Here is a 57,671-nt window from a genome sequence, read left to right as displayed (position 1 = left end):
AGGGTGGCTGCTTCTGAGCCAACCTCCTGGCTGTCTATGCGACTCCACATCCTTTCCCACTTAGCACACGCTTAGGGACCTTAGACGACGATCAGGGCTGTTTCCCTTTTGACGACGGAGCTTATCCCCCGCCGACTCACTGCCATGATAAACCTAACAGGTATTCGGAGTTTGGCTGCTATTAGTACCCGGTATGGGCCCGCAAGCATCCAGTAGCTCTACCCCCTGCAAGCAATAACATGACGCTGCACCTAAATGCATTTCGGAGAGAACCAGCTATCACGGAATTTGATTGGCCTTTCACCCCTAACCCCAAGTCATCCCCCCAGTTTTCAACCTAGGTGGGTTCGGTCCTCCACACGGTCTTACCCGCGCTTCAACCTGCTCAGGGCTAGATCATCCCGCTTCGGGTCCAGGACATGCGACTCAAACGCCTTTTAAAACTCGCTTTCGCTACGGCTCCCCCACCCGGGTTAGCCTCGCCACATACCACTGACTCGCAGACTCATTTTTCGATAGGCACGCCGTCACCCCATTAAAAAGGCTCCGACGGATTGTAAGCGCACGGTTTCAGGAACTATTTCACTCCCCTCCCGGGGTGCTTTTCACCTTTCCCTCACGGTACTAGTACACTATCGGTCAGACAGGAATACTTAGGCTTACCCAACGGTCTGGGCAGATTCACGCGGGATTCCACGAGGCCCGCGCTACTTGGGAATAAACATAAAGAGACATCGCACGACAAGCTACGGGGCCATCACCCTCTACGGCTGGGAATTCAATCCCATTCACCTAGCACGACATTTTATCACTCTTCTCAACCCCGTCAGAGGCTGAACAATCAATCCCACGACCCCGAGCACGCAACACCTGACGGTTATCACACGCACCCGGTTTAGCCTGATCCGCTTTCGCTCGCCACTACTCACGGAGTATCCTTTCCTGCAGGTACTGAGATGTTTCACTTCCCTGCGTACCCCCCATGCAAAACATGGTGACCACTCATAACAATGGCCGGGTCTCCCCATTCGGAAATCCTCGGATCAAAGCCCACTCGGCAGCTCCCCGAGGCATATCGCAGCCCGTCACGTCCTTCATCGGTCCTGTCTACCAAGGCATCCACCATACGCCCTTACCAGTAATACAAACTAATAAGACCTACCAGCAAAATACTCTAGACAACTAATCATCACACTAAAAGATCATAAAACGATCAAGACGACTCCACCAAAATGGAGCCGGTTGAAATTGATAAAAGTAAAAACAAGCAAAACCAAAAATAGTCTCACTATTCTTACTCGCGTCCACTATCCAGTTCTCAAACCACCACAACACCACGAAACACAACACTAACAAAAACGTTAACGCGCATCCCATGAGTCACAGACTACAACCCCAAAACAAGGGGGGTGGCAATCCGGGAACCCAAAAACATGCCCAAACCACTCACAATAAAAAGCTAACTATTGTTTTCCACACCAGTAACCACACTCATCTGAGCGTGCACAAAAACTCCGTAGAAAGGAGGTGATCCAGCCGCACCTTCCGGTACGGCTACCTTGTTACGACTTAGTCCCAATCACGAGCCTCACCTTAGACGGCTCCATCCCAAAAGGGTTAGGCCACCGGCTTCGGGTGCTGCCCACTTTCATGACTTGACGGGCGGTGTGTACAAGGCCCGGGAACGCATTCACCGCGACGTTGCTGATTCGCGATTACTAGCGACTCCGCCTTCACGTAGTCGAGTTGCAGACTACGATCCGAACTGAGACCAGTTTTAAGGGATTAGCTCCATGTCACCATGTCGCAACCCGTTGTACTGGCCATTGTAGCATGCGTGAAGCCCTGGACGTAAGGGGCATGATGATCTGACGTCATCCCCACCTTCCTCCGAGTTAACCCCGGCGGTCCCCCGTGAGTTCCCGGCATAACCCGCTGGCAACACAGGGCGAGGGTTGCGCTCGTTGCGGGACTTAACCCAACATCTCACGACACGAGCTGACGACGACCATGCACCACCTGTGAACCTGCCCCGAAAGGAAACCACATCTCTGCAGTCGTCAGGCACATGTCAAGCCCAGGTAAGGTTCTTCGCGTTGCATCGAATTAATCCGCATGCTCCGCCGCTTGTGCGGGCCCCCGTCAATTTCTTTGAGTTTTAGCCTTGCGGCCGTACTCCCCAGGCGGGACGCTTAACGCGTTAGCTCCGACACGGAACCCGTGGAATGGGCCCCACATCCAGCGTCCACCGTTTACGGCGTGGACTACCAGGGTATCTAATCCTGTTCGCTCCCCACGCTTTCGCTTCTCAGCGTCAGTAACAGCCCAGAAACCTGCCTTCGCCATTGGTGTTCTTCCCGATATCTACACATTCCACCGTTACACCGAGAATTCCAGTTTCCCCTACTGCACTCTAGCCCGCCCGTACCCGGCGCAGACCCACCGTTAAGCGATGGGCTTTCACACCAGACGCGACGAACCGCCTACAAGCTCTTTACGCCCAATAATTCCGGATAACGCTTGCGCCCTACGTATTACCGCGGCTGCTGGCACGTAGTTAGCCGGCGCTTATTCGAAAGGTACACTCACCCGAAAGCTTGCTCCCAATCAAAAGCGGTTTACAACCCGAAGGCCTTCATCCCGCACGCGGCGTCGCTGCGTCAGGGTTTCCCCCATTGCGCAATATTCCCCACTGCTGCCTCCCGTAGGAGTCTGGGCCGTATCTCAGTCCCAATGTGGCCGTCCGCCCTCTCAGGCCGGCTACCCGTCGAAGCCTAGGTGGGCCATTACCCCGCCTACAAGCTGATAGGACGCGACCCCATCCCATGCCGCTAAACACTTTCCCAACAAAACATGCGTCAAGTTGGAGCATCCAGCATTACCACCCGTTTCCAGGAGCTATTCTGGAGCATGGGGTAGGTTGGTCACGCATTACTCACCCGTTCGCCACTCTCACCAACCAGCAAGCTGGTCAGATCCCGTTCGACTTGCATGTGTTAAGCACGCCGCCAGCGTTCATCCTGAGCCAGAATCGAACCCTCCACGAAAAAATTCAATGAAGAGCCAAAACAAGGCTCCAAAAAAATAAGAAAAAGACGAGATATTCTTTAAGGAAAAAACATCCCACAAAACCTCACCATCATTTAACCATTTCTCAGGCACCCTGCAACCTGCAAGGCTGACAATGAACTGGCAATAATTAACTAAATAAGTAGTACAGACACGCTTTTGAGTTCTCAAACCACCACCACACCAGCCGGCTCATCAACCCCAACCGAGGAGAACCAGCCGCGCTGAGCAGCAAGAGATAAACTTACACCAAACCAAGATTAAATGCAAACCCAACCAGTAAAACAACCCCAAAACCATTGAAAACAAGCCAAAACACCGGCGTGTCGAAAAACCACAATCAAACAACAATCAATCAGTCTCAAACCGGCTTGCGCCACAAAACCACACTTAACTAATCAATCAACCAATTACTCAACCAATTAATTAGGCATAAGTCCTAATCAATCAGCCTCAAGTCCAAACAACTCAGCAAATCCAAAAACATCAATGTTTCCATACTTCTCAACTAGCTGCATCCAGCGCATAGAATTGCTTTCGCCAAATCGCGCAGCTTTGCGACGATACGCATCCGCACTCAAAAAACGAGGAGGAATTGATTTACTGTTATATTTATCCGCAACCATAACAATTTCTTGCTCAACAGTTTGCGGAATATAATCACCAGCAGGAAGCGGCAAATTTTGCGCAATAACTTGCTCACGTGTCAACCCAACACCAGTATGATTACGAGCAAATTGAGCAATATCTTCACTAAAGCCATTATCAATTAAATATTTATAACCGCGCAAACCATGCAAAATGTAATTAGGGCCATCAAATCGCAATTCGCTGCCATCGTTTTCGCTGCCATCTTTAGCAAGCACAAAATACGTGCCTATATCGTGTATCAATCCACCAATAAAAGCAGCATATTCATCAATATAAGAATCAGGAGCAAATCCACCTTTAATTGGAGGTAAGTCACAATACTTGTCCCCAATAAGCTTTTTAAGACAAGCTTGAGCAAACTCCGCACGATTAGCTAACTCGCTATTAACACTCTTAGAGTCAAGCAACATATTGCAATGATGCGCGATTTGCCAAGATATAGTTGCGATTATCGCGCAATGGCCATGAATAAGATCATAAGCGGAAGAAGAAGGCGCAGTAATCAAATGCAATTTTTCTACTTCACTGAAATCAGGTAAATTAGCCAATTTCTCCGAATTGCATTTAGCTAGATTTTCTGCGCCATTTTCCATTTTTAAAACTCTTCCTTAAAACTCTTCATTATTTTTTAGAAGAATCTTCCTTAGCCTTAGCAGCATCTTCCTTAATTTTAGCCGCATCTTTTTCAGCCTTAATAGCATCTTTTAGCAAAACTGGATCAATATTCCCAGTATTCGCCAACTTTTCATCAGCAAACATCACCTTAGCTGCTGCAATATCTCGCGCATTCATAACGGCAGTCTGCTCAGCGTCAGCAGGCCTACTATCTTTCACAGGAATATCTGTTTCAACAGCAGAAGCTCCTTGCAAAGATTGCACTGCTCGTTGCGCACAATCCTCACGCTTCAAACGCGGAGGCCTACGAGTAGAAACGAACAATGGCTGAACTTCAACAATAGGATTATAAGGAGCTAAACCAAACCATTTAACAGGAGTACCAGCAATATGTCGAATCGCGTACTTCATATTCAACGACAAAGCACCGCGCACAGAAACATTTGACTCAGGCATTAAAGCTTTGTGCAAAAGCACGTAACGAATTGGACCAATATCCGGATCCGCATCAACCTTCGGATAAACAGACTTCTGCTGCGGCAATTCGCCAGTATGCGAAAGATCATGCATAATTTGATGCAAATAAGCAGGAATAGAAGGAGAAACCTTAAAACCTAACTTAATTTTCACGCGGAACAAATAATCAGTGCCAAAATTCTCCACACAATATTCGCGAGTAAAAGGAGCATCATCCGTTTCAACAGAAACAGCCCACCACGCGCGAGCACGTTTAGGATGATCAGCAAAAATCGAGAAGAAAATACCAGTATCCAAACGCTTCATTTCGCGATCAGACGTCAAATACACGATATTATCCGCAAAATACGGAATACGAAAATCGCTGTGTAATTTGTCTAATACCGGCAAGAAATCCTTAGGCTTCATATGCAAACGCTGGGAACGCTCAATCTTAGTGCCATCTTTCCAAGTGACCATAATGATCAAAATCGAAGCGCCAAGAAGCACAGTGAACCAACCACCATGCATAAACTTTGCCAGAGAAGCCACGAAGAACATAAATTCTATGACAAGGAACACAACCGAGAATACAAAAGCACCAAAGCGTTTCTTCTGATACCACATTCGCACAGCAAGAAGCGTAGTCGTAGCAATCATCGTCACAGTCAAAGCTAAACCATACGCGCCAGAAATATGCTCAGAATCACGGAACACAGCCAAAACCGTTAATGTCGCAACACATAAAACAACGTTTACAACTGGAATATACAACTGTCCGCGAGTACGCGCAGGATAACGAACCTGAAGATGAGGCATCCAATTCAAGCTCGTTGCTTCAGAAACCATAGTGAAAGCACCAGTAATCAAAGCCTGAGAAGCGATAATACCGGCTGTAACAGAAAGAACAACTGCTACATATCGCAGATTTGGACTAAGCATTTGGAAGAATGGATTTAAACCTTCAGTCGACCATAAAGCTTTATCGTTTTGATGCCTTAGCATCCATGAACCCTGACCAAAGTAATTAAGAATAAGCGCAACTTTAATGAATGGCCAAGTTACATAAACATTTCCTCTACCAACATGACCCATATCTGAATACAACGCTTCAGCACCGGTAGTTGAAAGGAAGATTGTACCCATAACAGCAAGTCCAGCAAAGTTATGTGTACTAAACAGGAATTTAATGCCATATACAGGATTAAGAGCTTCAAAAATAGTGAAATCTGTACCTATATTCATAATTCCGACAAGCGCAAGGAACGCAAACCAAATCATGACAACAATGCCAAATACTTTGCCGATTCTCTCAGTGCCGCGCTGTTGAACAGAGAATAAAACAACGATGATAACAACAGTAATCATCAAAGATAAATTAGTATTCTCCATAAAAATTGGCTTAAAAGCGTCAATTGTACGCAAACCTTCAACTGCAGAAGATATTGAAACTGCAGGAGTTAGTACAGAATCCGCCAAAAACGCTGCACCGCCAAGCATTGCAGGTATAGCAAGCCATGCTCCACGTTTGCGAATTAAAGAATAAAGGGCAAAAATACCACCTTCACCCTTGTTATCTGTACGCATTGCTACGAAAACGTATTTAACAGTCGTAATTAAAGTAATAGACCAGAAAACCAATGAAAGCATTCCAAAAATTGCTTCACGATTAATATTCTGCAATCCGCCTTGCCCAGCTAAAAATGTTTGAGCTGTATACAAAGGAGAAGTACCAATATCTCCATAAACAACGCCAAGCGCAACAATCGCCATGCCGAAAGTAAATTTATCGGAGCTAGTCTGGATTTTAGCCCACAAACGCCCGATAGGACCGCGTACTGCACTGTCAGCAAGCTTTTCAGCTTCTTTTACTTCTTGCGCTTGTTGCTTAGCGATTACTTCGCGTTCTTCACGAGTGGTCGTTTTCTGTGAAACTTTCGGCGCTTTAGTAAATGACGCTGCGCGCAAAATAGCAGATTTTGAGACTTTACCAGAATCTTTCGCACCATTGCGAGGATCCTTTGTACCTTCTTTCGTTGGTACACTAATGCGTGACTTAGTCATGCCAGATTCCTCCATAGCTAAGACCTATCCCATCACTTAGGGGAGTTACATACGGCCTTATTTAACATACAGCATTATTTAACTCGTACTTGGATATTGTATACAACAATAGATATATAGCGCAAAAGATCCCGAAAAAACCTTGAAAAACAAGGGTTTTGTACTTCTAGAATCCGTAGACTTTTTTAGTGTTTTCGCGAGTGATTTTCGCCGCATCCGCTAACTGCATATTTAAAACTTCAGCAAGAACTTCCAGCGTATAAGGAACCATATAAGGTGCGTTTGGCCGTCCGCGATAAGGCATTGGCGTTAAATAAGGCGCATCGGTTTCAACAGTTATATGCGATTTTCCGATTATAAGAGCTGATTTACGCAAATCTTCATTGCCTTTGTAGCTTATCGTTCCAGAAAAACTTGCATACCATCCATGCTCTTTGAGTATTTCTGCTAAATCTACGCCACCAGCATAGCTGTGAAATACTGTTCGCTCAGGAGCGCCATCTTGTAATAAAACCTTTACTACGTCTTCGTGAGCGTCACGATCGTGAATTTGCAAAGGCAAGTTCAATTCTTTTGCGAGCGCAATATGATCTCGAAAAGCCTCTATTTGTGCTTCTCTCGCAGTCTCTCCTGTACGAAAGTAGTCTAAACCGGTTTCGCCTATTGCCACTACTTCTTTGGGATGCTCTACTACTAGCGAACGCAAATGTTGCATTGCTTCGTCAAATGGAATATCGTGATACGGCTTATAAACTATCGGAAGTCCGTCAGGTCCTTGAGCGCCTTTATGCCCATGTAGTACTGCTTCATTCGGGTGTATTGCGATTGCTGCACGAACTGAATTTTCATGCGCTTGAGCGAATTTAATCGTCGGCTCCCAGTCTGGATATTCACATCCGACTTCTAGCATGTGTGAAACGCCTGCTGATTTTGCTTGAGTAACTAAGTCGTCTGCAGTAGGTTCTGCTATTAAATCGCGCCCTTTTTCTGCTAATTCTTTGTTTAAATTATGTGCAAAATCCACAACGCTAAGCATATGCGTATGATCGTCTGCAATTGTTAGGCCTTCTTTAAGCAAATTTTCCCATATTGCAGATTGTTCTGTTAACGCTGGTGCCCAGTTGTGTTCGCGATGATGTTTACTCATACTATTAGTTTACCCACGAAACTTCACGCTAAAGAAACTTCTTATTTAATAAATCAACTACTTATTAGTGCTCGCGAAACTTCTTATTTAGCATTTTTAGCATCTTTAGCATCTGTAGCATTCACACAACAGACTGACGAATCGCTGCATATTGCGATTCCACAAGACGATAGTAAGATCCTTTCGCCGCCATAAGCTCCTTATGCGTACCACGTTCCACAATTTGCCCATGATCGATTACGCAAATTAAGTTAGAGTTTTCAATAGTTGACAGCCTGTGAGCGATTACGAAAGAAGTGCGATTTTTAAGCAATTGAGCTAATCCTGCTTGCAGTGCTTCTTCTGTGCGAGTATCAATATTGCTTGTCGCCTCGTCGAGAATAAGAATTCGCGGATCTGCAAGTAATACTCGCGCAAAAGATATAAGCTGACGCTGGCCTGCAGAAAGAGTAGCTCCTCGCTCCTCAATTTCAGTATCGTATCCGTTTGGTAATCCTTCAATAAACTCGTGCGCGTGCACAACTCGAGCCGCAGCTTCAATTTCTTCGTCTGTAGCATCAAGTTTCCCATAACGAATGTTTTCACGGACTGTTCCACTGAAAATAAAACTATCTTGCAGCATGACGCCCATTTGCTTGCGCAACGAAGCCAAAGTTACAGAGCGCACATCGTGACCGTCTATAGTAATCGAACCTTCAGAAACGTCGTAGAATCTGGAAAGAAGACTTACAAGAGTTGTTTTTCCAGCACCAGTAGGACCTACAAGAGCTACAGTAGTTCCAGGCTCAACATGCAAATCAACCAAATTTAATATTGGCTTTCCATCATCTTCGTAGCGGAATACTACGTCATTTACATCTACTTTGCCTTTAATTTGCGGCAATTCTTCAGCATCAGGCTTATCTACAATATTCGGCTTAATTCCTAGCGTTTCAAAAATTCGCTCCAAATAAACTGAACATGTTACAAGTTGCGTGTAGAAATTACCAATATTTACTACTGGATCCCAGAATGTAGTCGAATACCATATAAATGCGATAAGCGTACCAGTGCTTACATTCATTGCACCAACGTTTGTTATGCCAACATAGTACAAAAGCGCTATTGCTGCAGTTTCAATAACTGAAGCTCCAGGCCAAAGAAGCAACTGCACTCTAACGTTTCGCATCCAAGCACTTCTTACTTCTGATTGCTGCTCTTGGAAAGTATTATATGCCGTCGCTTCACGAGCAAAGGTCTGTGTTGTTTTTACGCCTGCAATTGATTCGTGCAAATATGCGTTCAAATTACTTTGCTTATTTGATAATTTTTTAGACGCCTTTTTTTGCAGAATTTGCAAAGTGCGAGTCCAGATTATAAATATTGGGAATAACACTAAGCTCCACAATGCCATTCGCCAATCTATAACAAACATTGTGATTAACGTAATAATAAGCACAAAAACATCAGAAAATACGTTAATTAAACCTGAAGAAAGCGTGTCAGAAAGCGTATTAATGTAGTTCACAATGCGAATTAAAATTTTCCCGTGCGGACGCGAATCAAAATAATCAAATGATAGTGACTGCACGTGAGTGAAAATATCGCGGCGCATATCTTTAATAATCAGCTGTCCTAGGCGCGTTATTGCCAGCGTCCTGTACGCTAAGCCTAGTTCGTAAAGCACAATAAGTAATGCGAATACAGCAATAACCATGTAAAGATATGTGACGTTTTTACTTGGCAAAACTACATCTATAAGAATTTTTGTAATCATTGGCATTGCAGTCATAATTATGCTTCCACTAATTACGACTAGCACTACGCGCACTAATTGCCATATGTACGGCTTTATGTATGCCCGGACGCGTAGCAGTTCATGAACGTTAACGTGTTCTTCTTGACTTTCGTCTTGATCGTAAGTATTACGTTGCGCCATCTGCTACTCCTCCTTCGTTTCAAATCCTGCAGAAATACCCGTTTGCAAGCCAAGCTGCTTTCGGTAAATCTCCCAATAACGCCCGTGCGCTGCAACAAGTTGAGCGTGCGTTCCACGTTCCACGATTTTCCCGTGATCTAATACAACAATCATGTCTGCATCTTTAACGGATGAAATTCTGTGTGCAATTGTGATTATTGTGCGCGTGCCATCAAGCTTTTTTAACTCCTGTTGAATATGCTCTTCTGTTTCCATATCTACAGCGGAAGTTGTATCGTCCATAATCAAGATTGCAGGATTATTTGCCAATGCGCGAGCTAAACTTAAACGCTGCTTTTGCCCACCCGAAAGACCTACTCCGCGCTCACCTACTACCGTTTCATAGCCTTCTGGCATATTCATAATGAAATCGTCTGCCGCAGCAATTCTAGCCATTCTGCGAATAGTGCTATCTAATTCCTTGCGATTTTCTTTATCTTTAGGAAGGCCGAAACTAATATTCCCTGCAATAGTGTCAGAAAACAGGAATGTTTCCTGTGCAACTATGCTAACTTGGTTGCGAACAGTTTCTAGAGGCCATTCGCGAACGTCTTTTCCGTCAATTAAAACGCGTCCACTCGTAGGATCGTAGAATCTTGCGATAAGACTTACAAGAGTTGATTTTCCAGAGCCTGTTTCACCAAGAATACCCAATTTACTTCCTGCTGGAATATCTAAATTAATATCTTGCAAAACCAAAGAGTCCTGATCATCAGGGAACGCAAACTCAACATTTTCGAAGGTAATCTCACCTTTGACTTTAATACTTTCTTCTGCATTCTTCGGAAGATTAATATGCGATTCTTGCGTAAGAAGCTTGCGAATATTCACACATCCTGCATTAAAACGCTGCCAATCGTTTATAAGCCAACCCACCATTCGTACAGGCATATGAAGCATCCAAAGGAAGCTATTAAAAGTGACGAATGTACCTAAAGTCATGTTGCCGCTCAAAACCAGCCAACCGCCGAAGCCTACTGTTATAAGCTCAAGCACAAAGCCCATTCCATCAAGCCATGGCATGTATTTTTGAGTGTTTTTTGCAAGAGTAATATTTCGATTAAAGTAATCTTCGTTGCACTCGTCAAATTTTTTAGTTTCGTAATCTTCACGCACAAAAGCTTTTACAACGCGATTCCCTTCAATATTTTCCTCAACCATTGAATTCATACGAGCGAAAGATTCACGAATTGCAAGGAATTTCGGCCTAGCATTTTTGCCCATAATTTTTGACAGTATGAACAAAAATGGCGTAATCGCCATAAGCGCTAATGCAAGCTGCCATTGGATTGATACCATTATGACTAATGCGAATACGAACATTACTACGCAATCTAAAGCCATATACGATACCCAACTAAGCACATGACGAATTGCATCCGTATCAGAAGTCATGCGGCTCATAATGTCGCCTGTGCGCGTGTGATTAAAGTACGTAAAATCGAGAGAATGAAGCTTTTCGTACTCGTCGCTTACAAGTCGGTATACAGTATTCTGCCCAAACTTTTCCATTAAAAGCTGGTAAATATACCTAGATCCAACTCGCACAATCATCATAGACACCATTAATATGCATGTGCCAATCAGCAAATTATGTTGTTTGCCAATAATGATTTTGTCTACTATAAAGCCTGAAAGCAACGGCATTGTCATTGCCATTGTGTCGTTGATTATAAATAGGAAAATAGAAAGCCAAACTTTCCACATATCTGGCTTGCAATATTGCAATATCCAGCGCACGTTACTCGCGTCTTTGCGTTTAGTTGGGTTTACGTACATGCGCTGTTCTCTCCTTCATTCGCACAAATAAAAACAAAATAAATTTAATAATTATATGGATAAAGACAAAAACATGTGGCACGAAGCCATAAGACCACGCGCCACATGCTATCGTTAAGCAACTAGCTTAGTAAATCTGTGCGATTTATTGCTACAAATTTACTTACTTCTGCCAACCCATGTCCTCAACAAGAACGCTAGCATAACCAGAAGGACCGGCGTTAGCAAAGCCCTTCTTGTAAGCCTGGTAGGTTGGAGGAGCGGAAACTGGGATGGTGCCGTATTCAGCGAAGGCCATAGCCTCAGCCTTGTTGGACAAAGAAATCTGCTCGTTGTAATCGTAGGTCTTACCAACCTTAGCGAAGACTGCATCGATTTCCTTGTTACCAGTACCAGCGAAGTTGGAATCAGAAGTGGAGTTGTAAAGCTGGGAACCAGCGGCCAAGAAGCTTAATGGAGATGGGGAAACCCATGCCATTGGAAGCACCTGGAAGTCGTGGTTAGTTACAGTCTTTGCAAACTTAGCGGCAGGCTTGTTAACGGTTTCGCACTTGATGCCAGCTTCCTTCATCATGGACTGGAATGCCTTAGCAAGAGAAGCCTGAGTAGAGTCATCGCCGAAGAAGGTGAAGGAAATCTGAAGAGTCTTTCCGTCCTTCTCGTAGTAGCCACCCTTGCCCATCTTGTAGCCAGCAGCTTCAAGAGTCTTCTTTGCGTTAGCAACGTTGTACTTAGATTCAGCTGGGAGATTGTTCTTGTAACCAGCCTGGAACATGGAAACAAGCTCAGAACCTGGCTGTTCGCTCTTCCAGTTCATACCCAAGAACTGAATCTTGTTGTAGCTATTAACGTCGAAGGCCTGAACAACAGCCTTACGTACAGCCTTATCCTTAAGTGCTCCAACCTTAGAGTTGAAGTTCAAAACGCGAATCTTGGTGCTGTAACCGTAGCGAAGCTGGGCATTTTCTACCTTGCGAACAGCGATGATGTTATCGCTTGAACCGACAGAATCGAGAGAATCAATCTCACCATTCTTGAATGCGTTCAAAGCAGCAACATCTTCCATGCGCTTTACAACAACCTTATCAAGCTTTGCCTTCTTGCCCCACCACTTTGGATTACGCACGAAAACAACCTGATCTTGAGTTACAGACTTAACCATGAATGGACCTGCACCCCATTCATTGTGAGGATTGTCAACCCAACCCTGGTTGAATGTCTTAGGATCAGTAGCCTTTGGATGAACCAGTGGAGCAAAGAGCAATTCCCAAGTTGCGCATGGCTTCTCATAAGTCACAATAACTTGCTTAGGGCTGGAACCCTTTTCAACGCTCTTAATGCAATCGTAGCCTTCGGTGCTTGGAACAGAATATGCTTCGTTCTTTCCGTTCATAGCCTGCCATGTAGCCTTGAAAGCAGTGTAATCGATGTCAGTGCCATCATTCCACTTAGCCTTTGGATTCAAATCGTACTGAACTACGAGAGGCTTGTCGCTTACCTTCTTAACAGAAGTGATGTAATCAGGGTTATACTTAACCTTTTCACCCTTAACAGTGTCGTAATAAGAAAGTGATGGCTGGTAGAATCCCCACAAAGTATTCATGTAAGCAGTGTTACCATCGTTGGAAGCGTAGTTCCAGTTTGGACCGATGTTAGAGAGTGCAAACGTGTAAGTGCCGCCATCTTTAATGTTTTCACGTGGCTGTGGATTATCGTAGCGCTTGTCAATCTCTGGCATTGGTAAAGTACCAGTGTAGGTAGATTCAACACCTGCAGCTGGTTCAGCCTTAGAGACGTCACCTGCGGAAGTATTCTTTCCGCCACATGCGCCGAGCAGCATTGCTAATGAAAGAGCAGCTGCTGCAAATACAGTCAGTTTACCTGCATTTGTTTTTTTCATGATTCCTCTCATTCCCCGGATGATGTCCTATTTCCGGTATGTTGTTAGAGTATATCTTGTCATATGACATTTTGATTACGATTACTACCAACATCCACATTATGAACATTTGTTAATTGAATTTTTAGTTAACGAAATGTTAATTCATACGTATAAAATCAAAAACTAAAAATTTTTTAGTTAATTTTTACTAAAAAACAAAATATTTTACTTTTCATTCGTTTATCTAATGTTTACAAAAAAATACAACATATCGATTTATATTCGCGAAAAACAAAAACAGAAACAGAAAACACAAACACAAAATAAAAAGGCGTGCACTCATACAAGTACACGCCCAAATAAAGTGTTCTAACTGAAAATCACTCTAGTATCAGAATGTATCGTCTTCAGAAAGAATAATACGCTTACGATGCTTCTCAATCTTAGGATCTGGAATAGGAACAGCACTAATCAGAGCCTTAGTATAAGGATGTTGAGGATTATCGAAAACTTCATCAGTTTCGCCATATTCCACAATACGACCACGATACATAACAGCAATTCGACTAGAAATGTGACGAACTACAGCCATATTATGTGCAACGAATAAGTACGCTACGCCAAGCTTATCCTGCAAATCCTCAAGCAAATTAATAATGCCAGCCTGAATAGAAACATCCAAAGCAGATACAGGCTCATCGAGAAGCAAAAGTTTAGGATTTACAGCCAATGCACGAGCGATAGCAATACGCTGACGCTGACCGCCAGAGAACTGCGTTGGGAATCGATCAACCTGGTCTGGATTCAACTCAACCAATTGCATAAGCTCTGCAATACGATCGCGAATTTCAATCTTGGACTTATGCTGTACCAACAAAGGCTCAGCCAAAATATCGTAAACCAACATACGAGGATTGAGCGAGCTCATTGGATCCTGGAACACATATTGAATATCAGAACGAAGCTGACGACGCTTTAAGCTAGTCAAATTATCATTAAGCTCAGTTCCAAAAACAGTAATCGAACCAGACTCCGGCTTCTTCAAATTCATGATTTCCATCAAAGTAGTAGACTTACCAGAACCAGATTCGCCCACCAAGGCCAAGGTTTCGCCTTCGCGCACTTCAAAACTTACATCATCTACTGCGCGAACAACACCAACCTTGCGACGCAAGAAACCGCCACCAGTAATTGGGAATGTTTTCACAAGATGTTTAACATCCAAAACAACCTTGCGCTGCTCGCGAGGAATACCCTCGAAAATAGGCTTAATATCACGTTCGCTCTCCGCACGAAGCATTGCACGAACAGTTTCAGATTGAGCTTCAGCGCCAAGAATAGAACTGGTATCGCCAGACTTTTCAGATTCTATAAGCATATCCATAGTAGGCTTAGAAATTGGCGTCAAACGACGAGTACGCTTTTGATCGACTCTAGGAATAGCTCCAAGCAAGCCAATCGTATATGGCTGAGTTGGGTGTTCAAAGATTTCTTCAACAGTATTATGCTCAACCAAATGACCTGAATACATAACAATAACTTCATCAGCTACACCAGCTATAACGCCTAAATCGTGTGTGATGAAAATCATTGCTGCGCCGGTAGCAGCCTGAGCTTTCTTCAAAACTTCCAACACCTGAGCCTGAATTGTAACATCCAAAGCTGTAGTTGGCTCATCAGCGATAATAACATCTGGATTATTAGCAATTGCCATAGCAATCATAACGCGCTGACGCATACCACCAGAAAACTCGTGAGGGAACGCCTTCAAACGTGCTACTGGATTAGAAATACCAACCAAAGTGAGCAACTCAATAGAGCGACTACGAATCTGCTCATCAGTCATATCAGGATTATGAATAACTAATGCCTCTTTAAGCTGATCGCCAATAGAGAAAACAGGAGTCAAAGCAGAAAGAGGATCCTGGAATACCATAGCAATATTCTTGCCGCGCAGAGCACTCATCTCAAGATCAGTCTTAGTTAAAAGTTCTTCACCTCTATAAGTTATAGAACCCTTAACAGAAGCATTCTTGTCAAGCAAACCCATAACAGCTAAGGAAGTAACAGACTTACCAGAACCAGATTCACCAACAATACCTAAAGTCTTGCCAGGATACAAATCAAAGTTCATATCTCTTACTGCATGAACTGTACCAGCTTCAGAAGCAAAGTTCACTTGCAAATTGCGAACAGAAATCAATGGCTTATCATCAGGCCACTTACCACTGAACTTATCGTCGCTCTTTGCAACTTTCTTATTCTTTTTAAGAGGCCAAAGATTCTTTAAACTAAAGCCACAAGATTTTTTAGAATCTTCATGCTTTTTGTCTGACTTTTTAGCCTTATCAGCAACTTTCTCAGAAGCCTTTTCAGTCTTCTGGTCGCTAAGCTTAGCCTCAGTGTTCTGATCTTCCATAGTGGTATTTTCCTTATTCACGTCATTCACCATATCGGTCATTTTTACACCTCTAAATAAGCCTTACTCGGCTTTACCAACTGACTTGGAATACGGATCGATAGCATCACGCAAACCATCACCAATAAGCTGCATAGAGAATGTGAGCAAAACAAGAACAACTGCAGGAGGCAAAATAAGCCATGGAGCTGTATAAAGCTGATCCTGACCAGTGCTAAGCAACACACCGAGAGAAGTATCTGGGCTCTTAATACCGATGCCCAAGAAGCTTAAAGCAGTTTCGCCATTAATTGCACCAATAACGCCAAGAACCAAATTAATAATCAAAACAGAACCAAGATTTGGAACTAAGTGTCGAATGATGATAAAGAATGAATTCACGCCTTCGAACTTTGCAGCACGCACATATTCACGTTCACGCAAGCTTAAAGTTAAAGTTCGAATGGTACGCGCATAACCAATCCAACCGAAAACTGACAGGCCAAAAGTAAGCCACAGCCAATCGCTTCCACCACTTGCATTGCCAATAAGCAAAGAAATAAGCAAGAATGAAGGAACAATCAAAAGCATATCGAGGAACCACATACCGACATGCTCAAACCAACCCTCAAAGTATGCAATTGCCGTACCAACAATAGCAGCAATGATAGTGATGCATATAGAGCTAATAATGCCTATAGCCAAAGATCTACCTAAGCCTCGGATAAGCATTGCATACATATCGGAGCCTTCCTTGGTAGTACCAAGCCAATGATCTGCAGAAGGCGGCTCACGCAAAGCTGACATGCTCGTATCAGTATATGAATACTTAGTGAATAAAGATCCAAACAGAGCAAAGAACACCAAAATTACTAAAATAACTAAGCCAAAAACTGCAGACGGACGGCGGAAGAATCTGCGAGTATAAAGCCTAAGCCTTCCCGTACGCTTAAAGTTAGCCCACGATGAAGTTCCTTCAGATTTGGCGGATTCATTTGAATTCTGCTTAGATTTAGAAATCTTCTTTTCTGCTGCAGCATTCTTAGACGATGCAGTTTTCACAGATTCGTCTTTCTTTAATTCCTCATCTTTTTTAGATTCAGTATTCTTCAAATCAATCTTTTTGGAATCAGAAGATTTATTACTTGTCATGCTAATATCACCTACACTCTAACGCAATCAACTCAAACGAATACGTGGATCTAACCAAGCAGAGAAGATATCTGCAAGCAAAGCACCAGATAATGTACATACAGCACCAAATGCAGCAACTGCAGTAGCACCATTGATGTCATTTTGAGCAAGAGTATTAAGGAAGTACTCACCCAAACCGTGAATAGCATACATTTTCTCTGTCATAACAGCACCAGTAAAGATACCTGCAATAGAGAATGCAACGTCAACAGCAGTAGGAATTAAAGAAGTACGCAAAGCATGGCGGCGAATAGCAATATTCAACGGCAAGCCTTTAGCGCGAGCAGTACGCACATAATCGGCATTCATTGTATCAAGCAAATAGGTTCGCTGAGTCAAATGATAACCAACCATGCCAGAAATAGTCATAGAAATAGTTGGCAAAATCAAATGCTGCAAGAAATCAGCCAAATACTCAAATATGTTATTGCCTTGATACGAGCTTAAACCAGTGACGTAGAAAACGCGATATTCTGCTGAATCGTTAATAAAAATAGCCAAATTAACAATAGCCAAAATCATTACAGCAGTAGGAACAACAAGTAGGAATGTGGAAATTGCATTCAGAACACGATCCTGCCACTTGTATTGACGAATAGCTGTATAAATACCAAGGCTCACACCAATAACAATGCCTAATATGGTAGCTCCAGTAACAAGCTCCACAGAAGCACCAATTCTATAAGCAATTTCTTTTCCGACATGACCACCATCTGGACTTAATCCCCAATCCCATCTGGTGAAAATGCCACCGAGCCATCTAAAATAGCGAATTATGACTGGCGTACGATCGTTGATATTCGCAGCATCTAACGAAAGTTCAATTGAATAACCAGGAGTCGCTTTTCCAGGCGAAATCTGAGCATGGTTAGAACGCGGATCCATAAATGCGCTCGCCAAGAAATATGTCATAGACACTGCTACGAACAGCATCACAACATAATTCAAGCACCGCTTAATAATGTATCGAATCATTATAACTCTTTTCTCCGCCTAGCATATCCAAACACAGACAATCACAAACCGCGGAAGTTTGTATGCCTTTAACGTCTAATTTCCCGAAAAAAGACACAGTCAAGTGACCCTCATATATAACTCGGGACTGTAATTAGTATATTTTCAGCTAACCTATGTACAACAGAAAATAAGGAAAATATACTCATGTTTAGTAAAATCTCATATAACCCGTAAACCTCAAGCATGCTATTAATCGCAGAATATCAAAGTTTTTAAGGCTTTTGCAGATAAATACTGTTATGCGCTAATGTATTTTTTACACTTAAAAATCTTTTTTGTTAGCCGTGCAACAAACAGCAATAAAATAAAATATATTCTATTTTTACATCAAAAAACAGAATATTTATCGGCATAACGATAATTATTCAAAAATTCCTTAGGTTTGTAAACAATATGTCACAATTACGAAACACAACAGGATAAGTCTTGAACAATGTGACCTATAGAATAGCTTTTATTAGCCAATGCTAGATTATTTAAGGAGTTATATGGCAGAGAATGTCAAAGCAGTGACCATGGATCACGTGCAAGAATATTCCAAACATTTCAACGAACAGCGCGCAAACCGATTGGCCGCGAACGCCTCTGTAGCAAACGGCGTGCTTAAAGCAGCAACAAGCTACCAAGGCCAACGAGAACTTCCACGCGACTTCTCAATCGAATTAAAACAAGGAACAATAACAAATCAGCAGCACTCTGGACGTTGCTGGATGTTCGCTTCTCTTAACACTTTGCGCTATGAATTAATGCACAAGTGGGATTTAGAAGACTTCGAGTTTTCTGAAAGCTACCTGTTCTTCTGGGACAAGATTGAAAAAGCAAACGCATATTTGGAAAACGTGCTTGCAACACTTGACGAAGATGTTAATAGCCGAGTTTTCGAATGCATTAACTATGGCCCAATCGACGATGGCGGCTGGTGGCAAATGTTCGTTAACTTGGTAAACAAGTACGGACTCGTACCAAAGAGCGCATACCCAGATTCTCAGAATGCCATTGACTCAGATGCATTTGTACAATACATAAATACCAAGTTGCGCGAATTCGCTGCAGAAATGCGCGAAGCCCATAAGAACGGTACTTCTTTGGAAGAATTGCGCGAAATGAAAGTCCGCGACTTGGAAACTATTTACCGCATGACTTCTATTGCTTTAGGTGAACCACCAGCAAAATTCGATTTCTTCGCACGCACCAAAGACGAGGACGAAGATAAGAAGGACGAAAAGAAGGACAGCGAAAAAGCTGGCGAAGAAGCTAAGAAAGACGAAGCCGAAAAGGACGACAAGAAAGAAGAAAAGCCAAAGACTGGCAAAGACGAGCGTCCAATTATTCGCGAATATGGTATTACTCCACTAGAATTTGCAAAGAAGTATGTGCCAATTGACGTGAACGACTTCGTAACAATATGCAACTCTCCTATGGAACGCACTCCATTCAACAAGCTCTATCAGTTAAGGTACAGCACAAACGTGGCTGAAACTGAGGAACTCGAATTCCTTAACGTCCCAATTGAAGTATTCCGAAAAGCAGCTGTTGATCAGTTGAAGGACGGACATCCAATTTGGTTCGCATGCGATTGCACTCAGTTCTCACTCAGACAAGAAGGATTCTTTGATCCTGCAGTTGTGCGCGTAGATGAACTGTTTGATGTGAAATTCACATTCGACAAAGCTAAAGGCTTGGAATACATGGATTGCCCAGGCAACCATGCAATGACATTCACAGGCGTAAACCTCAATGAAAAGGGCGAGGCAGATCGCTGGAAGATTGAGAATAGCTGGGGCAAGGATAACGGAGAAGACGGATACTATGTCGGCTCCGCTGAATGGTTCGACCGCTATGTTACTGAAATAATCATCAATAAGAAGTATCTCGATGAAGCAACATTAGCTGTCTTAGGCCAGGAGCCAGTAATGCTCGAACCATGGGAGCCACTTTCGAAGCGTTGCCGTTAACTTAAAAGCTTATTAAGCATAAGCACGGTATGCTTTAGAGTTTGAATAAATAGCGCAGATTGCAGCACAGCAGTCTGCGCTTTTATTTTTAAATATGGGCTATAGGATATGGACCATCAGATACGGGCTATCAGATACGGGCTATCAGATACGGGCTATCAGATATGGGCTATCAGATATGGGCTATAGGCCAAAAAATAGTGTTATTCCGGGTTATCCCCAAAAAAATATTAATTCATAAAACTGCAAAAACTATATGTCGATTTGATTTGCAGGCGATAAAAAAGAAGCCAGGCGGGAGAGAAAAACCCGCCTGGGCAGAGAGAAAGAGAGAAGAAGGTTTCAGTTATGGGATTCGAATAGCGAATCTCGCTAGCGGATAACCGCTAACAAACTCCATAATACACCATCCTTCATCAAAAAACGATAGTTTAAGCTAAAAATTTCCTTAAAAAAATCTAAAAAATCCTGATTAAATATTTAACTTTTGTTATCTGCATCACTTTTAATTAAATATTTAATCAAAAATCACTTATTCTCTAAAATTTTACGAGCCTCTGCGAGTCTATTCGCCTCAGCACGCTGACGCTCAGCCAAAGCAGATTCAAAACGCTCAAGCTCCTCGTCAACCGCTTCTTTAGGAATCTTAGCAAAAATAGGCGTTGGCTTTGGCACAGGAGTACCAACTACCAACTCTTCGCTTTCCCATGGGTGCACAGTTTCGCCCAAACGGTAATCGCCAGTAATAATCGGATACTTAAATCCAGGCTTATCCAAATCCTCTACTTCCTCAATACGAGGCAATGGAGAAAATATGCCGGTTCCGCCAAGCGCTTCCCACACTTTTTGAGCAGAATGAGGCAAGAATGGCGCCAACAAATGATTAGCATCAGATACAGCTTGAGCAGCAACATGCAAAACAGTACCAAGTCGAGCTTCATCATCCTTAATCTTCCAAGGCTCAGTTGCAGAAATATACTTGTTAATATCTGCAACAACATGCATAGCCTCAGTCAAAGCATTCTTCTGACGATGACGCTCAATCAAGCCACCAACAATTTCAAAAGCGTTAGAAGTTTGATCAAGTAAAGCGCGATCCATATCCGTCATAGAATCTTCATCAAGAGGAGGAATTGCTCCAAAATTCTTATTAATAAGATTTGCTACTCGATTTACAAGATTTCCCCAACTTGCAGCAAGTTCCTCGTTATTATGACGAGCAAACTCAGCCCAAGTAAAATCAGCATCGGAATTTTCCGGACCAGCAATAGAAATGTAGTATCGCACAGCATCCACAGGATAACGCGCCAAAATATCTTTCACGTAAATCACAATTCCGCGCGAAGAGCTGAACTTCTTGCCTTCCATAGTCATAAACTCAGAAGCAACAACTTGCTCAGGCATATTCAACGGGCCATAAACTCCAGATTCGCCACCCTTAGAACCAGCACCATTATATGCAAGCATTTCTGAAGGCCAAATCTGAGAATGGAAAGTAATGTTATCTTTGCCCATGAAGTAATATCCAGGAGCCTTAGGATCACACCACCAATCGCGCCATGCATCCGGCTTACCTTGACGGCGAGCCCATTCAATAGACGCAGACAAGTATCCAATAACAGCGTCGAACCACACATACAGGCGCTTATTCGGATTATCAATCCATCCTTCTACAGGAACAGGAATACCCCAGTCAATATCACGAGTGATAGCTCGAGGCTTAACTTCTTTAAACAATCCGATTGAGAAATTAATAACATTTGTACGCCAACCATCCCTTGAATTAAGCCAGCTTAAATTAGCATCAGCTAAAGCAGGCAAATCAAGGAAGTAATGCTCTGTTTCTTCAAATCGCGGAGTCTCACCATTAATTTTCGAAACAGGATTAATAAGCTCATCTGGATCAAGCTCATTACCGCAAGCATCACACTGATCACCGCGCGCACCATCTGCTCCACAAAGTGGGCACGTGCCCTCAATGTAACGATCTGGAAGAGTACGACCCGTAGAAGGAGAAATCGCAACCTTCTGAGTACCCTTGTAAATATAACCGTTCTTTAAGCATTGACGGAACATTTCCTGAACTACATGCTCATGATTCCCTGTAGTTGTGCGCGTAAACAAATCGTAGCTTAAACCTAAATCGCACAAATCCTTAGTAATTACGCGATTGTAGCGATTAGCAAGCTCCTGAGCGCTAACACCTTCTTTATCCGCTTCTACTAAAATAGGAGTTCCGTGTTCGTCCGTTCCAGAAACCATAAGCACGTCATTGCCCTTCATGCGCTCATAGCGAGCGTACACGTCTGAAGGTACCCCAAATCCAGCAACATGTCCGATATGACGAGGGCCATTAGCGTATGGCCAAGCAACATTCACCAAAATATGACTCATAGGCAATTATTATCTTGTTCAGCGAGGACACTTATAAATAATATTCAAATAATCAATGAATAAAATACAAATAATAACGTTCTTAAAATCTTATTTAACCGCCAAAATGCGCGAAGTAAAGCAATATAATTTGTGAATTTATACAATCTGCGACAATTATCCACATATCCACAATTTTTTAGCATGCGCTAGCGTAGCTCAATAAATCTGCTTACTCTATAAAAACGCAGAAACACAGACTGAGAGAAAAATGATATACAAGAAAAGCACAAGCAAAAATTTGATTTTGCAAAGAAATCACAAAAAACATACGAAAACAGCTGAGGAACTAGCACTCAAAGCAATCACGACCATAAATTCAAAATCAAAAAACAATGAAAACTCAGAAAACGCCGAAAACACGAGATTTCCAACAATACTAGATAGCTCAGCACTACCTGGGCCTTTGTGTATGAATAAATTAAGAACAATAGGCATATTCAAACATTTAGATAATCAAAGTGGCTTTTCAAACAAACAATCTAAAACAGTTGCAGGAAGAAGCGAAATAATAAAGGAACTATTGCCTAAAAATACTATTGCATGCCTTTACACATCTGCATGGATTTGGCTAGGTGGATCATTCCCCGTAACTTTAGACGTGCTTTCACAAAGTCACTATAGATCAAGACCACACGGGCGCCCAATACACGTCTATACGCGCAAAATTATTGACGGAGAATGCGTTAAAATCGGGAATTTATTAGTTACTACTCCAACAAGAACAGTATGCGATATAGCACTCACTCAAACAGAGTCGGAAATAACGCAATCTCTTAGATACAAAACCATATATACGCTTATGGAAAATTACATGATTAATATCAAAGATTGCTCGAATATTTTAAACGACAATCACCATTTTCCAAGCTCTGTAGCTGCTCGCGAATGGCTGGAAAGCATAATGCAACTTTACATAGATGAAAATATTTGCGAGCGCGAAGAAGAAAACAACCACGAGTATGAATAGGAAAAAAGAGAAAAAAGATGGAAAAGAGGAAGATGGAAAAGAGGAAAAATCATGAGCGAAATAAATAGCAAAAAACTTACTCCACCTAAGCCTCCTATTATGCCAACGGAAGATATCGCTTGCTCTCCAAAAACCAGTCAAGAAGTACTGTGGTATATTGCGCAGAATATTCCACATTTACGAAAATGGATTATTGCAAACACTTCTGCAGACGCAAGATTATTAGAATACATTTCTCAACAGGGAGGCCCAGACGTAAGGCATAGTTTTAATGTGCTTTTCGAAAGCTACGACTATATGCATAGAAATATCAAATAAGTTAGCAAAATAATATGCAAGTCGCCATTTGCAACAATAGCTTTACTATCTAAAGCAATGATTTTACTATCTAGAGAAATCGACAGAAATGACCTTGACCTTACTATCTACAGAAATGGCCTTACTATCGACAGCACTAGCCCTACTATCAGCAAAAATATGCGATTCTATTCTTTAATTGAAAGACATTCGGCATAGACTTGTTTACGATTCGCAAAAGATCCATCAATACGAGGATTACTTTCTACAACACGCGAAATAGCATCTTTAAGCCTTATATTTTCTGATTTTGCGCAATCTATAGCAAGCTGAGCAAGCTGGTTAACACTAAGATTTTCAACATTTTCAGAACTTTCAGCCTCTTCCTCACTTACTCCAGAAATAACAAGCACAATTTCGCCGCGCGGAGGATCCTGTAGCACGCCATCCAGGATTTCTCGAACGCTTCCGCGTCGGATTTCTTCATAATCCTTAGTCAGCTCACGGCATAACGCCATAGAGCGATTAGCTCCTATAACCTCACATATATCTTTCATAGATTCTTCAATGCGATGTGGCGCTTCATAAAATACAATAGTTCTGCGCTCGTTACGAATCGAACGCAAATGCTGCTTACGCTCACTGGATTTTCTAGGCAAGAATCCCTCATAGCAAAAACGATCTGTCGGCAAACCCGAAAGCGCCAAAGCATCTAAAACAGCGCTAGGCCCAGGAGCACACGTAACAGGTAATCCACGCTCAATTGCCCTACGCACAATAGCTAAGCCCGGATCATTAATAGTAGGCATACCGGCGTCCGACACAACTAATACGGTAGCGCCTTTTTCAACATCATCAAGTAAGCCATCGGCTTTATTTCGCTCATTATGATCGTGATAAGCAATAACGCGCCCTGAAACACGCACTTCCAAGCGATTCGCCAAATCATACAAGCGACGCGTATCTTCTGCAGCGATAATATCCGCCGTCTCTAAAAGATGCACCAAACGAGAAGAAGCATCGCCCATGTTTCCAATAGGAGTAGCAGCAAGTACAACTTTCCCGCACTTAACATCTTTCAAATCGCTTTGCAAAATATCAGATTCCTCGCCACTCATATAAACTCCCTAAAAATACTTTAAGTCTTTAAGACATTAAGCCCTTAAGCCTTTGAACTCTTTTAAGCCCTTTTAAACTCTTTTAAGCTCTTAAATAACTTAAATCACTTAAATCACTTAAATCACTTAAATCACTTAAAAAATCGTATAAAATCCTAAAGCTCATTAAATCTCATTAAAACTCTACACGAATTTAATATAGAACGCACTTAAAAAAGCAAGGTATTTGATTAGAATTATTCTTGAAATAAATAGTGTAACTTTATGAAAAAGAAAGAGATACTATGAAAATTATTGAACATGAAATCAAAGGCGCAGATGATAGCATTGCGCAACTAACGGGATACGTTTTAGACGATAACACAGATACTGACGTAAAGCAGATTCGCCCAGCTATTCTTATACTTCCAGGCGGAGGATTCTTACGCACGTCAAATCGAGAATCTGAGCCAATAGCAATGAAGTTTACAGCAGAAGGATTCCACGCATTCGTTTTACGCTACTCGCTTGTTCCAAGCACTCATCCAACCCAACTTTTAGAAGCAGCTGAAGCGATTAGCATGATTCGTAATAATGCAAAAGAATGGCATGTGGATCCAAAGAAAATTGCTATCATCGGATTCTCAGCTGGCGGACATGTGGCTGCAAATTTGGCTACAAGCGTTAGCGACGATATTGAAGAAGCTCACGGATACGTAGCCGACGAGGTTCGTCCAAATGCACTTATGCTAGCTTACCCTGTTATTTCTGCTGGAAAATACGCGCATAAGCCAACATTCGACCGTCTTTTTGGAGATGTTAGCGAAGAAAAGCGCGAGCAGCTTGTTGAAGATCTTTCATTAGAAAAGCATGTGGATTCCAAGACGCCACCTGTTTTCATATGGCAAACCGTTACAGATCAGGTTGTTCCAGTTGAAAATTCAATTATGTTCGTGGATGCTTGCGTTAAAGCAGGAGTAAATGTTGAAGCACACTTGTTCCCGAAGGGCCCACACGGTTTAGCTTTAGCTGTTAAAGAGACTTCTAAACGCGACGATTCCGGAAATGTGATTCCTGAATTCGTGCAGCCAGAGGTACAGCAGTGGATTGGACTTGCTTGCGATTGGCTACGCCGTACTTTTGCATAATGTAAAAAGCAAAAAGCATTTATAAAAATAACGTTTGTAAAAAACGCTTGTAAATAACGTTCATAAATAACGTTTGTGAACAAAATTCATAAATAACATTCATAAAAAAATAACGTCGCCCGCACACTTTATATGTGTTGACGACGTTATTCATATTTAAAAGAAAATCACACGATTAATATTTCATACGATTAATATCACACGATTTTCGGCATTGGCGTAGTTAGCGAAGAAGTGAGATTGACTTGCACAAGTCCAGCTCCAGCATGAACTTCTACTTTCTTCAAAGTTACTGTACGCTCATTTGCAAGCTTATGATCATCATCCGTCATAGTTGCAGGAGATTTTACAGCAACTAAAGCAAGATCATCAAAAACAACTCCAGCTTTATTGCATAAATCCAAAGCTTCGGACAATGAATCCGCAAAACCATCTTTTTCAATTACGCGATCACATGGAACTCCATATGATTCTTCGCATAATAAATCAATGCGATTGCGCAACGACTTGCCTCTACGACTTTCAGGAAGACTTCTTACAGCAGGAATCTCGCTATCAATAGCAGACACGAACCCATCCAGCTGCTCTACTAAAGCATCTCCGCCATCTCTGAACAAGTTGCCGATAATAGGCTTACGGAATTTAAGCAGACTTGCATAACTAAGCAAATCTGGAATCTGATCATCCTCGCCATCCCACAAATTAATAAGTGGGAACGCAGGAATATGCAATGATTCAAGATGCTCAACATGGAATGGATAACGCCATGCCAAAGTCTTATCATCTCGCCAAGTACTTGCACGAGTAACAACAACTGCAGCAGTTGGCCATTGAGCACCATATTCGCGAGACGCAATGTCAAGCCACTTTTGAGCACCTGCATCAGTGCCGTAACCAGCCTCAACAATAACAATGTCATGCTCAGCACAAGCCATTTCAACGCTTATTAAGCTAGGGATTCCAAGTGAAACATTAGCAAACGGGCCGCAATGAACATAAATAGGAGAACCGTTTACAGTTTCAGTCTTCACAGGCTTTACAGCGTCTGAAAGCATATTGGTAATACGCCACAAATCTACAAAAGAGCCAAAAGTAACAGGATTACCATCTTTCGTACCGGCAATCATAGAAGATACGCGATTAGAAATCTCCTCCATGCTCCTTGAAAGCACTACAATTTGCATAAGTTCGCAAGTTGGAGTTAACACAACACGCTCTGGAACTGTGCCTTTGCCAAAATCAACCGCAATACTTCTCAAAGAACGAGAAGGAACCTCGCTTACGCGTGGAACCAAAATTTTATCTAATATTCCCTCGTCAATAGCCTTTTCAGCGAACGAAACTAGCAGATTTTGCGCGCTTGCGATAGCAGCCATTTCTCCGCACAATCCCCAATCAATCAATTCAGGATGTGAAAGAGAAGCCTTACCGCCACCAGAAGCGCCGCCCTTAGAACCAGCTGCAGTAATGCCCATACTTGGCTGACGGAGAACAGCAGCTGCATCAATTCCACGCTTGCGTAATGCGTCTACAAGAGCAATCGTAGTAGTTGTTTTGCCTTCGCCACGAGAAGCCTTAAGCGGAGTATCAGCCGTAACAAGAATTACTTTGCCATGTTTACGTGCTTCATCAGGATGCTGGTTGAGATAATCCATAAAACCAAAGGCGTCAATCTTAGAAACTAAACCATAAGAAGTTGTAAACGATTCAAGAATGCTCATATTCCCCACTTTCTTAACAAAACACGCTGATTCATTGAAATATTCATAGTTAATATCACAGAACTTATATCAATATTTCAAAACAGAAACAATATTATACGAATGTGTGGGCTGCTCATAGTAGATGTGTTTAATAACACATTTTGGTGTTATACGTATTTATTTGATCTAGTTATATGCCTTTATTAAATCTAGAAAATATCGCAATTAATGCTGAACTAACAGTGAACCGGCGCTGGCATTGTGCAAAAGTAACGATGGACTGGCGCAGAACTAACACTGAAGTAACGCGAAATCAACGCGAAACTAAATTTGTAAAAAAACAGGCTTCTAAGGATTATTCCAAAGAAACCTGTTTTTGAAATTAGAAATCTAAAATAACCAGAATAATTTTAAACAATCAAATACCGCCTGCAGCAAAACGCAACATGCAACTAAATGACTATTTATAACAACAATTCTTATTATGATTTCTTGTTGAACGGCTGGCCATACGGCTTGTTATCTTCCGGCTTACTATACGGCTCGGTATAAGGCTGGCCATAAGGCTGACCCGGACGTTGCTCATATGGTTGACCATATGGCTGGTCATTTTTCGGCTGGCTATATGGCTCTCTGTACGGCTGACCATATTCAGGCTGGTCATATTGTTGTTGACCATACTGCTGACCATAAGGCTGCTGACCATAAGGCTGCTGGCCATAAGGTTGTTGGCCATAAGGTTGAACAGCTTGTTGTTGACCATACTGCTGGCCGTATTGTTGGCCATAAGGCTGACCATACTGCTGGCCGTATTGCTGGTCATACGGATACGGTATGTAATAAGCCTGCTGACCGTACTGTGGCCCATAAGTATTTTGACCATAGAACTGAGTTTGCTGGCCATAATATTGTTCTTGCTGACCGTAATATTGAGTTGTTTGCTGGCCATAGAACTGCTGTTGTGGCTGAACATTCTGCTGATTTTGAACCTGAAGCTGATTCTGCGGCTGCGCCTGAGGCTTTTCTTGAGGTTTAGCCTGTACTTGTGACTGAACGTTCTGAGACTGTGGTTGAGCATTCGTTACTTGTGGTTTAGCCTCAGCTTTAGGCGACTCTTCAGTCTTAACCTTAGGTTCTTCAACTTTTAACTCTTCAACCTTAAGCTTAGGTTCTTCAACCTGAGTTTTAGACTCTTCAGTCTGATGATCCTCATCAAATTCAACCTTAGGCTCTTCAACCTGAGTCATAGGCTCTTCAGCCTTCAACTCTTCAACCTGAGGCTTAAGCTCCTCAACCTTAGGCTCATCAATAAATTGAGACTTAGGCTCCTCAGTAAATTGAGGCTTAGGCTCCTCTTTAATATCATCCTCAGGTTCCTCAGTAATATCTAACTTTGGAACATAATCACTCGTAGACTTAGGCTCATATGCAGGTTCTACTTTAGATTCCTCAACGATATCACTCTCAGGTTCTTCGCTAATATCTAACTTAGGAACATAATCACTCGTAGACTTAGAATCCTCAGCAAATTCAACCTTAGGTTCCTCAACCTTAGGTTCCTCAAACTTAGGCTCCTCAAACACATTGTTTTGCTTATATGCCTCAAAATTTGTACCAAAATTATTCTCGGATTGAATATCAGCAAGCTTTGGAGCGCTTATATTCGAAACCGGAGTATAAACAGCATCCGCTGTGCTTCTATTAGTATTTGAATCCTCGAAATTAAAGCTCTTATTTGAAGAATCCTCTAATTGTTCACTTTCTGAAACCAATTTACTTAATGTATTTGCAGAATCATTTTCTGCTCTTACATTAGAAGAATTATTATTCACAGGAGATTTATATTCCTCAAATGCATTATTTTCACGAGCGCGATTGCCGTTATTAAATTGAACGTTATTATACTGCGGATAATTATTTTGAGGCTGCGCCTGATTCTGCGGCTGAGTATATTGAGGCTGGTTTTGAGCCTGCATACGACCATACTGAGGTTGATTTTGAGTCTGCGGCTGAGTATTCTGCTGAGCCTGATTCTGAGGCTGCTGCTGATATTGAGATCTCGCCTGAGCCTGAACATTCTGCTGATTTTGGCGATAAGAATTAGCCTGTTGCTGCGCCTGAGCCTGAGTCTGCGGCTGTGGCTGAGCCTGCCCATTAGCCTGTGCATAATTCTGAGGCTGACCTTGCGAACGAACCTGCTCATTAGGCTTATTCATTGAGCGCTGAGCAAATTGAGGCTGATTCTGAGCTTGATTATATTGAGGCTGCGCCTGATTCTGCGGCTTAGCATACTGAGGCTGAGCATTCTGCTGGTTTTGAGCATGCTGCTGAGCATTAGCTTGCTGCTGAGCCTGCCCATTAGACTGTGCATAATTCTGAGGCTGACCATATTGAGAAACTGATTGAGCCGGCTGCCTATATTGAGATTGCGTCTGAGGCTGAGCGTTAGTTTGACGCTGCGTCTGAGGTCGATAATTAGACTGAGGCTGATTCTGAGGCTGACCTTGAGCCTGGAAATTAACTTGTTGATAAGGTTGATTCTGAAGTTGATTGCTATTGTTGCTTACATTATCCTGAGCATTAGCCTGGGAATTATTAGCCTGCTCTTTATCTTTGGAATTAAACCAGCCACTAAATATGCCCTTTTTCTTACCGTTAGTCTGACCATCAGCCTGTCCATTAGCCTGAACAGCAGCCTGCCCATTAGTCTGAACAGCAGTGCGGCCGTTGCTAAATTGACCGCCATTAAATTGACCGCCATTAAATTGGCCACCGTTATTAAATTGGCCATTATTAAACTGACCGCCATTAGACTGGCTATTATTAGCCTGGCTATTAACACGTTGATTATTATTCTGCGTACGATTATTCGGAGTACGGTTATTTTGCTGGCTAAAACTGTTTACAGTAGCTGCCTCAAGTTTGTTACCACATTCACGGCAAAAATTAGCAACGTCCTTGTTCTCTGCTTTACAACGGCTACAAATCTTCATCTTTTCTCCTTGCAACAAACTCATTACATTTAGAGCAATCAAACATTCTCTAAAATATTGATTATAAGTTTAAGCCATCACAGCAATATCAACCCGTAAAAATCAATTTTTTTATAAAAATAATAAAGGCAAATCCTAAATCGCAAAACCTAAACTACGAGAAGCGGACACAGGAACAGCTTCATCCGACCAATAATCCTCAAGATTTTCATCCGTAGTCAACGAACGAATTTCCGCACGATCTATATACAATTCACCACGCAAATGATCTGTTTCATGTTGGAAAATACGTGCAGGCCAACCATGAAGCTTCATAGAATGCTGCTTACTATCTTCATCCTGCCAAGTCGCTTGAATATCAAGCCAACGCTGACGAACTGCCTGATAACCAGAAAAACTTAAGCAACCCTCATAGAAACTACGAGTTTGTGTACCAATAGGCTCGTAGTGCGGATTGATAATCGCGCGGAATGGAAGTTCTGCAATATCACGAGGATCATCTTCATCATCGCGCACATGATCTTCAATTACAGCGATAGCAAGACCCAAGCCAATCTGAGGAGCAGCTAAACCGACTCCTGGAGCTGCAAGCATCGTGCTATGCATAAGAGAAATAAGCTTATCTAACGTAACTCTGGTAAGCTGACCATCGTACTCGACTGCGCGAGAACGCAAAACAGGCTCTCCCGCTTGAACGATAGGCAATATTCCATCACTTGTTGCGGAATCCAATAGATGCTCAACAGCGCGGCTTAGCTTAGTATCGACACTTGCGTGATGCGTAAACATAGGACTCCTTTAAAATTGCAAGAATAATAACTTGTTCAAAAAATCATTGTTATGTGCATCTCGTGAACATAACACTAAGTTCTTAAGTATACCAAAATTATTTACGCCTTGCCATATGCCAACACGATTGTGGACGCTAGAAAAATGCATGAGCTATTTAACTATCGCTAGTTAGCTCGGCAGGTCGTCAGCGTACACCAACCACAATCAAATTCCCAATGAACAACCACACAGCTCTGCCATGCCTTCGTCAATCGAGACGAAGGCAGGTCGGAGCGCTAGCGCGTTATGTGGAACAGTGAGTAGAATTGCGGATAGTGTGTGACGCGCTAGTATGCGATGTTGTTTGCTTGCGCGCAAGGTGAAGCGATTTTTGTGAAAGAGGCTTTATTATGCCAAGAATGTTTGGTACTGACGGCGTGCGTGGATTGGCAAACCGTGATTTAACAGCACAACTTGCGTTAGATTTGGGTGACGCTGCAGTGCGAGTTTTAGGAAAGACATCTTCAGAATGCAACGTTGCTCAAGATTCTTTTGTAAGTTGCAAAGATAATTCTTCCGATACTTCTGTTCATGCACGTAGACGCGCTTTAGTCGGCAGAGATACTCGCGTCTCCGGCGATTTCTTAGCTTCTGCTCTTGCTGCTGGTATGAGCGCTGGCGGTTTTGATGTTATTGACGCAGGAATCATCCCAACTCCTGGCGTTGCATTCTTAACTTCTGTACTAAACGTTGAAATGGGTGCTGTGATTTCCGCATCGCATAACCCTATGCCAGATAACGGTATTAAATTCTTCGCGCGAGGCGGTTTCAAGCTTCCAGATAGCAAAGAGGACGAAATTGAAGCTGTGCTTGGTCAGGATTGGGAGCGTCCTACTGGCGCTGGAGTTGGTCGCATAAGCCACGATACCGTTACCGCTACTAATCTTTATATTGATCATTTAGTTTCAGCTGTCGCTCCTTTAAGCAATGGTTCTACTACGCGCCCAAAGCCACTTGCTGGTTTACGCGTTGTGGCAGATTGCGCAAATGGTGCCACTTCTGTTGTTGCTCCTGAAGCTCTACGTAGAGCTGGCGCTGAAGTAATCGTAATTAATGCGTCTCCTGATGGCTACAACATTAACGATCACGCCGGCTCAACGCATCCTGAACAGTTGCAGGCTATGGTTAAAGCTTCAAAGGCTGATTTAGGCGTTGCTTTCGATGGCGATGCTGATCGTTGCCTGGCTGTTGACGAGAATGGCAATATGGTTAATGGCGATCAAATTATGGGTATTCTTGCTCGCTCTAAGAAAGCTGAAGGTAAGCTTAATCACGACACTCTCGTAGTTACAGTTATGAGCAATCTTGGATTAAAACTTGCGCTTAAAGATATGGGCATTGCAACCGTGCAAACAAATGTTGGCGACCGTTATGTTCTTGAAGAAATGCTTAAGCACGACTATTCACTCGGCGGAGAACAGTCTGGTCATGTGATTAATCGCGAATTTGCCACTACTGGCGACGGTACACTTACTGCTTTGACTTTGTGCCGCGAGGTTGTGCGTGAAGGCAAGAAGCTTTCTCAAATGGCAGCAGATTTCCCGCAGCTTCCTCAAGCTCTTGTAAACGTACCAAATGTAGATAAGATGGCTTCCAAAACTAACGCTGCTGTTCTTGAAGCTGTTGAAAAAGAAGAAAAACTGCTGGGAGATACTGGTCGTGTGCTTCTTCGTCCTAGCGGTACAGAACCTCTTGTGCGCGTTATGTGCGAGGCTGCTACGCAGAAGCAAGCAGATGAAATATGCGCTAGGTTAGCACAAGTAGTTATAGATAATTTGAAGCTGTAAATGCTTAAGATTTGTGAACCTTTAGGTTTTGTAAATAATTTTATTTACAAAGTACGCTTTGCTACTAGTTAGGCAGAGATTTAAGATTTTTCGCAGCGAATAGGACTTGACTTCAAGTAAACAAAATCAAGAACACTTCCCCGATTTTGTTTACTTACACGCACTCTAAGTCCACAAAATCAGGAATACTCCCCCGAATTTGTTTACTTATCTGGTACGTAAGTAAACAAAACCAAGAACAGGATGCCAGTGAGGGATGGGTGTTGCTTGGTCTAGTATGCTTTGCTACCAGCTAGGCATAGATTTGAGATTTTTCGCCCAGAGCGAAATGAACCTCAGCACGAAGTGGTGATTCATTGAGCGAAGAAGAAAAATCGAAAAATCTCGGTGATTAGCCGAAGATTAAAAGACTAAACATGCCAAGAGCTGTCGAAGTTTCTCTTAGAGCAATGTAAAAATTTTGCGATGAGAGAAACTCCGACAGCTCAGCAACATCAGCATGGACCTTAAACCGCAGCGCACAATGCTGCTTCAAGCTCAGTCAAAGCGAGCGCACGAATTTAGCGCAAGGAAGCGTTGTAATGCTGCACCTTAAGCGTACGGCGAGAAGAATCGAGCTTGCCGAGCACCATGCGGCGCAAAGCTTGATCCGCATCCTTATGCTCATCAAGCCAGAGCTGTCCGCGCTCAACTAACTCATCTACATCAGCATAATTTGGATACAAGCCTTCAATCAAAGCTTCAGCCATGTGGAATGTGCGATTCTTCCAAATCCACTCAACTTCAGCAAAATAGCGCTCAACATAAGGCTTAACCAAATCACCCTTAGCGGTGCTTGCAAAACCGGCAACCACGGCACCCATTTGCATATTAGTCAAATCGAGATTGCGCAAAGCCTGTTCGAAAGCCCAATCCTTAGCTTCTGCAGTTGAACGAGCCGCACGAGCTTGGTAAGCGTATTCACGATTCTCGGTAGTATCGCGCTTAGCGAGTTCCGCGTCAATTCCAGCTTCGTCCAAAGCGTTCACGCCTGCGAGCGCAATAAGAATGCTCCAGCGCAAGTCGTTGTCAATTTCCAAGCCTTCTAAGCGCACAGAACCGTCGAGCAATCCGTTAGCTACGCGCAAGAACTCAGCATCTCCAACTTCGCCATATCCAAGATAAGCCTTAACGAGCTGGAATTGCTCGTCGGAACCTGCAGAAGCTGCCAAAGCCAACTGCCAGAGTTCGTGAGCTACATGCTTTGCGACTTCTGCTTGACGCTCTGGAACAACGTAGTGGCTTGCAGTTACCTTTACTTGACCAAGAGCATAGCGGAAAGTAGTTGATTCGCGCTCGGTCGCCAAAGCTTTAAGGCTGAGTTCCACAAAGCGTTCTGCTGGGAATTCTGCGTCGCGAGTCATGTCCCACAATGCGAGCCAAATAAGCGAGCGTGTCAAAGAATCCTTGAAACGATACAAGTTGTCTGCAGCAAACTCAAGCGACTTTGCGTCAAAACGTAGCTTCGTGTAAGTCAAGTCGTCGTCGTTTACAAGAATAAGCGCTGGCATTTTTTCGCCGCGCGCTTCAACAACTTCCGTCACTTCGCCGTCAACATCAAGTTCGATTCGCTTTGTGCGCTTAATTTCGCCAGTCGCTTCGTCTACATTGTAGAATCCAACAGCCAAGCGGTGTGCGCGAAGAACAGGATGCTCAGCTGGTGCGCTCTGGCGCAAACGCAAGGAAGCAATAGTGCCGTCAGCTGCTTCTTCGACTTCGGTAGAAATCGTGTTAATTCCAGCTTTTTCAAGCCACTGAGCGCTCCAAGCCTTAAGATCGCGTCCACTTGTAAGCTCTAATTCGTGCAACAAATCAGCCAAAGTTGCGTTGCTGTATGCATGCTTGCTCAAATAGTTGTGGATTCCTTCAAAGAACTTTTCGCGACCAACGTACGCTACGAGTTGCTTCAATACGGAAGCGCCCTTTGCGTAAGTGATGCCGTCGAAGTTGACGGAAGTGTCGTTCAAATCGTTGATTGGAGCCACGATTGGGTGCGTTGTTGGAAGCTGATCTTGATTAAGCGCCCAGCTTTTTTCGCCGGAATTGAAAGTGCTCCAAGCGTCATGCCATTCGGTTGCTTCAGCAGTTGCAAGAGTAGAAGTGAATTCTGCGAAGGATTCGTTAAGCCACAAATCATTCCACCACTTCATGGTTACGTAGTCGCCGAACCACATGTGTGCAAGCTCGTGCAAAACTGTTACAACGCGACGCTCAGCATAAGCGTCTGTAACTTTGGATTCAAACACGTATTGGTCGCGAATCGTAACCATACCAATGTTTTCCATAGCTCCAGCGTTGTATTCTGGCACGTAAATCTGATCGTACTTTGCGTACGGATATGGCACTCCCCAAGTCTTAGCGTAGAAAGCAAAGCCCTTCTTCGTGATATCGAACAAGTAGTCAACGTCTTTAGCGAATGCGTCTTTAAGTGCCTGACGGCAGTACATTGCCATTGGCACTACGCGACCGTCTTCGTTGTTGTAAGACGTGTGCCATTCGGCGTAAGGTCCTGCGCAAATAGCAGTTAAGTAAGAGCTCATTTTTGGAGTTGACTCGAATACCCAGCGCTTCATGCCTTCTACAGCACCATTTTCCAAAGTGCCGTCTTCTGTCTTGCGTCCTTCAATCGCGGTTTCGCTTTTAACTGGCATGTTTGAAGTAACAATCCAGCTTTCTGGAGCGTCTACCGTAAAGTCAAAAACAGCTTTCAAATCTGGCTGATCAAACACAGCATAAACGCGGCGAGCATCCGGCACTTCGAACTGAGTATACAAATACACGTTTCCGTCAGAAGGATCAACGCTTCTATGCAAGCCCTCGCCCGTGTTGGAATACTGGCAGTTCGCTACAACTTCTACGGTATTATGCTCAAGCAAATTTGCGAGCTCAATTCGGCTATCTGCAAAAACTTTAGAAACGTCAAGAGCGGTACCGTTTAACACTACGGATTCTACGCTGTTTGCAATCAAATCGAGGAAGCTTACACTACCAGCTTTAGCGTCGAACTCAATCTTTGTGCGCGAAGTAAAATCGCGGCCGCCTTTTCCTAAATCAAGCGCAACATCGTAGTGAATTGGCATTTGAATTGCGCTAAAACGTTCCGCAGCTTCTACGCGAGTAAGATTTGCTCCTGGCATATTTTGTACCTTTCGTATTTTTCCTAATTATTTTCCTAATTATTTTCCTAATTATTTCTTTTAATAATTTTCTAATAAATTCTTTAAATAAATCAGTGATCGGAACGATTAAAACCATTCTTCATACGCATGCTAGTAATGTACAGCACTGTGTCAAGCAAAGAATCGGTTTCTTTCTTCAACTTTGCTGCCATATCGTCGTTTGCTTCAGCCAAAGCTTCGCGCACTTTGTCGTTACGAAGCTCTGCAATAATAGCTTCAGGATTGCGAACTAAATCATCGTAATCTTCGCCCTCATCACCTTCACGCTCTGGCTCGTAATCTCTCAAATCAACGCCAAGAATATCTGCCACGGTAGCATCCGTAGACTTAACCATTGCGTGACCAAGGGAACCGACAACTTCCTGGTAGCGCTCAATCGCGTTTGCAGTATCGTTAAATGCTGCATCAGCAAGAGCTGCAATAATGCGATTCTCCCAATAGAAGTTTTCGCTTGTTACGCGAGTAGTTGTATCTTCCAAATACTTTGGAGTGCGATTTACGTTTGGATAGAACGGAATCAAAGAGTTGAAAGGATTAGAACCGTAAGTAATCCACTGAATTGCGCGCATTGCTTCCGGCACGTAAGGGCGGATTTGCATAACAGCAAGCTCACTTTGACGATTGATGCCGATTGGGCGGAAAAGATGACGAGTATGCTCATCGCCAAGCTTGCCGTAAGGATCATACTCAGTGCCCTGATAGTGCGAGCTTAAAACGTACTTAATATCCTCAACTGTGACTTTGCGCTCAGGCTGGCGAGCCCAAGGAATATCGTTGCTATCCGGCTTATGGTCAGCGTCCTTACCGTCCCACACTTCGTCATAAGGATTTAAGAAACGCTCCATAAACCATGCGCGAGGAGTGTTGTAAACGTGATCTGCATCCGAATGAGAACCGAAAGCATCGCGAGGGTTAAACGGAGAAGCGTTTTCCACCGACAAATCCAAGTGATTTTCTTCAATAAACTCAAGCAAATCAGCAGAGCACATATGCTCTTCTTGGTCTCCCAAAGCGTCTTCCAAATCGAACTCATCAATTCCAAGCTGGTTTGGCATAACAACATAAGCTTCATCCGGAACGCGCTTAGCAATCCAATGATGACCGCCAACAGTTTCCAACCACCAAATCTCGTTCACATCAGAGAACGCAACGCCGTTCATCTCGTAAGTGCCGTACTTTTCAAGCAATGCACCCAAACGCTCAACGCCTTCGCGAGCGCTACGAATATAAGGCAAAACAAGTGTTAAGAAGTCTTCTTCGCCAATTCCACCCGGCACTTCCGGCTTGTAGTCAGCGTCCCCAACTTTGCCTTGTTCTTTTTGAAGCTCAACCATTGGATCTGCGCCTAACACGCGCTCGTTGGACGTAAGCGTTTCAGTTGCGCTCATTGCCACGTTTGCTTCGTTAACGCCAGCTTCTCCCCAAATTCCTTCGCGCAAGTCTGCGTTTGGCACGCTTGTGTATTGCATTGGATTATCCGGCAACTCAACTGTTACGTGGCTAAGCACGGACTTATAAACGCGAGGCTGATCTTCAGGCTTTACTACCACTAAACGCTTTGGATTAAACTCGCCATTTGCCGAGTCTTCGTTACGCGCAATAAGTGTGGATCCGTCGTAACTTGCTTTTCGACCAACAAGAATTGTTGTGCATGCCATATTTGCATCCTCTGTTTTTAGATTTTATATTTTATTTTTAGATTTGTTACTGTTTGATTCTAACGCTTAGACGTTAACTGCTAACCTAATTGGCTGCTCTCGTGCTTGCGTTTAGGCTTTACCAGTAAGGAACATTCCGCCAGCGTCTACACCTGAAGTTACATTTCTCACTTCGCGCAATAATTCATTCATATAGAATCCCGGCTTAAGATTTGGCAAAGGCTTTTCTGTGCCAAAAACTTCAAACATGTATTCGTGATCTTTATCAGGAGGCTGTGGGCCGTTGTAACGCATAGTAATTGCTGGATCATCGCAACCAATAAATCTGCTTGCTTGCGAATTACGCCCTTGAAGAGCTTCCGGAATCATAGAAGTCATTGTGCGAGAAAAATCTTCCGGTATTTGTAAAGCGTGAGAATCGTTAAAATCAAACATTAACGCTTCAACAGGCACATTTGCGGCAGTCCAGTGAATCCACTCAAAACCGCATACTGGTATTGCGTCGTCGTCAACAAAACGCCAATGCAAATAATGCACGAAAGATGGCATACTATCAACGTAAAATGGGAAAGAAACTACCGGAACTCCACTGATCTTATTCTGCTCCGGCGCAGCTTTAGAATAATCATCCGGAATGGTAGTGAAATCTGTAGAAATATTCATACTTTAAGTATCTACTATCTCAATGACGAAGTGCAAAGAACTAGATCATCACTGTTTACGCGAATCAAGCGCATGCCACGCATCTTCAGCAGCAGCCAATTGTGCTTTACGCTTACTTGAACCAGTACCCTCACCAAGAAACTCATCACCATCAGCATGTGCTAATACCGCGCGAGCTTCGAAAACAGGCGCAAAATCAGGACCCGAAACAGCCATGCGATATTCTGGATCAGGCAATCCCATATCGTGCGCTTTAACTGTAAGAGAAGTTTTCCAATCTAACGCAGGACCTTCTGTTAGAACTTCAGCTAAAGTATCATCAATCAACCTATGAACTACTACTCTCGCTTCATCAATTCCATGCTCAACAAAAGTAGCTCCAATTAAAGCTTCAACGATATCGCATAAAATCGAATCTTTATCGCTACCGCCTTGTTCCATTTCACCGCGGCCAAGCAAAATATACGGACCAACATGCAATTTTTCACGAGCTACAGCCGAAAGAGCCCACTCAGAAACAGCTTTAGCACGCAACTTTGCTAACTGACCTTCAGTCATATCTGGATGCTTAGTGAAAAGAGTTTCCGTAGAAACTAATTCAAGTACAGCATCACCTAAAAACTCTAAACGCTCATAATTTCGCGTACCAGGATGCTCATGAGAAAACGATCTATGCGTTAAAGCTTCGATTAACAAATCTGGTGAAATAGTAGTGCCCAACGCGTTTAAAAGTTCTTGCGAAGGATTCACTTGATTTGCATCATTGTCGTAATGAATTACACCAATATCTTGCTTTTTAGCTTCAGATTGATGTTGATTTCCCATATTTCACTACCCCAATACTCATAAAAGCAATACAAACGCTATAAATACTAAATACTATAAAGAAAAACCCCACCACCCGTCGATGGCAGGGTTTTCATAAATACAACCTACTTGGTGGTGTGTGCTGAGCGAATAGCTTCGCTGTACACACGACCGCGGAAGTTACCGCAGGATGGGCAAGCCATGTGTGGGAATGCCTCAGAACCACAGTTCGGGCAAGTCACAGTCTGCACGGCAGACGCCTTCCAATTAGCGCGACGCGAATGCGTATTAGCACGCGAGGTCTTATACTTAGGCAGTGCCATAATCTTTCCTCTATTTCGTTCGAACGATTGAGCTTAAGCGTTCTGTATATTACAACATGCGCCATACATTCTGCTAAATCTAACTGCTAAATCTGGCTATTAAACACATATTTAGCTCAGATTTAACTCAGCTTTTGCAAGATTTGACTCATCTCTGTTCAGATTTAGTTCAGCTTTAGTTCAGATTCTGTTCAGCTTTGGTTAGATTTGCTCAGCTTTTCTTTAAAACCTTCTAATGCAGCAAAACGAATATCCGTAATATCGTGATGATGATCAGGATGCTCGTTTAAATTTTCTCCGCACTGCGGGCATAATCCCAAACAATCCGGTTCGCACAAAGGCTGCAAAGGCAACTCGCTTACCATAGTATCGCGGATCAAAGCTTCAATATCAGCAAAATCTCCGCCAGCAACTAGAGGATAAACGCAGCCGGAATCATCGTTGTCATCCCATATTTCTGAATCATCTTCAGAATCAGATTTATCCGCGTACTTCCCACCAGCTTTTCCTTTAGAATTACGCTGAGAAGCTTGCAATCGTTGATCATCCTTATATGGGAAAAATACACATACGTCGACTTTCCAATCGCGGCGCAATGGCATTAAGCAGCGCGTGCATTCAGCGTGAACAGGAGCTGTAATACTCCCCTGAAACATAAGTCCGTCCACGACAGAATCGAAATCGCCTTTTACTTGTACGTCGCTTCCAGGTTTTACACCAATAACACTATCCCCTATACCCTCAGGAGCCGGAAACGCGCGGTCAATATGCATACTGTGACCAGCGCGAGCACCCATTTGCGCAACAGGTATAGCCCACAAAGATTTAGATGGATGAGATGTCATTAGTTATTCCTTTCTCCATATCCGTATTCATCTTCATCATCAAGATGAGCTTGAGCACTAATGCCGTCTTGAATGTGAGTAGCGGCTCGACGACGTTCTTCCAAAACGCGCTGTCCTGCTTGCACATCCTGCTCAAGCTTGTCTAACTGCTGCTTCAAGCCTTCCATAACAGTTACACAGTATTGATCTGCTCCATGAGTAAGCTTATCCGACTTTGCTTGTGCGGCTTCCAAAATATTTGCAGCCTTACGACGAGCGAGAGCAGTAACGTTTTCTTGACCAGCCAAATATTGAGCACGATCTTCAGCGTCTGAAACAATCTGAGCTGCCTGAGATTTAGCGGTTGCAACAATAGAACTTGCTTGAGTTTGAGCAGTACGCAAACGACGCTCAGCTTCACGCATTAAAGCTGAAGCGCGCTCCAATTGCACAGGCAACATGTCTTTTAATCGCGAAAGATGATCTTCAAAATCTTCACGACTAATTTTCACCATATCAGCAGAAAATAGAACGCCCTTAGCCTCTGAAAGATTCGACTCCATTACGTCAATAATGTCGTAAACAGTAGTGAACTCAGCTCTGCTCTGTGAACGAGCTTTATCGCTCACATTTGCATTACTATTGCTGGAACTGTAAGAATCATGCGAATCTTCGCCTTCAAAATCCATAGCTCCACCGTCATCGCGCTCACGCAAATCAGGCATAGGGAACAACGGCTTAATAGAAGAATCAGAAGAGTCGGCAGAATCACTATTTTGTTTAGAGCTTTCACTATTTTCATTTGCATCTTCAGAATTATTAGAAGAATCTTCACTGTTATTAGATTTGAGTGAAGCAATAGCGTCTGTTTCAGAATCGTCAGGCTCTACTATAGGATTCAACGGAAGCTTATCCGCTCGAACATCTCTCTCCATAGTATCGTCTTCTTCAAAATCGTCATTTGCTGCATTAACAACATTTTCATCTTCAGTCATCATTGTCTGCTCTCCAGTCTGTTCTCCTCAAAATTTTTCTCTGCAAGCAGTTCATGTAATAAGGGTATTACATTATCTGGAACCATGCCAGTTACATCACCACCGTGACGCGCAACATCCTTTACAACCGAACTGGAAACATGTTCCAAAATCGGATCTGCCGGAAGAAACATAGTTTCAATACCAGCAAGTTTTCGATTAACAAGTGCCATGCCAAGTTCTGCCTCATAGTCACCGTTCTGACGCAAACCTTTAACAATTACTGTAGCACCAACTTTCTTGCAATAATCGGTAACAAGCCCAGTAGTTGACGAAACTACTAACTTTCCGCCATCGCAACAATATTTCGCGTCACTTACAGCATCGCTAATAATTTGAACTCGCTCTTTCTCCGTAAACATAGGCATCTTAGCGGAATTAACTGCAACAAGCACATGAACTTCATCAAAAAGCTTGGTACAACGTTGTATCACATCTAAATGACCGGCTGTAACTGGGTCATAAGAGCCTGGGCACACTGCTATAGTCATATGTTTAGATTAGCACCGACCATGTCACTAATTTACATTTGCGAATATATCTACTTTTAAAATACAATTCTCACCAAAATTAGTGTCAAAATTCGCACCAAAATTTTAGCAAACAGACTACAGACAAACTTCTATCAAAACTTCTATCAAAACTTCTATCAAAACTTCTACAATTATTAATCTTCAGAACGCGGAATACAAATAGAACACAATAGCGCTAAAACAAGCAATATTGCTCCAACCACCATAGAAGACATATAACTTGAAGAAGAAGGAACTAGCTTAATAACACTTTTCGCTGCAGCAACAGAAGCAGAAGAAGCAGCAGAAGCGTGAGCAGCGGAAGAAGAAATAGCAGAAGGATTAACGTTAAAAACTCCCATAACAGCATAAATAATAGCGAAACTTAATCCAGCTCCAAGATTAAACGCTCCAGCATTCATGCCAGGCAAATATCCAGGATTATCTTTAGGTGATAAAACAATTCCCAATCCGTTTAGCATAATATTTACAACGCCTGCGTAACTTATACCTATAAAAACAGATAAAAGAACCAAAGTAAGAATATCAGGATTTTTCATAACAAATATTCCTAACAATAATCCTATTATGCTTACTAAAATACCAGTTCTTAAAACAAGCCTATATCCATATTTTGCAGCTAGAACTCCCGCCCATGGACCAAACAAGAAGCCAACAAGTGCATAAGGCGTAAGAGTTACGAAAGGAACAATAGCTTCCGGCAAACCTATACCACAGAAATTATCTTGAGCAAATTTCAAAACAACGCCATTCATGATTGCAAAAACGCCTGTCATCGTAAATAACGTAGTGCTCAATAAACCCCACGTACGACGCTGCTTCATATAGCGAGTTGAAACCATAGGATTTTTAACATGCTTTTCAATTTGCCAAAAAATTACGAAGAACACTAAAGCCACTATTGCAAGCGCAAGTATAAGTATCCAGCTAGCATTCGAAAGTTTTTGCGATTCGTCAATAGCCATATACGCAGATAAGAACGCGATTCCTAAAGTAACAACACCCCACCAATCCATATTTATATCGTCTGCAACTTTAGATTCTTCTGCGTTATACATAACTAAAAACACTGCTAACAGTGAAACAACAGTCATAATAACGAAAATAGAACGAAAACCACAAATACTAGAAAGCCAGCCGCCAACTAAAGCATCAATCCCAGCTAAGCCTCCATTAATCGAAGTTAGAATCGCCATAAGCTTTGCGTAATGCTTATTATCTTTAATGCGCTCGCGAAGCATAATAAGACACAAAGGCATCATAGGCCCGGATGTTCCTTGCATAACGCGACCTATAGATAGCAAAGTTACATTAGGAGCTAAAGCGGATATAAAACTTCCTGCAACAGTTGCAGTAAGCATGCCTAGCAAAACTTTTTTTCTACCAATATGATCAGCAAGCCTAGGCAAGAATAATGAGAATAATGCCGCAGCTACGAAAAACACAGTTTGCATTAATCCGACTTGCACTTGTGAAATATGTAATTCAGACTCCATCGAGGCAAGAGCCGGAGAAAGCATAGAAATATTTAATTGAAAAGAGAAAATTGACACAAATAATGCAAGCATTAATGCAAAAATAGGATGCTTACTACCTAGCGCACGAGTATTAACGAAAGATTTGCCGTCAGTATTTATATCAGGATTTTCTCTGACAGATTTATTTGCGCCCGTATCACGCACGCTCGTGAATCTTTTCCATGTAGGACAATACTAAATCAGCATCTAAGGATTCATGAACAGCTTCCATAGACTCGGTATTCAACACAGCCGCAGCAACAGCAAATCTACTCGACTTCTTATCGTCAAAGCCAGCATAACGCGCATAAATCAGTGCAGCAGTAGCAGTATCACTAGAACCATTGTCGTTGCCAACAGCTTTAACACCGCCGCGACCGCCATCGCGAGCAACTATCATACGCTGAACATGCTTTACAGACACAGGATAGAACACAATGTCTTCTGAATTGCCATAAACAACACCCTCGCGTCCAGCATTCACAAACACGTGTTTAACTCCACGCTTCAGCAATACTGCAGCGCAGCGAGCAGCAGAACGTCCATCAACAGCAACAATACCAGTAAGAGCTTGAGATTCCGCAGTGTCAAGCACCAGAGTATCTACGCGATTAAGTCTAGAAAGTACGCGCGGAGCTTTTGCGTCAGTAATGGCGCGCACAATAATTGGGCGATTATAGTGATCACACACCCATTCCAAGGATTTTTGCGGAATATTGGTATCCATAATAACCATGTCGGAATTCTCAATAATAGAGTATCTTTCACGCAAAAAATCAGGAGTCATATGATTATAAATACTCATATCATCAAGAGCTAGCAGACGTTGACCTGAAGCGTCGCCAACATACATATAAGATGCAGTCATTAAATCAGGCAATTGCTTTGAATAACCAATATCTAATCCATTAGCGGAAGCATCTATTTTAAAAAGCTCTCCATTATGATCTCCGCCGTAAACAGAAACCATACTTGTGCGAATATTCAATTTTTCAAGAGCGACAGCTATATTTCGTCCAACACCACCAAGCATGTAACGAACACGTGCCTCGTTAGACGTGTAATCCATTAAATCACCACGAGCAACTCCAAGCACATCCATGCTAATGCCACCAATTACTGTGACATAGCTAGGCGGAGTAACGATATACCCTTTTCCACGCAAATAACCTTTACGTATTAAATTAGAAATATGCGCTGCTACACCGGAACGCGTAATACCAGCAAGACTTGCAAGTTCCTGCTGACTAATCATTGGATTTTGCTGAATCCAGGCTAAAATTTGTTGCTCTCTCTCAGTCATCATTGCCTCGTCTCTATACGATTACAACTAGAACTAATAATCACTACTTTCTAGGATATTCACAATACTCAAATCGCACAATAATTAAATCATAAAAATATCAATTACTAATAATTGATCCTCCTCGAGTGAAATCTAATACCGCTCCGCGCAAAGACGTCATTTTATTAAAATCAGATTCGTCTGAAATCAACTTATACGCTTCCTCACGAGCAGAAGCAATAATAGAAGCATCCTGAACTACTCTTAACAATTTAAGACTTGATTTTCCGCCAGATTGTTTATCTCCAAGAACATCTCCAACATTTCGCAATTTCAAATCCTCTTGAGCTATAACAGCTCCATCGCGCGATTTTTCAACTACTTGTAAGCGTTTTTCAGCTACGCTTCCTTCTTGAGCGCACGAAACAAGAAAAGCCCAGGATTGTAAGTTAGCTCGTCCAATTCTGCCTCTTAATTGGTGTAATTGTGCTAATCCAAAACGATCTGCATCAAAAATCACCATGCAACTAGCAGTAGGAACATCGACTCCAACTTCAATAACAGTAGTAGAAACCAATATTGGCGATTCTCCAGAAATAAATTGACGCATTATTTCTTTCTTCTCATCGTCAGTATTTCTACCTGTAAGCTGAACTAAAGAAATATTATTAAATTGCGGAAGCGCAGATAGCCTTTGAAGAATATTGGTAACCGTATGAAGTTTGCGAGGCTGATTATTTTCTTCGCTCACAGGGACACCAATTGAGCCAGCAATCGCAGAGCCGCCATTCGTAGATTCTTCGCTTACAGATCCTTCAGATGAATTTTCGTAATAGTCCCCAGAATATCCTTCAACGAAACTTTCATTACTAATAATCACATCATCAAAAGCATCGTTATCATCTGCAATATTATGCGAATTTTTAGCTCCACGAGCATTAGCATCTAAATCTAACTCTTCATCTTCAATATGCGGGCAAACTATATAAGCTCGCTCACCTGCATCAATTCTCTTTCGAATATGTGAAAACATAGCTGCCATAGTGCGAGAATCATTTTCTTGAACAATAAAAGTACGAACAGGTTTTCTGGAAGCAGGCAATTGTATTAAATAAGATACGTCTAAATCTCCAAACCAAGTCATAGCAGCAGAGCGAGGAATAGGAGTTGCAGTCATAACCAATAAATGCGGAACCGTAGAATTTCCGCCAAAAGAACGCATAAGAGAATTGCGTTGCTCAACGCCAAATCTATGTTGCTCATCTATAACAACTAAAGCTAAATTAGTAGGATTAAAACTTGAAGAAAATGCTGCATGTGTTGCAACTATTATTGCAGGCTCCCCACTTGCAACACTGGCCAAAGCTTTACGACGCTCACTAAGTTTCATGCCACCTGTAACAACAACAAGTTTTACAGAAAGATTCGCGCGAGAAATCATATTTCGCAAATTATCAGCATGCTGCAAAGCTAAAACGTGCGTAGGAGCAACCAAAACAGCCTGTTTCCCAGACCCAACAGCTTGAAGCATAGCGCTCACAGCAACCACTGTTTTACCAGATCCAACTTCTCCCTGTAAAAGTCTTCTCATAGGCTTATTACATGCCATATCTCCAATGATTTCGCCAATAACATCATTCTGGCCTTGAGTAAGTTCGAAAGGCAAAGAGTCTACAAAAGTTTTACGAATATCATCACACTTACAACTTTGAGCAATACAAGATGAATCAGAATTCCTTGCAGACAATATCGCAACTTGCGAAACTAACGCTTCTTCATATCTTAAAGTAGCTAAAGCTTTTTTAAAGTCATCCGTAGATTGCGGATTATGGATTTTTTCAAACGCTTCACTTCTATGCAGCAAATTATGCGAAGCGCGAACTGTCTCTGGGATAATATCCGAAATGTCTTCTTCAAGAGCATTAAGAGAGGCAATAATAGTATCGTGAATATGCTCGCTAGATATACGAGAATTAGCGTGATAAATAGGCATAGGCGAGCTTAACTTTTTAAGACAATCTTCAACGCTATTCTTCTGTTCCGCGCCTTGAAGTAGGTCATGATTGGCGACAGTAATGCGATTAGAATTATCAGCGTTATGCGTATCGCCTAAATTGCTAGAATCATTTACTTGTAAAACATCGGGATGCGTAAATTGCAATCTGTTATTAAATTCGCTAGCAGTTCCTGAAATAACAATTTTTGATCCACTTTTAAACTTATTTAACATCCAATCAACGTATTGTTTTTTCTTAGAAAAATAAACTAAAGTTGCGCTACACAAAATATCGTCAACTACGTTTACTTCTAATCTAAAACCTCTACGCACGTTCATTGGTATAACAGAAACTGAATTTACACATGCCACGAAAACAGCAGAATCGCCATAGCGAATATCACGTAAACGCATAATTCGCATAGGCTCTGTAACGCGAAAAGGATAGTACGTAAGAGCGTCCTTAATACTCACTATTCCTAGCGATTTCAGTGCTGATACCCTACGCTTGTTGCTTATTATTGAAGCAAGCGATGTTTCAAGCGTTACAGACATGCAACTACGCCTTCCCTACTATCAGCGAGCATAGTAATGCTTCACAATCAAGAGTCGGGTTACCGTTAAACGCCAATCGGCGGCGTGCTGTAGCGATTGCATCAACCCTAGAAAGCACATCCTTTATAGATAACTTTTGAGCTAAAGCTTCAATATTTGATTTATACTGCTGATTTATAATCGGAGTCACACCTTGAGCGTTATTAGAAATAACTAACACATCTCTATAAACACTGTCGATAGCATCTAAAGCTCTATTTATAACATCTCGACTTTTACGAGTAACGCGACGTTTAACTTCATCTTTTTTACTCAAAGCAGTATAAGCGCTACGAAGTTTTGTAGGTATGCGATCTTCATTAGAAAGACCATTAATACGCTTAAATTCTTGCTGTTGAAAATCAACCTCTTTTTGAACTTCAACTTCAGCCTGAGTTTTAGCATCGTCAATAATATTCCCAGCTAAAATTATTGCATCACTAGCACTGCTCATACGAAAAATACCGTCGATTAATTCATCTCTATTAACTCGCACTCTCTCATCTTCCGCATACAGCAATGCTTCATCAATATTCCCTTGAGAAATACGCGCAGCCTGATTAGCAATGCGCTCATCAACACCCGTTTTTTCCATTACATATTTCGAAACAGCTGATTCATCTGGCATTGAAAGCGTAACAACTTGCATACGAGATCGAATAGTAGGCAAAACATCGTGAGCGCTAGCAGCACAAACAAGCCACATAGTTCTATCGCTTGGCTCTTCTATCTCTTTTAAAAGCACATTCGTAGTTCGCTCAAGCATTCTGCCAATATCTTCAATAATTATGATTCTCCAAGGAGCAGTGCTTGGCATTTGAGACGATAACGCAACAATATCCCTAACTTCATCAATGCTAATCGTAACTTTATCTGTGCTAAGAACGTTTACGTCTGGATGAGATCCTGCTAAAACTTCCGAAGAAACTTTCGATAAAGTATCGCCTTCTCCGCGATCTTCACTTTCTAAAGCTGCTGCAAAAGCGCGAGCGAGTTTTGTGCAACCACTTCCAGTAGGACCGCAAATAAGCCAGCATTGAGCTATAGAGCTTTTATCTGACAACGCAACTTTTCGTAATCGATCTACTGCATTTTGTTGACCAATTACACAATCCCATACGCTCATATTTAGAATCCTGGATTTTTCAAATCTTTAGATTTTATTAAAGAATCAACATCTTCAGATATAAGATCCGCCAAGCTTTCAGCAGAACAAGTTGCATCTAGTATACGATATCTTTCAGGATCGTTATCTGCTAAATCGATGAATGAATTTCGCGTGCGACGAGCAAATTCTAATCCGGCAGATTCCATGCGATCTGCTTGTCCATGCAATCTTTCAAACGCATCTTCAGCATTCATATCAAGAAGATAAGTGCGATCTGGCCATAGAGAAGACGTGGCCCATTCGCTTAAATCGCGTATATCGTTCATAGTTAATTCTCTGCCACCTGATTGATAAGCAAGAGAAGAGTCGATATAGCGATCTGTTATTACTACAGCTCCGCGTTTTAGAGCTGGCAAAATTACTTCTGCAACGTGTTGAGCGCGATCGGCAGCAAAAAGCAAAGCTTCTGTACGAGAAGAAACATTGCTTCCGTGCAATAATATTTCACGCAATTCCTTGCCTAAAGAAGTGCCACCAGGTTCACGAGTAACAACTACTTCAAGTCCAAGCGATTGCAAATGCTTGCTTAAAGCTTCAACTTGCGTAGTTTTGCCAACACCGTCAATGCCTTCAAACGATATAAATAGGCCTTTGATGCTTTCTTCATGACCACCGCAACCGCAATTTCCGCCGCAAGCGCAACCGCTTGAAAGATCACTGCTTTTAGATGTCATATGCTTCCCTACTTAGTTGTAGCCTTCTTAGTTGCTGCCTTCTTGGTTGTCGTTTTCTTAGTTGCCGACTTCTTAGAAGACGCAGTCTTAGAAGCAGAAGCCTTAGTTGATGTCTTAGAAGCAGTCTTAGAAGCAGTGCGCTTCTTACGTTTTACAGGACCTGCAGCGCGTTTTTGCGCCAGCAAATCAAAAGCTTCCTGCGGCTGGATTGAATCCGGAGTATATTGCTTTGGCAAAGTACGATTAGTTTCGCCATCCGTAATATAAGCTCCATAGAATCCATCTTTAATAACTACAGGCTTGCCGGTTTCAGGATCGTTTCCAAGCTCCCTAAGTGGCGGTTTTGCAGCACCGCGAGTGCGCTTGCCATACTTTGGCTGTGCAAAAATCTCTTTCGCTTCATCCAAAGTCACAGTGAAAATAGCATCTTCACTACCAAGAGAACGCGTCTCCGGCTTAACAGCGTCAGAACTACCATCAGGCTCATAAGATTTAGTCAAATATGGGCCATATCTTCCGTTATTCGCTTCAATACGCACTTTTTGAGATTTGCCGTCTGCGTTAGTTTCTTCATATTCTCCAACTAATCGCGGCAAATTCAATAATTGCAAAGCTTCATCCAAAGTCACAGTCTCAGGATTCATAGTCTTAAACAAAGACGCCATTTTTGGACGCTCTTCAGTTTTCGAAGAATCAGACTTACTAGAATTAGACTTTGAAGAATCTTCAGAATTACCTTTAGTAGAATCCTCAGAATTAGTTGATTGCACTAAAGCAACATACGGTCCAAAACGTCCATTTCTAACTTCTACAGTTCCACCTGTTTGTGCGTCAACACCCAAAACTCGAGGACCTTCAGCATTATTTTCAAGCAAATCATGCGCTACTTCAACTGTTAATTCATCTGGAGCTAAAGTTTCCGGTAAGGAGGCATGACGAGGATTACCTTCCGAATCTAAATTCTTCGAATCCTCCAAATACGGGCCATATCTTCCTACTCGCACGCTTAAGCCATCGCCAATATCAATCGTATTTATTTCACGAGCGTCGATTTCGCCAAGCTCAGCAACCTGTTCTTGCAAACCAACATGCGCTTGCTCAGAAGATTCAGCAGCACCATCTCCGGAACCAAAATAGAATCTTGTAAGCCAATCGCGCCCAGACTCTTCGCCGTGAGCAATACGATCTAATCCATTTTCCATATCTGCCGTGAAAGCATAATCCACATACTTAGGGAAATTAGCTTCCAACAGCTTAATTACAGCAAATGCAAGCCAAGAAGGTATAAGCGCACGTCCACGTTCATAAACGTATCCGCGATCGATAATCGTAGAGATAATAGTTGCATACGTAGAAGGGCGACCAATTTCTTTAGCTTCCAATGTCTTTACCAAAGACGCTTCAGTATATCGAGCTGGAGGCTGAGTTTCATGAGATTTAGCATCTACTTGCAGAGCAGAAAGCACGTCACCGACTTCCATATGCGGCAAAGCAACAGACGCAGAGTCGCCTGAAGAAGAACGTTGCTCACCGGAACGCTGCTCACCGAAAACTTTCATGAATCCAGCAAAAGTCACAACAGTTCCAGAAGACTGGAAAGTCGCCTCTCCTAAATCTCCAGCACTCGCTTTTAACGTAACAGTAGCAGTAAAACCGGTAGCGTCAGCCATTTGCGAGGCAAGAGTCCTCTGCCAAATCAACGTATATAATCTCAATTGATCAGAAGGCAAGGAATCAGCCAACTCTTGAGGGCTACGGAAATGCGCTCCAGCAGGACGTATACATTCATGAGCTTCCTGAGCGCCAGCAGTTTTAGTCGTGTACTGCTTTGGAGTATCTGCTACATATTCGGCACCGTAATATTTACTAGCAGCATCCCTAGCAGCGGCAATAGCTTCTTGCGAAAGAGTTACGGAATCAGTACGCATATACGTAATGTAACCGTTTTCGTACAAAGCTTGCGCAGCACGCATAGTCTGACGAGAACTCATAGATAGTCTATTTCCAGCTGTTTGTTGCAAAGTCGAAGTAGTAAACGGCGGCATTGGACGCCTACGATAAGGCTTCGTATCCATAGCATCTACAACAAAATCAGCCTGCTTTAAAGCATCCGCAATAGATTTTGCATAAGCTTCATCAATAAGAATTACAGAAGAAGAATGAATTGCAGAAGATGAATCCTTGGAATTTTCTAAATCAACTGAATTCGTAGAATCATCCAAATCATCTTGTTCAACTGCATTATTCAAATTTCGCGAGGATACTAATTCACCACGATCGTTGAAATCTTTAGAAGAAGCAACACGCTGATTATTGAACTCAACTAAGCGAGCTTCACAATTAAGATTACTTTCAGAAGAATTATCATTTGTGCTATTAGTATCACTCGTGCTCAGAAGCGCGTTAATATCCCAATATTCAGCTTTCTTAAAAGCCATACGTTCACGTTCGCGCTCAACAATCAATCTCGTAGCGACAGATTGCACGCGACCTGCAGAAAGCCCTGGCCCAACTTTACGCCACAAAACAGGAGAAAGCTCATAACCATATAAGCGATCTAACACACGACGCGTTTCTTGAGCATCAACCATATGATCATCAACATCACGCGTATTAGCAAGAGACGCACAAATAGCATCTTTAGTAATCTCGTGAAAAACCATACGTTTTACGGGAACTTTAGGCTTTAAAGCTTCAACTAAATGCCATGCAATAGCTTCTCCTTCGCGGTCCTCATCAGTTGCGAGGAAAAGCTCATCTGCTTTAGATAAAGCGTGCTTTAAATCCGATACAGTTTTCTTTTTATCCGCACCGACAACATAGTACGGAGCAAAACCATGATTTACATCAACACCAAACTTACCAAAATCAGCCTTACTAGCTGCAGGAATCTGACTTGGCTGAGCTAAATCACGAATGTGTCCAACCGATGCCATAACCGTATAGCCATCGCCCAGATACCCACCAATTTTCCGAGCTTTGGTCGGAGACTCCACAATGACAAGCTTATTTTTATTTGCCATATTCGTCCCTTTCTTTACATCGCATCTTACATTACAAACTTATTTAATTATTGCGTAAATCAATCTCATAACACTTAAAGCGTTAATCATCGCAACACACGTATACAACACTGTTATTTCAGAGTTGCTAATCAACTAAACTTACGCAATAGTTTTCTCATCTACTAACATCTACTATTTATACAACCACTTACAGTACTTTTACAAAACTTTCGTATATTATCTTTAATTTTCACTTGCATATATACAATTTTTCTTACGTTTCTAAACCTTTTAAAAGTCTAAAACGCGCATAAATGTTATACCGTATATACAAAACATTACAACCGTATCACTTAGTAGATAATATTCACGGAATATTACTTACTAGAAGTATCGGATATATTAGCAGATGATAATAGCGCAGACAGCTTATCATCTTGAGATTTTTCTTCGTATTGTGATTTAGCTAACGAAGAAGGAGGCGTTGGAGGCGCACCCACTAATCCCAATCTGCTCAAAGGCGCCGCGCTTGCTTGCCTTAGAACCATTACCACTCCAAAAACTAGTAACGATACGCCTGCAACGGCCCAATAAACCGATAAATACGACACACCTTCAGCCCAACGCGCGAATAATCCAACTCCAGGCAAAATTTGCCATACAAGATATGTAGCGTAAATGCAAAAAAGCAATCCAAAAGTAATCATAGAAGTGCCAATAATTTGCACGCTAACAGAGGACCGACGTGAACCCGGTATATCCATTCCAGATTTTCTAGATGCAGCAAGAGCGAATAACGATGCTGCTCCAACAAGCAATAACGACATGATAACATCCGTCGGCCTGTGCCATTTACCAGCCATAAGAGAATACGCTACAAGACAAGTGAACACAGCTGCTATCAATGCAGTCCACGCTCTAAACGTACGCGTAACACAACATACCAATAGCGCACAAGCACAGGCAACTAGCAAAGTATGACCTGAAGGAGCAGAATTCTTGGCAAGAGTTTCTATATTTACAAGTAATTCTCGAGGAAGTATTTTTTTAAGCGGTTCACTTGAAAGCGATAAAAGCACTATCACTACGCATTGGCCAATAAGCCACCAACGTTTACGAACAATCGCTATTACTAGAGCAATGCACCCAATCAGCACGCTTATAGATACGATTACTACAGATTTTCTTAGAGGAGCGAGCACTAAGCTAAGCCATGAAGGTAAAGCATTTTCGCCAAAACCTTCTATAACCATCTCTTCGTAGCTCTGGCCTAATTGAGTGCGAACAGCCAGCCACCATAAACCAAAAGCAGCAGCGACCATAATCAATCCACAAACAACACACCATATGCGTGTTGAGATTCTAGGATTAGAAAGTAAAGGATCTAAAGGAGACAACGAGTCATCACTTGCGCCGCTAGCCTTACTTCCGTTAATGAAAGTACTTCCGTTAATAGGCTTACTTCCGTTAATAGCCTTACTTTCATTGCTGCCCTTATTTGCATTAGCATTAATAAGTGACGCAATAGAGGATTCGCTAGAGGGCTTAGAAGACAACTTAGCGGAGGACTTAACGGATGACTTAGCGGACTTTCCTGCCATCTTAGACAAATTCTTAGAATCATCAGAATCTCCGGAATCATCTAATTTTTCTGAATCCGCAACAAAACCCACCAGTTCTTCATCGCCAGATTTACGTTTATTCCCAGAATCAACGCCATCAAAATTTGACTTATGCTCATTAGGAAGCTCCGGCAATGGCTCAATATCTTCCAAGCCTTGTAATCCGCGCGGCTGCTTCTTTAATTCCTCACTCATACTTTAGACTTTACGACAGCGTCACACCAAAAACATTCTTATACTAAAACTTTTCTATAAAACTTAGCGGATATTTTAACTAATTTACGTAGTTTTAAGATTTTTCACACTCTTTAGCAGATTGAAATAACCCACTAAATAATTAATTAAGGAAATTCTACTGAAAATATTAAAAGAAACTAACCTATATAAGTCAGTAGCTAGTATGATAAATGTGTTAGTGCTACAAAGCATATGTCATTGATCTTTGCAAACAAGGAGTTTATATGAGTATCCGCGTTGCCATTGCCGGCGTGGGCAATTGCGCTTCGTCGTTGGTTCAAGGTGTGGAATACTATCGTAATGCCGATGATGGCGATAAAATCCCAGGATTAATGCACGCTGTTTTTGGATCATATCGTGTACGAGATATTGAATTTGTTACAGCATTCGACGTAGATGCATTAAAAGTTGGACACGATTTAAGCGAAGCAATCGAAGCTTCACAAAATAATACGATTCGTTTTGCAGATGTGCCGAATCTTGGAGTTGAAGTATTACGAGGACCTACTTACGACGGCTTGGGCGAATATTATCGTCAAATGATTGACGAATCGGAAGCAGAACCAGTAGATGTAGCTCAAGTATTACGCGATAAGCATGTAGATGTTCTTGTTTCTTATCTCCCAGTCGGATCTGAAGAAGCAGATAAAGCCTATGCTACTGCAGCAATGGAAGCCGGATGCGCGTTCGTTAATTGCCTTCCTGTGTTTATTGCTTCAGACCCCGTATGGGCGCAAAAATTCCGTGATGCGGGCGTGCCAATTATTGGCGACGATATTAAAAGTCAAGTAGGCGCAACTATTACACACCGCGTAATGGCTCGACTTTTTGAAGATCGCGGAGTTCGTTTGGACCGCACATACCAGTTGAACGTCGGCGGAAACATGGACTTTATGAATATGCTTCAGCGTTCAAGATTGGAATCTAAGAAGATTTCTAAGACTCGCGCAGTGACATCGATTGTTCCGCATGAAATGGATGAGCATAACGTGCATATTGGCCCATCTGATTATGTTGCTTGGCTTGATGATAGAAAATTCGCTTTCGTTCGTTTGGAAGGAACTACTTTTGGTGACGTTCCGCTGAATTTGGAATATAAGCTTGAAGTATGGGATTCGCCAAATTCCGCAGGTATTGTAATCGATGCTGTTCGTGCTGCAAAGATTGCTTTGGATCGTAAGCTTTCTGGCCCGATTTTGGCACCAAGCTCTTACTTTATGAAGTCTCCAGCTGTTCAGCATGAAGACAGCGAGGCTCGCGAATTAGTTGAACGCTATATTGCATGTGAAGTTGAAGCGGATGAATCTCAACTTAATGCAGATTTAGAATCCGCTAAAGAGCATGGCAAAAGCGTATGGCGCGCCTAAAATTTTAATTTACTCGACAACTAGCAAAAATCGTGTAATATAGATAAAGCCTCCGTGTGGCATTAAGTCACCCAATCCCCCCAGGGCAGGAATGCAGCAAGGGTAAGTGGCCTCTGATGGGTGCGCGGAGGTATTTTTGTATCTTTAAACATAAATTCAAGGCCTGGCATTAACTTGGATGACATGACTGTACGTAATAATGGGCATTCTGAAAACACAACCCAGCACAACACGCGCAATAAAAACGTATACAGATCTAGTTCAAACCGCAATTCAAACCACAATTCAAACCGCAATTCAAACCACAATTCAAACCGCAGAGCAACAACTTATAAATCTAAAAATCACAAAATAACAAATCAAAAATCACAAAATCGTAAATCGCAAAATCATAGTCTAAACAAGACTTGGCGAAAAAGACACCCATTCATATTCTGGATAATTATCTTATTTACTTTCTTTACGCTTCTTGCATCACTGTCGTTCGCATACTTGTATTACACAACTAATATTCCGCAGCCAGACAAAATCGCCATGGCAGATAAAACAAAGGTTTACTACTCAGACGGAAAAACTGAAATAGGATCTTTCGCAGAACAAAATCGTGAAATAATAAACTGTTCCCCACTTCCAAAATATGTTGGAAACGCAATAGTTGCATCAGAAAATCGCTCTTTTTACAAAGATAACGGCATTGACATAAAAGGAATCGGACGCGCTCTTATACACAACGCTACAAAACGCGACCGTTGGGGCGGATCCACAATCACGCAACAATACGCCGAACGCTATTATCTTGGGGAAACAAAAACTTATTTAGGAAAACTAAAGGAAGCAATACTCGCTTTAAAAATCGCACAAACTCAAGATAAAAACACAGTTTTATGCAATTATATGAACACGATTTATCTTGGGCGCGGAGCATACGGAATTCAAGCAGCAGCAAAAGCATACTTTGGCGTAGAAGCAAAGGATATGACTTTAGCGCAATCAGCACTATTAGCCGGAATAATCCCAGCTCCTAGCAGTTGGGATCCTGCTGTAGGCCTTAAAGAAGCCAAAATGAGATTCAACCGTGTGTTAAATATTATGGAAAAAGATGGTTATATAACGCATAAAGAGCGTGCTAAAACCGCTTTCCCGAAAACACTTAATCAAAAAACTCAAAATATTTATGGCGGACCAAACGGATACTTATTAAACATGGTTCGAGAAGAACTTACTAGCAGCGGAAGTTTTACTAAAGACGACTTGGATACTGGCGGATATCGAATTATAACAACTGTAGACAAAGCCAAACAAGATCTTATGTTTAAAGTGGCAAGTCCTTCTCAAATTATGAGCGGTATGCTTCCAAGAGGAATGCAAGTAGGATCAATGTCTGTAAATCCTAAAGACGGCTCAATTATTTCGCTTTACGCTGGGGACGATTATGTTAAAAAACCTTTAAATAACGCAACTCAAGCACTTTATGAGCCTGGATCGACTATGAAACCATTCGCTCTTATGGCAGCAATTCAAGCTGGAATGAATCTTAATACGCTTTTTAACGGAGATTCTTCACTGAAATTTGACGGCATACGAAATCCAGTTAACAACTTTGCGAACATAAGTTACGGAACAATTGACATGTATCAGGCAACAGCTAAATCCGTAAACACACCATACATGGCTTTACAACAAAAGTTAGGCACACACGTAAT

The 57,671-nt window shown here is 42.3% G+C and carries 36 protein-coding genes, 2 rRNA genes and 1 other RNA gene (1 of these 39 running past the window's edge); 8 read left to right on the top strand and 31 right to left on the bottom strand.

Annotated elements, in window-relative coordinates; genetic code table 11:
- The 11 genes from BFS05_RS06915 to BFS05_RS05885 form a co-directional block, all read right to left on the bottom strand.
- A 23S ribosomal RNA gene (locus BFS05_RS06915) occupies positions 1 to 1,146 on the bottom strand (its annotated part extends 722 nt beyond the left edge of the window); the annotation flags it as partial.
- A gap of 374 nt (positions 1,147 to 1,520) precedes the next feature.
- Positions 1,521 to 3,047 (bottom strand): 16S ribosomal RNA (locus tag BFS05_RS05930).
- 465 nt (positions 3,048 to 3,512) lie between these two features.
- Positions 3,513 to 4,313 carry an HD domain-containing protein gene (locus tag BFS05_RS05925; RefSeq protein ID WP_103085045.1) on the bottom strand — a complete coding sequence of 267 codons (801 nt, stop codon included), beginning with the start codon at positions 4,311 to 4,313 and terminating at the stop codon, positions 3,513 to 3,515.
- Positions 4,314 to 4,341: 28 nt separating this feature from the next.
- Positions 4,342 to 6,855 carry a KUP/HAK/KT family potassium transporter gene (locus BFS05_RS05920; RefSeq protein ID WP_103085044.1) on the bottom strand — a complete coding sequence of 838 codons (2,514 nt, stop codon included), beginning with the start codon at positions 6,853 to 6,855 and terminating at the stop codon, positions 4,342 to 4,344.
- Between the two features lie 166 nt (positions 6,856 to 7,021).
- Positions 7,022 to 8,002 carry a TatD family hydrolase gene (locus BFS05_RS05915; RefSeq protein ID WP_103085043.1) on the bottom strand — a complete coding sequence of 327 codons (981 nt, stop codon included), beginning with the start codon at positions 8,000 to 8,002 and terminating at the stop codon, positions 7,022 to 7,024.
- 121 nt (positions 8,003 to 8,123) lie between these two features.
- The gene (locus tag BFS05_RS05910) at positions 8,124 to 9,920 is read right to left on the bottom strand and encodes an ABC transporter ATP-binding protein (protein ID WP_103085042.1); all 1,797 of its coding nucleotides are present in this window, start codon (positions 9,918 to 9,920) and stop codon (positions 8,124 to 8,126) included.
- A gap of 3 nt (positions 9,921 to 9,923) precedes the next feature.
- Positions 9,924 to 11,738 carry an ABC transporter ATP-binding protein gene (locus BFS05_RS05905; RefSeq protein ID WP_103085041.1) on the bottom strand — a complete coding sequence of 605 codons (1,815 nt, stop codon included), beginning with the start codon at positions 11,736 to 11,738 and terminating at the stop codon, positions 9,924 to 9,926.
- Between the two features lie 163 nt (positions 11,739 to 11,901).
- A complete protein-coding gene (locus BFS05_RS05900) occupies positions 11,902 to 13,638 on the bottom strand; it encodes an ABC transporter family substrate-binding protein (protein WP_180978620.1) in 1,737 nt (578 codons plus the stop codon).
- A 373-nt stretch (positions 13,639 to 14,011) separates the two neighbouring features.
- A complete protein-coding gene (locus tag BFS05_RS05895) occupies positions 14,012 to 16,081 on the bottom strand; it encodes an ABC transporter ATP-binding protein (RefSeq protein ID WP_258004277.1) in 2,070 nt (689 codons plus the stop codon).
- Between the two features lie 21 nt (positions 16,082 to 16,102).
- The gene (locus BFS05_RS05890) at positions 16,103 to 17,170 is read right to left on the bottom strand and encodes an ABC transporter permease (RefSeq protein ID WP_103085039.1); all 1,068 of its coding nucleotides are present in this window, start codon (positions 17,168 to 17,170) and stop codon (positions 16,103 to 16,105) included.
- A gap of 27 nt (positions 17,171 to 17,197) precedes the next feature.
- Positions 17,198 to 18,187, bottom strand: a complete 990-nt coding sequence (locus BFS05_RS05885; RefSeq protein WP_180978619.1) for an ABC transporter permease — start codon at positions 18,185 to 18,187, stop codon at positions 17,198 to 17,200.
- A gap of 530 nt (positions 18,188 to 18,717) precedes the next feature.
- Between BFS05_RS05885 and BFS05_RS05880 the strand changes: the two genes are divergently transcribed.
- Positions 18,718 to 20,184 (top strand): C1 family peptidase, encoded by a 1,467-nt coding sequence (locus BFS05_RS05880; protein WP_103085038.1) that lies wholly within the window; start codon positions 18,718 to 18,720, stop codon positions 20,182 to 20,184.
- 528 nt (positions 20,185 to 20,712) lie between these two features.
- Here BFS05_RS05880 and metG read toward each other — a convergent pair.
- Positions 20,713 to 22,578, bottom strand: a complete 1,866-nt coding sequence (gene metG / locus BFS05_RS05870; RefSeq protein WP_180978618.1) for a methionine--tRNA ligase — start codon at positions 22,576 to 22,578, stop codon at positions 20,713 to 20,715.
- Between the two features lie 451 nt (positions 22,579 to 23,029).
- Here metG and BFS05_RS05865 point away from each other — a divergent pair, with 451 nt between their 5' ends.
- On the top strand, positions 23,030 to 23,587 hold the full coding sequence (locus tag BFS05_RS05865; RefSeq protein WP_146026738.1) for a hypothetical protein: 558 nt from the start codon (positions 23,030 to 23,032) through the stop codon (positions 23,585 to 23,587).
- Positions 23,588 to 23,638: 51 nt separating this feature from the next.
- Positions 23,639 to 23,905 (top strand): variant leucine-rich repeat-containing protein, encoded by a 267-nt coding sequence (locus BFS05_RS05860; RefSeq protein ID WP_103085034.1) that lies wholly within the window; start codon positions 23,639 to 23,641, stop codon positions 23,903 to 23,905.
- Between the two features lie 167 nt (positions 23,906 to 24,072).
- Here BFS05_RS05860 and rsmI read toward each other — a convergent pair whose 3' ends face one another.
- Positions 24,073 to 25,002, bottom strand: coding sequence for a 16S rRNA (cytidine(1402)-2'-O)-methyltransferase (gene rsmI, locus BFS05_RS05855; protein ID WP_103085033.1), 930 nt, complete (start codon positions 25,000 to 25,002; stop codon positions 24,073 to 24,075).
- A gap of 284 nt (positions 25,003 to 25,286) precedes the next feature.
- On the opposite strand from rsmI, the gene BFS05_RS05850 reads away from it, so the two are divergent.
- Positions 25,287 to 26,129, top strand: a complete 843-nt coding sequence (locus BFS05_RS05850; RefSeq protein WP_103085032.1) for an alpha/beta hydrolase — start codon at positions 25,287 to 25,289, stop codon at positions 26,127 to 26,129.
- 197 nt (positions 26,130 to 26,326) lie between these two features.
- Here BFS05_RS05850 and BFS05_RS05845 read toward each other — a convergent pair whose 3' ends face one another.
- The 3 genes from BFS05_RS05845 to BFS05_RS05835 form a co-directional block, all read right to left on the bottom strand.
- Complete coding sequence (locus tag BFS05_RS05845; RefSeq protein WP_103085031.1) at positions 26,327 to 27,850, bottom strand: formate--tetrahydrofolate ligase; 1,524 nt, start codon at positions 27,848 to 27,850, stop codon at positions 26,327 to 26,329.
- A gap of 464 nt (positions 27,851 to 28,314) precedes the next feature.
- On the bottom strand, positions 28,315 to 30,825 hold the full coding sequence (locus BFS05_RS06840) for a zinc ribbon domain-containing protein (RefSeq protein WP_180978617.1): 2,511 nt from the start codon (positions 30,823 to 30,825) through the stop codon (positions 28,315 to 28,317).
- A gap of 135 nt (positions 30,826 to 30,960) precedes the next feature.
- Entirely contained in the window at positions 30,961 to 31,614 is a 654-nt protein-coding gene (locus tag BFS05_RS05835) for a peptide deformylase (protein WP_103085030.1), read from the bottom strand.
- 392 nt (positions 31,615 to 32,006) lie between these two features.
- On the opposite strand from BFS05_RS05835, the gene glmM reads away from it, so the two are divergent.
- Positions 32,007 to 33,443 carry a phosphoglucosamine mutase gene (glmM, locus tag BFS05_RS05830; RefSeq protein ID WP_103085029.1) on the top strand — a complete coding sequence of 479 codons (1,437 nt, stop codon included), beginning with the start codon at positions 32,007 to 32,009 and terminating at the stop codon, positions 33,441 to 33,443.
- 560 nt (positions 33,444 to 34,003) lie between these two features.
- On the opposite strand, the gene pepN is transcribed toward glmM, so the two are convergent.
- From pepN to BFS05_RS05755, 15 genes are all read right to left on the bottom strand, one after another.
- Positions 34,004 to 36,619 carry an aminopeptidase N gene (gene pepN, locus BFS05_RS05825; protein ID WP_103085028.1) on the bottom strand — a complete coding sequence of 872 codons (2,616 nt, stop codon included), beginning with the start codon at positions 36,617 to 36,619 and terminating at the stop codon, positions 34,004 to 34,006.
- Between the two features lie 92 nt (positions 36,620 to 36,711).
- Positions 36,712 to 38,319: a C69 family dipeptidase gene (locus BFS05_RS05820; RefSeq protein ID WP_103085027.1), complete on the bottom strand. Its 1,608-nt coding sequence runs from the start codon at positions 38,317 to 38,319 to the stop codon at positions 36,712 to 36,714.
- Positions 38,320 to 38,430: 111 nt separating this feature from the next.
- A complete protein-coding gene (locus BFS05_RS05815; protein ID WP_103085026.1) occupies positions 38,431 to 38,982 on the bottom strand; it encodes a YbhB/YbcL family Raf kinase inhibitor-like protein in 552 nt (183 codons plus the stop codon).
- A 48-nt stretch (positions 38,983 to 39,030) separates the two neighbouring features.
- Positions 39,031 to 39,807 carry a ribonuclease III gene (rnc, locus tag BFS05_RS05810; RefSeq protein ID WP_103085025.1) on the bottom strand — a complete coding sequence of 259 codons (777 nt, stop codon included), beginning with the start codon at positions 39,805 to 39,807 and terminating at the stop codon, positions 39,031 to 39,033.
- A 107-nt stretch (positions 39,808 to 39,914) separates the two neighbouring features.
- A complete protein-coding gene (rpmF, locus tag BFS05_RS05805) occupies positions 39,915 to 40,112 on the bottom strand; it encodes a 50S ribosomal protein L32 (protein WP_103085024.1) in 198 nt (65 codons plus the stop codon).
- 191 nt (positions 40,113 to 40,303) lie between these two features.
- A complete protein-coding gene (locus BFS05_RS05800; protein WP_103085023.1) occupies positions 40,304 to 40,957 on the bottom strand; it encodes a YceD family protein in 654 nt (217 codons plus the stop codon).
- On the bottom strand, positions 40,957 to 41,934 hold the full coding sequence (locus BFS05_RS05795; protein ID WP_421777354.1) for an ATP synthase subunit B family protein: 978 nt from the start codon (positions 41,932 to 41,934) through the stop codon (positions 40,957 to 40,959). Before BFS05_RS05795 ends, BFS05_RS05800 begins: the two co-directional genes overlap by 1 nt.
- A complete protein-coding gene (gene coaD / locus BFS05_RS05790) occupies positions 41,931 to 42,461 on the bottom strand; it encodes a pantetheine-phosphate adenylyltransferase (RefSeq protein WP_103085022.1) in 531 nt (176 codons plus the stop codon). The genes BFS05_RS05795 and coaD overlap by 4 nt, the downstream gene beginning before the upstream one ends.
- 176 nt (positions 42,462 to 42,637) lie before the next feature.
- Positions 42,638 to 44,071 (bottom strand): MFS transporter, encoded by a 1,434-nt coding sequence (locus tag BFS05_RS05785; RefSeq protein ID WP_103085047.1) that lies wholly within the window; start codon positions 44,069 to 44,071, stop codon positions 42,638 to 42,640.
- A 106-nt stretch (positions 44,072 to 44,177) separates the two neighbouring features.
- Positions 44,178 to 45,323, bottom strand: coding sequence for a PfkB family carbohydrate kinase (locus tag BFS05_RS05780; RefSeq protein WP_103085021.1), 1,146 nt, complete (start codon positions 45,321 to 45,323; stop codon positions 44,178 to 44,180).
- A 100-nt stretch (positions 45,324 to 45,423) separates the two neighbouring features.
- On the bottom strand, positions 45,424 to 47,856 hold the full coding sequence (locus BFS05_RS05775; RefSeq protein ID WP_103085020.1) for an ATP-dependent DNA helicase RecG: 2,433 nt from the start codon (positions 47,854 to 47,856) through the stop codon (positions 45,424 to 45,426).
- Between the two features lie 4 nt (positions 47,857 to 47,860).
- Complete coding sequence (locus BFS05_RS05770; protein ID WP_103085019.1) at positions 47,861 to 49,021, bottom strand: DNA polymerase III subunit delta'; 1,161 nt, start codon at positions 49,019 to 49,021, stop codon at positions 47,861 to 47,863.
- A gap of 2 nt (positions 49,022 to 49,023) precedes the next feature.
- Entirely contained in the window at positions 49,024 to 49,737 is a 714-nt protein-coding gene (gene tmk / locus BFS05_RS05765) for a dTMP kinase (RefSeq protein WP_103085018.1), read from the bottom strand.
- An 8-nt stretch (positions 49,738 to 49,745) separates the two neighbouring features.
- Positions 49,746 to 52,760, bottom strand: a complete 3,015-nt coding sequence (gene topA, locus BFS05_RS05760) for a type I DNA topoisomerase (protein WP_103085017.1) — start codon at positions 52,758 to 52,760, stop codon at positions 49,746 to 49,748.
- Between the two features lie 359 nt (positions 52,761 to 53,119).
- Positions 53,120 to 54,559, bottom strand: coding sequence for a phosphatase PAP2 family protein (locus BFS05_RS05755; RefSeq protein WP_258004275.1), 1,440 nt, complete (start codon positions 54,557 to 54,559; stop codon positions 53,120 to 53,122).
- Between the two features lie 266 nt (positions 54,560 to 54,825).
- Here BFS05_RS05755 and BFS05_RS05750 point away from each other — a divergent pair, with 266 nt between their 5' ends.
- From BFS05_RS05750 to BFS05_RS05740, 3 genes are all read left to right on the top strand, one after another.
- Positions 54,826 to 55,968 (top strand): inositol-3-phosphate synthase, encoded by a 1,143-nt coding sequence (locus BFS05_RS05750; protein WP_103085016.1) that lies wholly within the window; start codon positions 54,826 to 54,828, stop codon positions 55,966 to 55,968.
- Between the two features lie 43 nt (positions 55,969 to 56,011).
- An RNA gene (ffs, locus tag BFS05_RS05745) (signal recognition particle sRNA small type) lies at positions 56,012 to 56,108 on the top strand.
- Between the two features lie 43 nt (positions 56,109 to 56,151).
- A partial coding sequence (locus tag BFS05_RS05740) for a transglycosylase domain-containing protein (RefSeq protein WP_146026737.1) occupies positions 56,152 to 57,671 on the top strand: 1,520 nt, incomplete at its 3' end.

Source organism: Gardnerella coleohominis (assembly GCF_002896555.1).
Lineage (GTDB): Bacteria > Actinomycetota > Actinomycetes > Actinomycetales > Bifidobacteriaceae > Bifidobacterium > Bifidobacterium vaginale_F.
The sequence above is the reverse complement of the archived record's forward strand: the minus strand, read 5'-3'. Positions and strand labels throughout refer to the sequence as shown.

What these genes read in the sequence shown, in the direction of transcription:
- BFS05_RS05885 (WP_180978619.1), bottom strand. Translation starts at nt 18,187, where the DNA reads ATGATTCGATACATTATTAAGCGGTGCTTGAATTATGTTGTGATGCTG.
- BFS05_RS05815 (WP_103085026.1), bottom strand. Translation starts at nt 38,982, where the DNA reads ATGAATATTTCTACAGATTTCACTACCATTCCGGATGATTATTCTAAA.
- BFS05_RS05850 (WP_103085032.1), top strand. Translation starts at nt 25,287, where the DNA reads ATGAAAATTATTGAACATGAAATCAAAGGCGCAGATGATAGCATTGCG.
- BFS05_RS05900 (WP_180978620.1), bottom strand. Translation starts at nt 13,638, where the DNA reads ATGAAAAAAACAAATGCAGGTAAACTGACTGTATTTGCAGCAGCTGCT.
- pepN (WP_103085028.1), bottom strand. Translation starts at nt 36,619, where the DNA reads ATGCCAGGAGCAAATCTTACTCGCGTAGAAGCTGCGGAACGTTTTAGC.
- BFS05_RS05835 (WP_103085030.1), bottom strand. Translation starts at nt 31,614, where the DNA reads ATGTTTACGCATCACGCAAGTGTCGATACTAAGCTAAGCCGCGCTGTT.
- BFS05_RS05910 (WP_103085042.1), bottom strand. Translation starts at nt 9,920, where the DNA reads ATGGCGCAACGTAATACTTACGATCAAGACGAAAGTCAAGAAGAACAC.
- BFS05_RS05845 (WP_103085031.1), bottom strand. Translation starts at nt 27,850, where the DNA reads ATGAGCATTCTTGAATCGTTTACAACTTCTTATGGTTTAGTTTCTAAG.
- BFS05_RS05890 (WP_103085039.1), bottom strand. Translation starts at nt 17,170, where the DNA reads ATGACAAGTAATAAATCTTCTGATTCCAAAAAGATTGATTTGAAGAAT.
- BFS05_RS05895 (WP_258004277.1), bottom strand. Translation starts at nt 16,081, where the DNA reads ATGACCGATATGGTGAATGACGTGAATAAGGAAAATACCACTATGGAA.
- BFS05_RS06840 (WP_180978617.1), bottom strand. Translation starts at nt 30,825, where the DNA reads ATGAAGATTTGTAGCCGTTGTAAAGCAGAGAACAAGGACGTTGCTAAT.
- BFS05_RS05865 (WP_146026738.1), top strand. Translation starts at nt 23,030, where the DNA reads ATGAATAAATTAAGAACAATAGGCATATTCAAACATTTAGATAATCAA.
- BFS05_RS05920 (WP_103085044.1), bottom strand. Translation starts at nt 6,855, where the DNA reads ATGACTAAGTCACGCATTAGTGTACCAACGAAAGAAGGTACAAAGGAT.
- coaD (WP_103085022.1), bottom strand. Translation starts at nt 42,461, where the DNA reads ATGACTATAGCAGTGTGCCCAGGCTCTTATGACCCAGTTACAGCCGGT.
- BFS05_RS05925 (WP_103085045.1), bottom strand. Translation starts at nt 4,313, where the DNA reads ATGGAAAATGGCGCAGAAAATCTAGCTAAATGCAATTCGGAGAAATTG.
- BFS05_RS05800 (WP_103085023.1), bottom strand. Translation starts at nt 40,957, where the DNA reads ATGACATCTCATCCATCTAAATCTTTGTGGGCTATACCTGTTGCGCAA.
- rsmI (WP_103085033.1), bottom strand. Translation starts at nt 25,002, where the DNA reads ATGAGTGGCGAGGAATCTGATATTTTGCAAAGCGATTTGAAAGATGTT.
- BFS05_RS05880 (WP_103085038.1), top strand. Translation starts at nt 18,718, where the DNA reads ATGGCAGAGAATGTCAAAGCAGTGACCATGGATCACGTGCAAGAATAT.
- rnc (WP_103085025.1), bottom strand. Translation starts at nt 39,807, where the DNA reads ATGGGAAATCAACATCAATCTGAAGCTAAAAAGCAAGATATTGGTGTA.
- BFS05_RS05820 (WP_103085027.1), bottom strand. Translation starts at nt 38,319, where the DNA reads ATGGCATGCACAACAATTCTTGTTGGTCGAAAAGCAAGTTACGACGGA.
- topA (WP_103085017.1), bottom strand. Translation starts at nt 52,760, where the DNA reads ATGGCAAATAAAAATAAGCTTGTCATTGTGGAGTCTCCGACCAAAGCT.
- rpmF (WP_103085024.1), bottom strand. Translation starts at nt 40,112, where the DNA reads ATGGCACTGCCTAAGTATAAGACCTCGCGTGCTAATACGCATTCGCGT.
- BFS05_RS05775 (WP_103085020.1), bottom strand. Translation starts at nt 47,856, where the DNA reads ATGTCTGTAACGCTTGAAACATCGCTTGCTTCAATAATAAGCAACAAG.
- BFS05_RS05785 (WP_103085047.1), bottom strand. Translation starts at nt 44,071, where the DNA reads ATGCTTGCATTATTTGTGTCAATTTTCTCTTTTCAATTAAATATTTCT.
- tmk (WP_103085018.1), bottom strand. Translation starts at nt 49,737, where the DNA reads ATGACATCTAAAAGCAGTGATCTTTCAAGCGGTTGCGCTTGCGGCGGA.
- BFS05_RS05755 (WP_258004275.1), bottom strand. Translation starts at nt 54,559, where the DNA reads ATGAGTGAGGAATTAAAGAAGCAGCCGCGCGGATTACAAGGCTTGGAA.
- BFS05_RS05770 (WP_103085019.1), bottom strand. Translation starts at nt 49,021, where the DNA reads ATGAGCGTATGGGATTGTGTAATTGGTCAACAAAATGCAGTAGATCGA.
- BFS05_RS05795 (WP_421777354.1), bottom strand. Translation starts at nt 41,934, where the DNA reads ATGATGACTGAAGATGAAAATGTTGTTAATGCAGCAAATGACGATTTT.
- metG (WP_180978618.1), bottom strand. Translation starts at nt 22,578, where the DNA reads ATGAGTCATATTTTGGTGAATGTTGCTTGGCCATACGCTAATGGCCCT.
- BFS05_RS05750 (WP_103085016.1), top strand. Translation starts at nt 54,826, where the DNA reads ATGAGTATCCGCGTTGCCATTGCCGGCGTGGGCAATTGCGCTTCGTCG.
- BFS05_RS05905 (WP_103085041.1), bottom strand. Translation starts at nt 11,738, where the DNA reads ATGTACGTAAACCCAACTAAACGCAAAGACGCGAGTAACGTGCGCTGG.
- BFS05_RS05860 (WP_103085034.1), top strand. Translation starts at nt 23,639, where the DNA reads ATGAGCGAAATAAATAGCAAAAAACTTACTCCACCTAAGCCTCCTATT.
- BFS05_RS05780 (WP_103085021.1), bottom strand. Translation starts at nt 45,323, where the DNA reads ATGACTGAGAGAGAGCAACAAATTTTAGCCTGGATTCAGCAAAATCCA.
- BFS05_RS05915 (WP_103085043.1), bottom strand. Translation starts at nt 8,002, where the DNA reads ATGAGTAAACATCATCGCGAACACAACTGGGCACCAGCGTTAACAGAA.
- glmM (WP_103085029.1), top strand. Translation starts at nt 32,007, where the DNA reads ATGCCAAGAATGTTTGGTACTGACGGCGTGCGTGGATTGGCAAACCGT.